Genomic DNA, 57,671 nt, shown 5'->3' on the forward strand with positions numbered 1-57,671 from the left:
TGATGGCTCTGGTTGCCGTCGGTGGCGTTGTTGCTTACGGTGCCCTCAAGCGTAAGCTGACGGCATAAATGAACTGGTCACTGCCCCGACGACTGGTCCGAGGAACCATTCGCCTGGCCAATTGGCTGGTCGACGGGGCGGTGCTGGCTGCGGTGGTGATGATTGTCTGCTTTACGGCGTTCGCGGTGCTCGATAACAACCGCGTGGCCGACGAAGCCGATGTTCAGATGTTCGAGCAGTATCGACCCGAAGCCGACAACACGGTCTCGTTCGAGGAACTGCAGGCGCAGAACCCGGACGTGCTCGGTTGGCTTACGGTGTACGGCACAGGCATCGATTACCCGCTCGTTCAGGGTAAGGACAACGACGTCTACATCAACACCAACGCCGCCGGCGAGTTCGCGCTTTCAGGGTCGCTCTTCCTGGATTGGCACAACGCCCCCGACTTCACGGATGCGAGCACCATCATCTACGGGCACCACATGGAGAACTCCCTCATGTTCGGTGACCTCGACAAGTACGGGGATGCCGAGTACATGGCGCAGCACTGCTACGGCAACCTGTTTTACGAAGGTGCCGACCACGGCGTGGAGCTGCTGGGATATCTGCAGGTGGATGCGTATGACAACGTGGTCTACAGCGTGACGGTGGGCGAGAGCCCCACGGTTGAGGAGTTTCTGGATTACACCCGCGACCATGCGACGGTGTGGCGCGCGGACCCCGACGAAGGCGATCGGTTGCTGGTACTGTCGACCTGCGGATCGGGTACGAACGACAGACACGTCGTGATTGCCCGCATCTGCGATCAGACCTTCGAGGACGCCTTCGCCGAAGAGGAACCCGACAGGGTAGAGCGGCTTTTGTCAGGCACCGCCGAGGGCCTGAAACTAGGAGCGCAAATCGGCGTCGGTTTGGCAGTGTTCCTGCTGACCGCGTGGGTGGTCGGCGGTACCGGCCGCCGAGGCAAGAGGAAAAAGAACGGAAAAGAGTGATTGAGTCATGGGAACGGTAACGAAAGGCATACGTAAGGCGGCGACTGTCTTGATTGTCGCTGTTGCCTGCGCCCTTATGCTTGCCGGAGCGCCTTCGGTGGCGTTTGGTGCGGATGGGGGCTTGCAGGTGAGCCAGTCGTATTCCGAGTCGGGCGACGTTCCCGAGTCGGTAACGGGCTCGTTCGACTACGCGCTTACGGCTACGTCCGAGGGCGCTGCGATGCCGGAGGGTTCATCGGGCAATACGTACGCGTTCTCGCTTGACGGCGATGGCGCATCCATCACATTCCCCGTGCAGGGTTCGGGCCCCTATGCGCTCGTGTTCGAGCACACAGGGGTGTATTCCTACGAGCTGACCTGCACAAGCACGCCAAGCGCAGACGGAATGACCGTTGACAACAGCACGTACACGGTCCGCATCTGCGTGGACAACGCGGCCGATGGCGGATTGCAGATGGGCTGGGTTGAGGTCCGTGACGAAAACGGCGAGAAACCCGACGAGGTCTGCTACAGCCACTCGTTCGAGGGCGCAGAGCCTGCGCCGGGTCCGGAGCCTGAGCCCGAGCCGAGTCCGGAACCCACGCCGAGCCCGAATCCGAAACCGGATTCCGGCCCGTTCCACCTGCCGTTCAACTTGCCGCAGACGGGCGACCCTGTTTGGATGCTTATCCAGATGAGCGGTGCGTTGTGCATATGCGCAATTGCAGCGCTGGTCCTGGCTGCAGCTGGGAAGCGCCGCGCCAAGGCGGCTGCTCTTAGGGACAGTCAAAGCGACAAATAACCGGTTCTGTACAACCGAATGTACGCAGCGACCCGCCACATGGCGGGTCGCTTTGGTGTGTGTGGGGTTTGGCGCATGTATGGCAAGGCCCAGACTCACCTGGTTGTCAGGTACGCAATGTTCCCGTGCCCCACGCATCCAACTGGTTGAAAACATCATCCACAACCCAACAGAGCAAAAGCCACGCAATATGGGAAGCCCCGGCCGGCGTCGTACCGGTCGGGGCTTCGGGCTGCGGGAAGTATGCGAGGTCGTGTTGTTAGCCGATCAGGCCGGTTCCTTCGTCAATGGCGGCATGTGCCTTGGTCAGGATGTCAGCCGTGTCCAGCATGGCGATCTGGCTGCCCAGGCTCTCGTAGGGGCCGGTCACCAGAGTCTGGTAGTACCAGGTGGCCTTCGCGTAGTCCATCTTGGCCTGCTCGACGTCAGCGTCGCTCATCGATCCGCTTGCAATGGCCTCGGAGAGGGCGGTGCCATATGCGTCGATGTCGGCCTTCAGGGTTTCGATGTCGCCTGCGAGCACTTCCTGCTTGCCGCGGACGAAATCGACCATGGCCTCGGTGCTCTCAATGCCCTGGCTCTTGTGGCAGGTCAGGCAGTAGTTCAGGGAATCTTCGCTCTCCAGCGGGCTGTTGGCGCTGAAGTGGCTGCGGTACTCGGTACCGGTTTCTTCGTCAACGGTCACGGGCATATGACAATCGACACAGGTCACGCCCATGGCGTTGTGCTTGGTGCTCATGTATCCCTCGACGTTGGGGTGCACGACGTAGCTCTCGGGCAGACCCAGGTCGTTCTCGAAGAAGTTGACCTCGTCCTCGTAAGCGCTCTGGAACACGGCGTCGATGTCGTTGCCGTAGCGATAGGGCTTGAAGGTGGCCAGATCTTCTTCGGTCTGGATGCGGCTACGGTAGTCGTAGCTGTTGTGGCACTGCGCGCAGACGGCCATCTTGGGGTCGAGCTGCTCGACCAAGCCCTCGCCCAGGGCCTGGAAGTAGACCAGCTGCGGGCCTACGTTGTCGGCCGACGGGGTGCCGTCGTGGCACATGGCGCAATCCCAATACTCGTCGTTGACGATGGCGCGGGCTTCGCCGTTGTACACGTTGCCGTATGCGGCGGGGCCCTGAGCAGCATAGATGTCGTTGAACTTGGAGCTCTTGCATGCAACGCAGCCAGACTTCAGGTTCAGCTCCTCGAGCTGCTCGTCGGTCAGATCAGGTACGATGTACTGACCGGATTCTTCGTCGTATTCGCTGGTGAAGACGCTCATGGTGCCGTCTTCGTTCCATTCGATGTCGCCGTTCACGTCACGCATGACGGGGCGTTCGCAGATGTCGCGCAGCGTGCCTACGTCGTGGCCGATGGTGAAGCCTTTGGCGTTCACGCGCGTCATTTGGCTGGAGTTGTACTCCAGCGGGAACTGCTCAGCATACCCTCTCATGGTGCTTTCGTCTGCGGTTGCGGCGGTGTCGTCACTGTGGGTGACAGTGGCTTCGTTTCCGCCCTTGCAACCGATGGCGAACATGCTCAGCGCAAGAACGGCAACCAGGCCTACGACGATGGCGGCGGTTGTCTTTTTGCTGGCTTTCATGTTCCTCCCCTTTCTTGGTCCTAGCTTATCACCTGAGGCCTTGCGTGACTTCCCGCATGCACGAAACGCGATCAGGTGGCCAATTCATACGGTATGGATTTACGAAAAGGGAAGCTATAAACAGCGTATTGAAATATATTGAAGTTTGTTAACAATTCCCCTCTACTTGGCATTTCTGATGGCTGGCAATCTTTTTGCCCAGGTGAGAGGGGTGCGCGGGCTAGTCGCCCGTTTTGAAGGTGTAGCCTTCGCCCCACACGGTGAGCAGGAACTGCGGCTCGGCGGGGTTGTCCTCGATCTTCTTGCGGATGCGGCGCACGTACACGGCAAGGCCGGCCATCTGCTCGGTGTAGTCTTCGCCCCAGGCGGCCTCCACCAGCTCGCGCTGGGTCACCACTTCGCCGGCGCGGCACGCCAAGGTGTACAGGATGCTGAATTCCTTCGGCGTGAGCGAAATGGACTCGCCGCGCTTGGTGACCGTGTATTTAGCCTGATCGAACACGAACTCGCCCAGATTGAGCGGCTCCAAGGAGCGCCGTGCCATGGCTTCGCGTTCCTCGCGCAGGCGCTCGACGGCCAGCTCCAGGTTCTGCTGCTGGTTGGTGAGCATGTCCGAGAGCGTGGCGTTGAGCCCCTCCAGCTCGGCGGTGCGCTGCTCCACCCGTTGCTCAAGCCCGCTGTACAGGTCCTCCAGCTCGTCGGCCATGCCGTTGAAGTCGCGTCCGAGCTGGGCAACTTCGTCGTTTCCGCGGGGCTCGTCCACCCGGTGGGCCGTTTCGCCATTCGTGAACGCGTGCATGGCCTCGGACAGGGCGGACACTGGGCGCAGCACCACCACATCCACCACGCTGAACATGACGATGGTGGCTATTGCAAGCCCCACCAGGAGCAGCGCCAGCCAGTCGCCCACTTCCCTCCAGGATGCCTGGTAGTAGGTGTCCATGGGCTCGCTGATGCTGATGGCGCCCACCAGGTCGCCTACCGCGTAACCTTCCTTGGTGTAGCCGAGCCAATCTAGCTCGCCCTTGGGGGAGCCGTGGCAGGTCAGGCAGGACTGCTCGATGCGGATGGGGCGCAGGTACCGGTACTGGTCGGTGCCGGTGGAGTTGTCCACGTTTTCGTACGCGACGACGGTCGGGTCCTGCTCGAAGAGTTCCATGGCGGCGCGTTCGAAGTCGTCCGGCGCATCATCGGTGTTGCGGGGTTGAAGCGACGTGTAGCGGATGGTGCTTTCGGACATGTCGCTGAACCGAGCCGCCACCGACTTGGCGGAAATGATGCAGACGTACCCGTTTGCGCTGGTGGCAGCCTCGTCGGTTTCGGCGACAACGCCCTGGTGCGTCTCGATGTAGTCCCATACGGCGTCCATCTGGTCGGCCAGAGCCGATGCCTTCTGCGAGGCCGCCTCGATGCTCTGGTCGTGGCTGCGCACGGCGCCGCCGATGATGCCGACGACGGAGAACGCCACCAGAAGCGCAGCCAGGCACAACAGGAGTTTCCCCTGTATGCCGAGCGGTTTTGTCCGTATGGGTGTGGCCACGATCCCCTCTTCTCGTGAAGAAACAGCGTCCGTTCCTGCGTTTAGGATACCGCCGATTCGCGCGCGTGCGAAGGGCGATGCCGAATCATGAACAAATATCAAGGTGGGCGATATGGAGAAAACGACACGTGGCTTGGCGAGCGGGGCATTTGGGCCGCGGTCGCATGACGAAAAGCCCCGGCCGTGCGGTCGGGGCGGTTGTTCGGATTGGCGGCTATGCGTTCCAGATGCCGGTGCGGGTGCCGGATTTCAGCTCGAAGACGATGTCGGTCACGGCCTTTTCCAATAGGCGCAGCGTGATGCCGGCGTTGTCGGGCAGATGCAGGTGCACCACGCGCCGTCCGCGGTCGATCAGGATGGCGGTGTCGCCTGCGGCCTGGGCTTTCGCCAGCTCGCCGAGGGATGCGGCCTCCAGCCCCTCCAGCGGGATATCGTCGATTTCGCCTGTCGAAACCACCAGGAAGACACCGTTGTTGGTGCCGCCTTTCTGCAGCTGGCCGGTGGAGTGGAGATAGCGCGGGCCCAGTTCTAGGCAAGACACTACGTTCAGCTCCGAGGCTACCAGGCGGCGGATGCCCTCCAGCGCCTCGCGGCGGTTGTCGCCGGTGAAGGGCACGAAGGCGTCGAAGGCGAAATAGTCTCCGGGCTCGATGGATGCGAACAGGTTGTACAGCGCGTCGTGCAGGTTGTCAGCGGCCACGGCGGGGCTGCAGGTGACTTCGACTTTGCCAAGGTCAATCCCGCCGAGGAACGTCTCGGTAAAGCTGGGCTGCGGCATGCCGGACTTCAGGATATCCAGCGTGGCGGCCTTGGGCAGAGCCACGTCGGGCTGGTCGAAGGGGTTGAGCTCCATAAGCCAACCCACCATGGCGGTGGCGTATTCCCACATGACGAAGTGGGCGAACAGGTCGGTAACATCCGTCACCTCGTAGGTGCGGCGCGGGTATGCCGGATCGATGCGGTCCAGGCCGAGCTGGAAGTTCTCGCGCTCATCGTCGAGCGGCGTCTCGACCAGGTAGGGAATCACCGTGCGGTCGCCGTGGTCGATGCTCAGCACCAGCGGGTCGAACTCGATGTTCGGCAGGATGCCCTTGCCGTTCTTGCCGACGCTTTCGGCCACGAGCTGCTCGATCCACAGACCGAAGGTACGGGCGCGCTTGGGCGTGATCAGGCTGAACTTGTCGCGACCCTCGAGCATGGAGTCGTACATGAACGAGGCCAAGCCGATGGCGGGGTTGTCCAGGCTGTCGGCGGAGCAGGCGGCCTCGGCGGCGCGGGCCTTCTCGATGACCTGATCCAGGTCCAGCCCGATGAGTGCAGCCGGAACCAGGCAGAACACCGACAGCGCGCTGAACCGTCCGCCCACGGTGGGTTCGCCGCTGAACACGGCTCGCCAGCCCTCGTCCAAGGCGCGGGTCTCAAGCTGCGTGCCCGGGTCGGTGATCGCCACGAAATGCTGCGGCGCGTCTTCTCCCAACGCCTCCGTGAACAGGCGATACACGATGCTCAGGTTCGAGCGCACTTCGATGGTGCCGCCGGATTTGCTGGACACCAGCACCAGGGTCTTCTCGAAATTCAGGTTGTGGGTCAGGGCGTGCATGCGCACGGGCGACACGTTGTCCAGCACGTGGAATTTAAAGTGATAGCGGTCGCCCTTGTTGTATTTGGTGATGGTCATGGGTGCCTGGGAGCTGCCGCCCTGCGCTATTAGCAGGCACGACGTGTATCCTTCGGCACGCACTTGCTTGGCGAAGGCCTTGATCGCCTCGATGGATACCGGCGGCTGGCTGGCCAGCGTGGCCCAGCCCATGAAGCTGCCCGCGGCTTCGGGCATGCCTTCGGCGAAATTGTACAGGCCGCCGTCTTTGGCGTGCACGCGACTAGCCACCTTGTTGTCGACAAGGCGTTGCGCGGAGGGATACGAACCATTGCAATCGCAGGAGAGCATGGAGTCCTCTTTTCCTATGTGGCGCCCTATTGGGCCTTCAACTGGGGATGTGCTCAATAATACCGCAACGGCGGCAGGTAGTGTGCGGCGTTAGCAGATGCGGGGCAGTTGTTCGCCGACGAGCATGTCCAAGATGCGCCTGCTCCCGAAACCGGTTTCCAGGAACACCTTGTTGCCGCGTTCTGGTTTGCTTGCTTCCACCTGGCCGATGATGGCCGCGTCGGCGCCGTAGACGTTGCCGCGCATGGCCGCCAAGGCGGCTTCGGCCTGTTCAGGCGGCACGACGCACACCATCTTGCCCTCGTTGGCAACCTGGAACACGTCGTAGCCCAGCATTTCGCAGGCGCCCAGCACGGCGGGCTTCACGGGCACGTCGTTTTCGCGGACCACCATGTCCACGCCGCTCTGTTCGGCCAGCTCGTTGAGGGTGGAGGCCAAGCCGCCGCGGGTGGGGTCGCGGAAGCACCGCGCGTCGGGCGCGGCCGCCAGCACGTCGGCGATCAGGTGGTTGAGCGGCGCCGCGTCAGATTTGAGGTCCGTGGAGAAGGACAGGTCCTCGCGCTGACTCATGACCGTGATGCCGTGGTCGCCCAGCGTGCCGGAGATCAGAATGACGTCGCCCACCTGGCAATTCGCGCCGGACAGGTTGCGGCCCTCGGGGATGAACCCGATGCCGGCGGTGTTGATGTAAACGCCGTCGCCGTGCCCGCGGTTGACCACCTTGGTGTCGCCGGTGACCACATGCACGCCTGCCTCTTCGGCTGCGGTCTTGATGCTAGCGCACACGCGCTGAAGCTCCTCCATGGGGAAGCCCTCTTCCAGCACCATGCCCACGGAGAGGTACTTGACCTCGGCTCCGCTGGTTGCGACGTCGTTGACGGTGCCGCACACGGCCAAGCGGCCGATGTCGCCGCCGGGGAAGAAATGAGGCGTGACCACGAAGGTGTCCGTGGAGAAGGAGAGGCGCTCACCTGGGGCGGGAGCCGTCAGCACTGCCGCATCGTTGCCCTGGGCCAGCTCCTCCGACCCGTAGGAGGCGGCGAACACGTCGTCGATGATGCGCTTCATCATGGTTCCGCCGGACCCGTGGCCCAGCAATACCGTTTCGTCCTTCATGGGTACCCTCTTTCTTGCGGCTTTGTTTGCTGCTGAAAATGATACTCCAATGGCATGGCGCAACCGTGCTTTCCGTCAAAATGAGACAATGCCACGCTTGGTTGGGACGGCCGAGGGCGCTGCTGCAACATCTGGAAGACCCCGGAGGTAGGAAACGCGCATTTTTTGCATTCAGGGTACTGGGAAAGGGGGCTGCAACCCAGGTGTTCGACATCTAAAGGCCGTTTGGGCCTCTCAATATGGTTATAACCACCGAATCCGAATGCCGAACGCGCATGGCGATGCAAAAAACGCGCGTTTCCTACCTCCAACAGGTTTGAAATGTGGTGGGCCAGGCGAGGCGGCAGCGCGCCATATGGCAGCAGGGGACGTTGGACGAGGTGTTCCGATTTGCGTCACAGGGGTGGGGCCGTCGCCGAGGCTTCGCGACGCGGACGGAACGCCCTTGCGGCAAAATATTTCAAAAATGATACTTGCTTTAGTCTGGTAAAGCGTTTACCATGTCTCCAACAGTTCGACCAGAAAGGGATCGGCAACAAGAATGACCACCATGACGAACATGAACCTGATCGCAAGCGCCTTCGGCGCCGATCGTCGTTGGTGGTGGAACAAGGGCAGATAGGTTTACCGAAGCGCTTGTTCACATTGTTTGGCACTCATGAGCTCTCGGTAAACCGGGAGCTTTTTCGTTGCCAGACACCTTCTTTCGCCTGCCTGGCAACAGCTCCACGAGTGAAGCATCGTACGCAATCCAGCTGACAGACAGGAAAGGAACCCACCATGGAAAACCAGAAGAACCCCTACCGCATCTACCTGCGCGAAGACCAGATTCCCACGCAGTATTACAACCTGCGCGCCGACATGCCCGAGCCGCCCGAGCCCATGCGTCTGCCCGACGGCACAGTGGCGCAGTTCGAGCACTTGGCACCCGTGTTCGCCGACGAGCTGGTCCGCCAAGAGCTCGACAACGAGACGCGCTACGTGGACATCCCCGAGGGAATCCGCGAGATGTACAAGGTGTACCGCCCCAGCCCGCTGTGCCGTGCGTACAACTTGGAAAAGGCCCTGGGCACGCCGGCCAAGATCTACTACAAGTTCGAGGGAAACAACACGTCGGGCTCGCATAAGCTGAACTCGGCGCTGGCCCAGGCCTACTACGCCCATGAGCAGGGGTTGACCACCATCACCACCGAGACCGGAGCCGGCCAATGGGGCACCGCGCTGTCCGAGGCAGCCGCGCACTACGGGCTGAACTGCGACGTCTTCATGGTGCGCGCATCCTACGAGCAGAAGCCCTTCCGCCGTTCCGTCATGCAGACCTTCGGCGCCCAGGTCACGCCGTCGCCTTCACAGGAAACCGAAATCGGCCGCAAGATGTATGCCGACGAGGCGAACCGTTCCGGATCGCTGGGCACCGCCATTTCCGAGGCCGTGGAGCGCGCGCTGCATGTTCCCGAGAACAAGGGTCGCTACCAGCTGGGATCCGTGCTCAACCAGGTGGTGCTGCACCAGTCCATCATCGGTCTTGAAAGCCTGGCTGCCTTTGATGAGCTGGGCGAATATCCCGACGTGGTCATCGGCTGCGCTGGCGGCGGCTCCAACCTGGGCGGCCTGATCGCGCCGTTCATGCGTGACAAGCTGACCGGCGAAAAGCCCGATACGCGTTTCATCGCCGTGGAGCCCGCGAGCTGCCCGAGCCTGACCCGTGGCCGCTACGCCTACGACTTCGCCGATACGGGCCAGACCTGCCCGCTGGTCAAGATGTACACGCTGGGTAACGGGTTCATTCCCAGCCCCGATCATGCCGGCGGCCTGCGCTACCACGGCATGAGCCCTATCATCTCCAAGTTGAAGCATGACGGGTACCTGGACGCCGTCAGCGTGAAACAGACCGACGTGTTCGCGGCGGCCGAAGAGTTCGCCAAGTTGGAAACCATCCTGCCCGCGCCCGAAAGCGCTCATGCCATTTGCGTCGCCATGGAAGAGGCCCGCAAGTGCGCCGAAACCGGTGAGGAGAAGGTCATCCTGTTCGGCCTGACCGGCACCGGGTACTTCGACATGACGGCCTATGAGGCGTTCAACAACGGGACCATGGTCGACCACGTTCCCACCGACGAGGAGCTGGAGCGCGGATTTGCCACCATTCCTGCGGTGCCCGGCATCCAGGACGCAGGCGGCGCACCCGTGGCATAGGCGCCAATCGCCAAGCAAAGGGAGGGCGGCGAGCCTGCAGCATAGGGCCTATCGCCAGGCAAGAGGAGGGCGGCATCGCGTCGCCCTCCTTCTATATGGATAGGGAAATGCTCCGGCGTTGTTGCTGGAGGGCGTTCTTCGGGTTTGGCGCGATTCTTGCCCGGGGTGCTCCGGGTTCGGGCGCACGCCTTCTAAAGCCGGCGGAATGGCCGTGTTCGGTCCGTTCCGCAAAAATGAGACAATGCCACGCTTGGTTGGGGCGGTCGAGGGCGCTGCTGCAACATCTGGAAGACCCCGGAGGTAGGAAACGCGCATTTTTTGCATTCAGGGTACTGGGAAAGGGGGCTGCAACCCAGGTGTTCGACATCTAAAGGCCGTTTGGGCCTCTCAATGTGGTTAAAACCACCGAATCCGAATGCCGAACGCGCATGGTGATGCAAAAAACGCGCTTATCCTACCTCCAACGGGTTTGAAATGTGGTGGAGCACGCCGCGCAATGCGTCCCCATTCACATTGGTCCTGCAGGATTTAAAGGCGTTCCAGCGGATTCGGCGCGGCGTGGGACCGCGCACACTGCTGCAACCCGTATCATACGGGCTACTGTTTTTGACTTTCGCCGGCGGCTGACGCCGGTTTTCGATGGGAGCCCGACATGCCCGAACGCGCCGACCAACTAGAGTTTTTCGCACGCTGCGCCAGCGGTTTCGAGGACCAGCTGGCAGCGGAGCTGACGCAGATTCGGTGCCGTCGGGTCAGGCCGCTTCACGGAGGCGTCGCGTTCTTCGGCGCCTACGAGGACGGGCTGCGCGCGTGCCTGCACAGCCGCGTGGCCACCCGCGTTCAGCTGGTGCTCGGCCGCGTGAGCGCCCGCAACGCCGATGCGCTGTACGACGGCGTGCGCGCGCTGCCCTGGGAGACGCTGGTCGCACCGGGCGCCACCATTGCCATGCGCGCCACGGGTCAGAATTCAAACTTGCGGAACACCCAGTTCACAGCCCTGAAAGTGAAAGATGCCGTGTGCGACCGGCTGGCCGCCGAGCGCGGGGCGCGTCCCGACGTGGACGGCTCCGACCCCGATTTCTCGGTCGACATCCTGCTGCATCGTGACAAGGCCACCATCTCGTTGAACCTGGCTGGTCCCGTGCTGCACAAGCGCGGCTACCGCGAGCCGGGCGTGCAGACTGAGGCACCTTTAAAGGAGACGCTGGCCGCAGGCATGCTGCTGGCGGCCGGCTGGGATTCGATGGTCGCCGACGGCATGGGATTCGCCGATCCCATGTGCGGCAGCGGCACCCTGGCCATCGAGGCAGCGCTGATCGCCACCCGCGCCGCGCCCGGCCTGCTGCGCAACCGCTGGGGCTTTACGGCGTATATGCCCCACGACCCTGCGGCGTGGGAGAGGCTTGTGGCCGAAGCGGAGGCGGCGCGCGTGCCCGCTTGGGAGTCGGGCGTTCGCATTCTCGCAGGTGACATGAATGAAGAAGCCGTTGCTGTGGCGCGGGCCAACGCCGAGCGCGCCGGGGTGGCAGAGCTTATCGAGTTCTACGTGGACGATGCCGCGAACTTGGGCACGCACCTGAAGCGGGGTCGCCGTTTGAGCGGCGGGCTTGTGGCGTGCAACCCGCCCTACGGGCATCGCCTGCTTTCGGGCGAGGATCTTTCGCAGGTGTATGCTGCGTTGGACAGCGCCACGGCTAAGCTTGGTGGCGGGTGGCAGCTGGCTATTATTTCGCCTGATGAGGGAGTCGATACGGGGCTGGGGCGTATGCCTGAGCGGTCGATTGCCTGCCACAACGGCCCGCTGGACACGAGCCTTCGCATATACGATTTGGGCAAGGCAGCTGCGAGGCTTTCAATCCCGTCGCTGTCTGGGTCCGATTCCGTTGTGCCAGTGGCCGAAGGCGCAAGCGAGCAGTTCGCCGCACGTTTTCGCAAAGTGGCCAAGGAGCGCGCCAAGTGGGCCCGCAAAGCCGGGGTGCACAGTTACCGAGTCTACGACGCCGACCTGCCCGAATACGCGTTTTCGGTCGACGTGTTCCGCAGCGCCGAAGACGACGGGCTGCTGGTGCGTGTGGAGGAGCATCGCGCCGGCTCGAACGTGGATGCCGACCGGGCGAACCGCCGTGTTTTCGACGGTCTGGCCATTGTTTCCGCCGTGTTGGATGTGCCGCGTGAGCGGGTGTTTTGCAAGCGTGCTCGCCAGGAGAAGAGCCGCCCGGCCGCAGAGCCGGTGTGGGTCGACGTGCGCGAGTCGGATTTCGTGTTCGACATGGATATCGCCTCGCAGCGCGAGTGCGGTTTGCCGCTGGACATGCGTCCTGTGAGGGAACTCCTGCGCGCCCATGCCGCCAGCAAGCGTTTTGCCTGCTTGCTGGCCCATGGCGGGGCGCCTTCGGTGTATGCCGCGGCTGGCGGCGCCGTAAGCACCGTGACGGTGGACCCGGCCGATCCATTCCTGGAGCAGGCCGATCACGCTCTTTATGTCAACGGATTCCGTGGCCGCGAGCACGACCTGGTGTGCGACGACCCTCTGGATTGGGCTCGCCGCGAAGCGCGAGCTGGCCGCACGTACGACCTGGTGTTTTGCGACCTGTCGGCATTCCCTTCGTCTCGCAGCCACGATTTGATTGCCGACCACATGTCTGTAATCCAACAAATAGTACGCATCTTGTCGCCCGAAGGAAAACTGGTTCTGACCTGCCATGATCGCAGGTTCAATCTGTCGGACAAGGCTTTCGGCGGCCACGGTCTAACGGCGCAGGACATTACCGCAGACACCATCGGCCACGATTTCACCCGCACGCCGAAGATTCACCGGGCTTTCCTGATTGGCCACGAATAAAGAAAGAGGCAAGGGTCGGTGTCCTTGCCTCTTTTAAGTTGGCAGGCGGTTGGCTGGAGATGTGTCCCTACTGACACAAAAATGTGCCAATCGGAAACGTCCCTACTGACACATTGCTAGTAGTAGCGGAAGTAGGCGGCGCAGGAGCCTTCGGAGCTCACCATGCAGGGGCCCACGGGGTTTTCGGGGGTGCACACCTTGCGGAACAGCGGACACTCGTCGGGGGCCATGCGGGCGCGCAGCACATCGCCGCAGCGGCAGCCGCGATGCTCGCGGGTGGGCTCCACCGGCGGATCGAAGCGCAGGGCTGCGTCGAAGTCGGCGAACTCGGGGCGGATGCGGTAGCCGCTGCCTTCGATGGGGCCAAGCCCGCGCCAGGTGGCGGTGCAGGTGTCGAACACCTCGTCGATGGCGGCCATGGCCACGGGGTTGCCCTGGGGCATGACGCCGCGTCCGTAGGCGTTTTCGATCTCGGCGCGCCCCTCGTGAAGCTGGCGCATGATCATGGCGATGGCGGCCAGCACGTCCACCGGCTCGAAGCCGGAGATGACGCCGGGAATGTGGTATTTCTCGGCCAGGAACCTGTAGGGCTCCATACCGATGATGGTGCTGACGTGACCAGGCAAAATGAGCGCGTCCACCTGCAGCTCGGGGTCGCTCATGATGACGTCCAGGGCGTTCGGCATGTTCTTGTGCGCCGCGAACACGCTGAAGTTCTTGAGCCCGGCCGCCTTCGCGCGCTTGATGGCCATGGCCACCAGCGGCGTGGTGGTTTCGAAGCCGACGCCGATGAAGATGACCTGGCGCTCGGGGTTCTCCTGGGCGATTTTGAGCGCGTCCAGCGGCGAGTACACGATGCGTATGTCGCGGCCGTCGGCCTTCTCTTTGTTGAGGGAAGATGTGCTGCCGGGCACGCGGGTCATGTCGCCGAAGGTGGTGATGATGGCGTCGGGCACGCGGCATAGCGAAATGGCCATGTCGATGTCGACGTTGGCGGTCACGCACACGGGGCACCCCGGGCCGGACGCCAGGCGGGTGCCTTCGGGCATCAGGTTGCGGATGCCGTTGCGGGCGATGGCAACGGTGTGGGTGCCACAGACCTCCATCAGGGTGGCATGTTCGGGTGCGAAGGCGTTTATGGACTTGATCAGGCCCTTTGCAAGCTCAGGGTCGCGGAAGCTGTTCAGATCGACCATGATGTCACGCCAAATCGTCCGCGAGTTCGGGCATCTGCTTGATGAGGTCCAGCGTGATCTGGGCGTCCTCCTCGCTGACCACCTCGATGGCGAACCCGGCGTGGATCAGCACGAAGTCGTCCACGGCGGCCTGAGGCGTCAGGTCCAGCGAGACCTCGCGGGTCACGCCGAGGATGTCCACGGTGGCCAGGTTGTTTTCGCCCAGCTCGGTCACGCGGGCGGGTATTGCAAGGCACATGGCTAACTCCTATCCGAAAGGCGAAGGGAAGGTCCCGACGCCCGTTTCTTACTGGCGGGCGGCCGCGGCGGCGGCTTGTCCGTACGCGATGCCGCCGTCGTTGGGCGGCAGCTCGCGGTTGATCGCGATGGTGAATCCGGCGGATTCGAGGGCTGCGGTGGTGTGCTCGATAAGATAGCGGTTCATGAACACGCCGCCGGCCAGCGCCACGGTGGAAACTCCGTAAGCGGCGTTGGCTACCAGGCAGATCTGCAGCACGGCTGCCACCAAGGCGTTGTGGGCCTTGGCGGAAATCGTCTCCACTCCCACGCCTGCGGCCAGGTCGTCCAGCACGCCGCGGAACAGCGGCTCGGCGTCGAACAGCACCACGCTGGTGTTATGGGCGGTGCTTCCCTCACCCGCGGTGTTCTTCACCACATCGATGGCGTATGCCTCGTCGGTCTGCACGCCGTTCATGGCGGCTTCGAACAAAATGGCGGCTTCGCCTTCGTAAAGCGGCTCGGTGCACACGCCGCAGATGGCGCTCAGTGCGTCGAACATTCGGCCGACGCTGGATGTCATGGGCGTGTTCAGCCCGCGGTCGATCATGGTGCCGCACAGTTCGGCCTGCTGGCCCATGGCTTCGAGCATCGGTTGCGCCGCAGGATGTTCCAGCAGGTCATAGGTCCAAAGGAAGCCGTAGGCCATGCGGTCGGGGTGTTTGACGGCGGCCGCTCCGCCCGGCATGGGCACATAGGCGAAGTTCGCGAACCGTTCGAAATCCTGGCGGTTGGCCATCATGACCTCGCCGCCCCAGATGCGCCCGTCCACGCCGTAGCCCGTGCCGTCGAAGGCCACGCCGATCACGGCGTCGGTCAGGTCGTTTTCCGCCATGACCGAGACGATATGCGCGTGGTGGTGTTGCACCGGCTCGGCGGCGGCGCCAGCGGCCGCCTGCTCGAGGGCCCACTTGCTGGCCAGGTATTCCGGGTGCAAGTCGTAGGCGATGCGGTCGGGCGTCGCCTGGAACAGCCGCTCGAATCGGGCCTTGGCGTCCAGCCAGGCGTCGAAGGTTTCGGCGTTCTCCATGTCGCCGATGTGCTGGCTGACGAAAGCGTCCTCGCCCCGGAGCAGGCAGAACGTGTTCTTCTGCTCCGGCCCGGCTGCAAAAACCGTGTCCAGCTTCTGCCCCTCGGCGGCGTGACGCTTCAGAGGCACCGGCATGGGCGCGTAGCCGCGGGCGCGGCGCACCATCTGCAGCGCGTCGCCCGCCGTGCCCACCTGAATCACGCGGACCACGGAGTCGTCGAAGCGCGTCACGATGGGGCGGTCGTTGCCGATGAACGCGTCGGCTATGCCGCCCAGCTTGGCGAAGGCTTCCTCGTCGTCGGTCTGGATGGGCTCGTCGTGCAGGTTGCCCGAGGTCATGACCAGCATGCCGCCGAACGCCGCCAGCAGCAGGTGCTGCAGCGGGGTGTAAGGCAGCATGATGCCCAGCTCGGGCAGCTTGTCGCACAGCCCCGGTGCAAAGGTGGCCTCGGCGCGTTTCTTCAACAGGACGATGGGCCGAACCGAGCCCGTGAGCAGGTCTTCTTCGGCCTTCGACACGTGGCATACCGCGCGCACCGCATCCAGGTTCGGCACCATGACCGCGAACGCCTTGCCCTCGCGGCGCTTGCGGCGCCGCAGCTCGGCCAGCGCCTCGGGGTTGGCGGCATCGCAAGCCAGGTGGAACCCGCCCAGGCCCTTGATGGCCAGGATGCGGCCCTGACGCAGACACTGGGCGGCACGTTCGACAATCGCATCGCTCGAGGCCAGGTCAAGTCCCCATTCGCGTTCGTCGGACCCGGACGCGCGCCAATAGATGTGCGGCCCGCAGTCGAAGCAGGCGTCGGGCTGCGCGTGGAACCGCCGGTCCTCGGGGTCGGCGTATTCGCGGGCGCAGTCGGGGCACATGGGAAAGCCCGCCATGGACGTGGCGGCGCGGTCGTAGGGCAGCCCGTTGATGATGGTGAACCGCGGGCCGCAGTTGGTGCAGTTGATGAAGGGGTAGTGGTAGCGCCGGTTGGCGGGGTCGAACAGCTCGGCCACGCAATCGTCGCAGGTGGCGAGGTCGGGGGAGACCAGCGTGGTTTCCGGCACGTCCTCTTCCTCGGAGAAGCGGATCTCGAAGGTGGTGAACCCTTCCAGCGGCACCTCCTTGAGCAGGATCTCCTTCACATTGGCCGCCGCCGGGGCGTTTTCCGAAAGCTCCATGACGAAGGAGTTCACGTGGTCGGATTCGCCCTCGGCATGGATGAACACGCCGGACGTGGCGTTGAGCACCCAGCCCGAAATAAGGTTCCGACGTGCGGCTTTGTAGACGAACGGCCGGAAGCCGACGCCTTGCACCACGCCGTGGACCTCTATGTCGAGTGCGTCAAGCATGCCTCTCCTTCAAGTTGGCAAGGGCGAGCCGCCCGGCCCGCCCCGCAGTGTTCGATGTTGCAGCCAGCTAGATGCTGCGGGGTTTCACGTGCACGTGGGGCTTGCCCCCGTGGCTATGCGGGTGGGAGCCCGTGCCGCTCGTGTCGCCGGCGCTGCCCAGCCCAAGGAAATTGTTCCCCGTGGACGTGATCGAAAGGTTGCCGTGGAGCACGCCCTTCGTGCCGACGATGCGGTTTGATATGGTGCGGACCACGTCGTTTTCGCCGCGCAGGATGATGACCTCCATGCACAGCTCGTGGTCCATGTGCACGTGTACGGACGTCACGATCTGTTCGAGGTAGTCGTGCTGGATGCTGTCCAGCTTCTCGCGCACGTCGTTGGTATGGTGGTTGAACACGATGGTGAGCGTGCCCATGACCTCCTCGCCGGGACGGTCGCAGGACTGCTCGGCCAGCGCGTCGCGCACCAGGTCGCGCACGACTTCGCTGCGGTTCTTCGCCAGGCCGCGGGTGGCGACCAGCTTGTCGAAATCCATCAACAGGTCCTCGGGCATCGCCACCGAGAACCTCATAAGGTCCTGGCCCATGCGCTATACCAGTTCAACAGTGACGCCGCCGGCGTTTTCGGCGTCGTCTTCCAGTGCGTCGGTGGTTTCGTCCAACAGAGCCAGCACGTCGTCGAGGGCCGCTTGGACCTCATGCAGCTTTTCGGACACGTTGGCGAAGCCGGCGTCACCCGCCATGTGGGCGAGCTTGTGGGACCAGCGGCGCTCCAGTTTGACGTGGTCTTCAATCTGCTCGATCATCTGCTCGAACTGGCCGGTATTGATTCCGTTGGTGCACATGATTGGCTCCTATCTCGGTGTATGTTGAGGTACCATTCTTTATGTGCAGAGTATAGTGCTCGCGTGAGGTGACGGTGTGAATTTTTCGGCAAAAAGTAATATGTATTCACAAGCGAAGGCGGAGCAGCTGGCTCCCTTCGGGCATGCCGTCGACGGCGACCCCGATGCCTTCGCCTGCGTCGTCTACGTCGGGCAGCTGGCGGACGTGGTGCGCACGGCTCTGGAGGCGTCCTTCAGGCGGCTGGAGTACGACCAGGTCTGCCACGCGAACCTTGCAGCCTTGGAGCCAGGTCAGGTGATTGCCCTGGTGGAGGCGCTGGACCCTATGGCGCTTGTGGTGGTGGGACGCGACGCCGCGTCGGTGCTGGGGGAGGCCTACCGCTGCGAGCTTGCGCTCGACGACCACGGCACGCTGCTGGGGCGCCCCTATGCGGCGTTCGCTTCCTTCGAGGAGGATATGGACCAGCCGAAACTCAAGCAGCGCAACTGGGCGTTGCTGAAGACGCTCAAGGCCAGCCACGCGTGAGACATTGTCCGAACGAAGGGACTCTGTTCTAAAGTTAACCCCGTCTAACCTGCGGAGATGCGTTGCCGTTCGGGGTTTTGTTACCTTATTTCAGTTGCATTCCTGTGGGTCTGTGATACTTTGCAGACGTGCCAATACAGCCGCGGGACGGCGGTTTGGATATTGATTAACGATTCGATTTAAAGGGGAAAATACTATGGCTCATCCTGTACTCGAAACTGATGAATGCATCGGCTGCGGCATCTGCGTTGATGCTTGCCCCCAGGAGGTTCTGGACATTCAGGGTGGCACCGTCACCATCGCCAATGAGGACAACTGCATCGGCTGCGGCGAGTGCGTCGAAGAATGCCCCATGGGCTGCATCACCGAGATCGTCGACGACTAATCCGGTGCTTCGAGCCTAAGCTCGCATACGAAATGAACGGGAACCCCGCGCTTCGGCGTGGGGTTCCCTGCGTTTGGGGAGGCGTTCGTCGGCGGTCGAATGCCTTTGCGTTGGCGTTCTGGCCGATTTCTGCACGAGATTCGAAGTTGTGCATTCAAATTTCGGCGCCTTCGCGTTTTTGGTGCCGTCTCGAGATTCCCGACCTGGGCAAACGCGTCGATGGCCGCCGGCTTTCCGGACGTCGGAATGCACAACTTCGAATCTGATGCAAAAAGGAGCGAATCCGCAAAACGACGCGCGGAGGCGGATTCCACGAAATAGTCGGCATCGCCTGTAAATCGCCGCAAAACCCCGCCGATTCACCCGAAAAATAAGATGGACTTCAGGCTGGATTCAGGCTCTGTTCAGGCAAAATTCAGACACTCCCTCAATTTCGACCGATTTTTGCCAGGGGTCTTGAACGTCGCTCGGCCATATCTATCCTGTAGCCTCACCGATTCGCGTGGTTTGCGATCGGCCTATGTGGAAGCTTGCGACGAAAGGATAGAGACGTATGAATCCCAAACGAAAAAAGGCGTACACCCTCAGCCACCAATCCGCCCTGACATGCATTCGGAGCATGCGCGTCGGCGATCCGCACAACCTGATGCATGCGCCGTTTGCGAGCTGGTATAGAGGCTTAGGGTTAAAGCCCAAGCTAAACAGGTCGAGGGCGGTGCTCGATTTTGCACAGCCCTGCGGCCAGGATTGGGACGGTATGGTTGAAGAGTGTCGTTACCTCGGAATCGAAGGGAAGGTTGACATCCTGGTAAAAGACCCCAACGATCGTCGATGGGGCAGCTCCGTCAACACTCACGTGTGCAAGGCGGATTTGCCGGTAGGGTCTTTCGTTTCCCTTGGCGACGGGTTGCAGGTGTGCGCGCCCGAGCTTGTGTTTGTGCAGATGGCGCAGGAGTTGACGTTCGTGCAGCTTGTCGCTTTAGGGTTTGAGCTCTGCGGATCGTATTGTCAAGTCGATTCGGTGGACGAGAAATACGAATTGCCTCCGGTGCTTACGGCGGCAAGGCTGAACAACTACATCGACAAGCTCAAAAATGTTCAAGGGCTAACTTTGGCTCGTCGGGCGGCTGCGTTCGTGCTGGACTGCTCGGCGTCGTTTTTGGAGACAGGCTCGACGATGTCGTTTTACCTGCCTCATCGGTACGGGGGATACGGCTACGGCACGCCGCGGCTGAACTGCAAGATTGTAAACGAGAGCCCGCAGCCAGGGGAGGCTCCAGATTATCGCTGCGACATCTGCTATCCCGAGCATAAGCTGGTGATGGAGGCCAACGGCAAGGGTTATCATGCCGGCGCCGCGTGCGACGACGACGATATCGAAAAGATGGCCGCGTTGGAGCGCATGGGGTACAAGGTCGTCGTCATTACATGGGAACGCCTGAAAGACCCGTTCATACTGCATAAAACCGCTGTGGATGTAGCCAAGGCAATGGGGCGGCGCACGCCTGATGACGGATTTTGCCTGGGGCCCGAGCAGCGGAGGCTTCGAGCCGAGCTCTTCGGGTGGTGACTGCAGGCTGTTGCGTTGGCGTTTTGGTCGATTTCTGCACGAGATTCGAAGTTGTGCATTCAAATATCGGCGCCTTCGCGTTTTTGGTGCCGTCTCGAGATTTCCGACCTGGGCAAACGCGTCGACGGCTGCCGGCTTTCCGGACGTCGCAATGCACAACTTCGAATCTGATGCAAAAATCGGGAAATTCGCCAACGCAGTAGGCTGGTGTCGCGCGGCATCGGGCGTATAGGGGTTGGGCGCGGGCGCCGCAGTCGTGGTACAGTGGTCGAAACCACGAAGGAGACAGACATGCCAGATACAATGCCCATCCACAGCGACCGCTGCGAAGACTTCGACGCGCTGGTGAAGACCATCGCCGCGCTACGCGACCCCGACCACGGCTGTCCGTGGGACAAGAAACAAACGCACGCGAGCATCGCGAACAACTTCATCGAGGAGACGTACGAGGTGGTGGATGCCATCGAGGCGAACGACGTGCCCCACATGTGCGAGGAACTGGGCGACGTGCTCATGCAGGTGGTGCTGCAGGCGCAGATCGCCGAGGACAACAGCGAATTCACCATCGACGACGTGTGTCGCGGCATCAACGAGAAACTCATCCGTCGGCATCCCCACGTGTTCGGCGACGCGGCCGCCGACACGCCCGAAGAGGTCAATAAGCTGTGGTCGCGCATCAAGATGGAGGAAAGGGCCACGTCAGACGCCCAGGCGCAGGCGCCGGGCGAGAAGCGCGAGGGGCTGCTGGACGGCGTGCCCACCAGCTTTCCGGCATTGCTGCAGGCCCAGAAGATATCCCGCAAGGCCGTGGCCGTGGGCTTCGAGTGGGAAAGCGTGGATGACGTGTGGGCCAAAGTGGCCGAAGAAATTGAGGAGTTCAAGACTGCCGAAACGCCCGAAGACGCGCAGCTCGAGTTCGGCGACGTGCTGTTCGCCCTGGTCAACGTGGCGCGATGGTCGGGGTTCGATGCGGAAGAGGCGCTGCGCCAATCCAACAACAAATTCCGTCGCCGCTGGTCGTTCATGGAGGGCGCGGCGTGGGCGCAAGGGCGCGACATCGCCGAGCTGACCGGCGAAGAGCTCGAAGATCTGTGGCAGCAGGCAAAGCGCCACGAACGTGAATAGTCCCTGTTAGAAGAGCGTTTCCAGCACCTCGGTAGGTATGGTTGCCACAAGGGCGTCCACCACGCTTTGCGGCTCCTCGACACAGCCGCCAAGAACCCACTGCTCAACCACCTTGGAGCATCCGGCTGCCGCGAAGCGAATCATGACGCGCTTCTCAAGCGACACCTCGTCGGGGCCGTGCTCGGCGTGCCAGCATTCCAACATGTATTCGTCGTTGGCCTCGAACATGTAGTCGCGCAGCGAATTCTGCCCCAGATACCGAAGCGCCGACGCGTAGCAGGTGCGGTATTCCTTCAGATGCAGAAGCTGGGCATACAGCGCCGTCGAGAAATCATGGTATTGTTCGACGTCCTGGATGCGGATATTCTTGTAACGCTTGAAAGACCAGTTCACGACGTCGTATTTATCTGCGAAGCAACGGTAGAACGTGGATCGTGAAACGCCCGCCCGCTTCATGATGTCGCTGGCGGTGATGGCACTGAAGTCGCGTTCCTCCACCAGGGCGCAAAGCGCAAGGAACACGGCCCGCTTGGTCACAAGCACGCGGTCGCTATCCGTGTTCGTGCTGCTATCTCGCAGGTTTTCCTCGTGTCCGTTTTCGGCTTCCGGCAGATTCTTCCCCATGCTGCGTTCCTTGGTGCGTCAACGTCTCATCACGCTATTTATGGTAATGCAGCCCAGATTGCCATTTCAATTTCTTTTTCTGAAACAGATTGCGGGGTCTGTTTCACTATGGGAGCACCGTCGGTGCTGTCTCTGTTTTTGTTCAGACACCCCCCTTTTATTATCCGTGTTGTTCGCAGATGACCTGGGGAAAGAAGGGTGCGAGAACCTTTCGTAGGCCTGCGAAGACCGATTGGTTGAACAAAGGGGGGACATTGTGGAAAAGCATGAAGCTCACGCAGTCAGCAGGCGTTCGTTCGTAACGGCCAGCGCCGCGGCGCTCGCGAGCCTTTCGCTCGTCGGCTGCCAGCCTGAAACGAAGGTCGAGAAGACCGACGCTGCTGCGACCGGAGAAGCCGCATCGTACGTTTCGCCTGATGTGGACCTGGATCCCAATTCCGGTGGCGAGTGGATTCCCATCGTGTGCAACGCCAACTGCGGCGGTTTCTGCGAGAACAAGGTGTTCGTGCAGGACGGCGTTGTGATTCGTCAGAAGACCGACGACACCACCGAAGACAGCTGGAGCCGTCCGTAGCTGCCCGCGCGGTCGCTCCAAGCAGCAGGACACTTTCAACGTCGATCGCATCAAGTATCCCATGAAGCGCAAGAACTGGAGCCCGGACGCCCCTAACGGCGAGCTTCGCGGTGTGGACGAATGGGAGCGCATCAGCTGGGACGAGGCGTTCCAGACTATCGCCGACCAGCTCAAGAACACCATCGACAAGTACGGCAACCGCTCCATCCTGTACGCCGGCACCGCAACGGCCTTCGGCCAGATTGCCAACTGCATCAACGGTGTGGGCGGCGGCCTGGCCTCCAGCAGCACCGAGTCCTTCGGCAGCTGCCAGATGTATTCCGACCCCGTTATCGCACGCCGCTCAACGGCATCGGCGAGTCCAACGACCGCATGGACTTCGTGAACGCCGACTACATCGTGCTGTACGGCTGCAACCAGGCATGGGCCAGCCCCGGAACGTACACCTACGCGTTCGACGAGGCCAAACAGGCCGGCACCCAGTTCGTCTATGTGGGACCCGAGTTCAACCCCACCGCAGCACACTTCCACGCCAAGTGGATTCGCGTCCGCCCCGGCACCGACACCGCGCCGCCTTGGGAATCGGTGTACCGCGACAACAAGTGCGTGGTTATGACGGCGACGACGCTGGGCGTGCGCAACGCATACAAAGCCCATGGGTTCATCCCGCAGCGCTATCCGCATGTGCCGGACGATCATCTGGCGCTTGAGCTGGACTTTATCGCGGCTCTGACCGCCGAAGCGCTGCAGGCCTGCCAGGCTGGCGACATCGATGCGGCCTCCAAGCACGAGGCCGATGCGGTTCAGTTCACCCATGATCACCTGAGCGCATGGGCGCCGTTCTTCGCCGAAGACGTTCGCGACAAGGGCAAGGCTCCCCTCTATGCGACGGTGGCGCAGACGATGGCAGCTTTCGTCGAGGCCACGGTCCGATAACTCGTAGCAGAACGGCCCGGGATGCAACCCTGCATACGCATCCCGGCCCATTCTACGTCTGCAGGCGGTCTCGTCCGGCAGCGTCGTGAAGCGAAAAGGCGGCTTCCGCGCGCGTCAAAAAGCAGCGTTCTGCATTTATTACGGTATTCATACGGTTAAAGAGAACGGGGCTTTCTATCTATATAATGACCGGCAACAAGCAAGAGACGGCTCCTCCGTGGGAGCCGCGAACACGACCTGCGAAGGAGCCGGCCACATGAACAAGAAGAAGTTGAACTACACCGACTGCGCCGACGTCGTCACGAAATCGCTGCGTCGCGGGGCGTTTCTGACCACGAAGAACGGCGACAAGGTGAATTCCATGGTCATCGGTTGGGGCCACATCGGCCGGGTGTGGGAACTGCCGGTGTTCATCGCGTACGTGCGCGACAGCCGTTACACGCGCGAGATGCTGGACGCCAATCCTGAGTTCACGGTGAACGTCCCGGTCAACGGATACGAGCGCAACGCCTTCGCCATTTGCGGTGCGCGAAGCGGCCGCGACATGGACAAGATCGAGGCGGCCGGGCTTACGTTGGTGGAGCCTGAAGTGGTGTCCGTTCCGGGCATCAAGGAATACCCGCTGACGCTGGAGTGCCGTGTGCTGTACCGCGAGGAGCAGGATGCGTCCAGGCTGCCGGAGAGCATCCGCAGCAAGTTCTATTCCGTCGAGAACGACGACCACATCGCCTACTACGGCGAGATCGTGGCCGCGTACATGATCGAGGACTAGGGGGCCGGCATGGCGAAAAAGGAGCTCAGGATGCGCGCGATGGTAGCGCCGACGCAGACCGTTGTGGCGTCCGCCTATGACAGCGACGGCAAGCCGCAGGCCTGCACGCTGGCGTTTTACATGCCCAGCAGCCACGAGCCGCCCTGCGTCACCATTGCGATCAACGCGTTCCAGAAGCGCAAGACGCTGGAGGCGATCCGTGAGAGCAACGCGTTCGTGGTGGGGTTTCCCAGCGTGGACCAGGTGCGGGAAACCGATTACCTGGGAGTGGAATCGGGGCATAACACCGACAAGCTGGCCAACGTCGGATTCACCACAACCGAGGCCAAAACGGTGCACGCGCCCGTGATCGACCAGCTGCCGTATTCGCTTGAGTGCGAGGTGGTCCACATGGTCACGGTGGGCAGCCACGCGCAGATCACCGGCGAGGTGAAGCGGATTCTGGCCGACGAGGCCATCCTCAACGAGCGCGGGCGCATTGTGCTGGAGAAGCTGAACCCCATCATCTACGACGAGGAGCAGCACCGCTACTTGGAGCTTGGCGGCAAGGTTTCGGATGCATTCAGGGTCGGCGCCCAGATGAAACGAGAGTTCGACCAAGGTGTCGAGGCGTAGGCGGCTCGCGGAACCGTTGCCATGCCGCTTGGCGCATCCATCAGGCAAAACGCCGCATATGCAAAGGGACCGGGGTTAAAGCCCCGGTCCCTGTTTGTATCTGCTGCCAGAAGCGGCGTTAGGCGACACCCTGCTCGGTGGCGGGTTCGAGCCCGCTCTCGAATTCCTCCGTAGACTTAATGTAGCCGTCGAGGCCCGCAAGGATGTTCTCCCGCTCGGTGCGCAGGTCGCCCTTGAGCAGCAGGCTCTTGCGCACGAACTCTCCGGCAGTGTTCACGATTACCTTGGATCCGGGGCCGACGCCCTTGCCTTCGGGCTTGCGCAAAAACGCGCTGAAGTACCCCTCGAAGAACAGGTCGAGATCCTCGTCCAACAGGCTGACGAACTCGCGCATCTCGCGCATGTTCTCGAGCATTGAGGCCCGCACGAATTCGCCGTCTTCCTCTTTCAGGCCCAGCTCGGTAACGGATGCCACGTACAACGAGAAGTCGCAGATGTGCACGGGGCGCAGCTCGTTGATGAGTGCGGCCGTTGCGCGGGCGTTCTCGATGCCGCGGCCGTTGCCGGCGGCGCCTGTGATGATGTGCGCGCCGAAGTCGATGCCGGCCTTATGCAGGCGGGCGATCTGCTCGCGAGCCTGGTCGTTGAGGTGGTCCTTGTCCATGAACTCGAGCACGTCGTCCAGGCCGCTTTCGATGCCCACATAGGCCATGCGGTAGCCGTGTCGGGCCAGCCAGGCCAGCTCGTCGTCGGTCTTGCTTTCGATGGCGAGCACCGACGCGTCGCTGCACAGCGTGGTGCAGGACGGCAAGTAGTGCTCGATCATCTCGACGATCTTCTTCAGGCGGTCGAAAGGCAGCCACAACGGGTTGCCGTCGCCCAGCATGATGCGCTCGGGCTTGCCGCCGGCGTTGCTGACGCGGGCCAGTTCGGCCTCGATGTCCTCCAGCGGGATTTCGCGATAGGTCATGTGTTTGTAGAAGTCGCAGAACGCGCACTTGTTGTAGGGGCACCCTTTGGCAACCGGCAGCTTGTAGGTGAAGCGTTCTTCAACGACTCCGCAGATGACTCCGTGGTAACTCATGACGGCCTCCTTACGACTACCTTTCTCGGTCGGCCCTGATGATGAAATGAATCATTGACGTGCTTATTTTACTATGCAGCGCAGCCGCATAACGAGCAGAGTCCGCGCGTAAAGAATCTGTTACCCGTACGCATACTACAAGGAGGAGGGATGCGGGCAACCTGAGGATGCTACGTTTGTTGACGATGTGCTTGTAACGCCAACGAATGTGGCGGCGCATCGGATGCGTGGGCAAGAAGCAGCTGGTTGCGTTGGCGAATCTGCCGCAATCTGCACCAGATTTAAAGTTGTGCATTCCCTTGCGTGAATCGAGGCCTGCCGCCGTAGCGTTTTCCCAGGTGGGATTCCGACGCAACCCCCGAATTTGAAGCATGCGCCCGAAACAGAATGCACAACTTCGATTCTGGTGCAGAATCTGGCGATTTCGCCAACTGAACCCGTGCCGTGCTTGCCATGAGCGGCCCAGATGCAAGTCGGTCCCCGCACCCTGGTCTCATGGGCGACCCGCGCATCATTATCAGCATCAAAACTGAAACAATTCGACCCATATGTTTCAGCACCGTGCATTTCGGCGGAATGTACGGCGACATTCTTTGGTAACCGCGATAACGTGTGCGTTGGAAGACGGATGCCGTTTGCGTCCACGCGCTTCCATATGGGCATGTCAAAAGGGCATTCATGCAGAAAGGAAGTCAGGCTATGAATCGACTTGAAGGTAAGGTTGCCATTGTAACGGGGGCAGGCCAGGGTTTGGGTCTTGCCGTGTCTCGCCTGTTCGCCGAGGAGGGAGCCAAGGTGGTCGGCACCGGGCGTCACGTCGAAAAGGTCGAGAGGGCCTTTGCCGCGGTGCTGGAGGAGCATCCCGAGTTCGAGATGGTCGCCATGCAGCACGAGATCTCGAAGCGCGACGAGTGGGAGCGCGTGATCGAGGATACCGTCGCCAGGTTCGGCAAGGTGGACATTCTGGTTAACAACGCATCGGTCACCTCTGGCAAGTACCTGATGGACATCGACGAGGACAGCTTCATGAACGTCATGAAGATCAACGTCGTGGGCGAGCTCTTCGGCATCCAAACCATCGCGCCGTACTTCGAGAAGAACGGCGGCGGTTCCATCGTCAACGTGAACTCCATCGGTTCCATGGTGTCCGGCGACGCCGACGGTTGGGACCCCGCATACTCCGCATCCAAAGGCGCGGCCCGCTCGCTGACCCGCCATGCCGCATTCCAGCTGTCCGGCAAGGGCATTCGTGTGAATAGCGTGTTCCCTGGCCCCATCGAGACTCCCATGTTGCGTGAGTCCCTCCAGAACGACCCGGCTATCGCGGCCCGCGTCGAGGCCAACAACCCGCTGCCGCCGCATATCTCCACGGCCGAGCACATCGCCCAGGGCGTGTTGTTCCTGGCCAGCGACGAGTCCGCCACTATGTGCGGTGCCGAAGTCGTCATCGACTGCGGCCACGTCGTCATCTAACGACGCACCTCGTCCGCATTGTTCGGGGGCCGGAAGTCACAGGCCCCGTTCCGTTTCCTCGGGGTTATTCCCAGTGGCCCTCGGAGACCAAGACCTGCTCGGTCCAGGCGGGGGAGTCCACCACCCAGACATCAACCGGTTCGGAGTAATACCCGGACAGCATGTGGTCGCCGGTGCATTGGAAATTCGGATTGATCTGGCGCATCTCCGCGATGTAGGCGTCCTGATGCGCCTTCTGGTCTGCAACGGAGTCGAATATGGCGCCGCAGTTGCAGACCACCTGGCCGGTCTCTACATACTGCGTTTCCCAATGGCCCTCTTCTTCGTGGTAGACCTCTTGATACACGGGCTCTACCCAGACCTTCTGCTTTTCAGCCGGCTTGCTGCTGGTCGAAGAGCTGCTGGACGAAGAGCTGCTGCTGGACGAGGAGCTGCTTGCCGAAGAACTGCTGGACGAGGAACTGTTCTTGCTCGAGGAATTGCTCTGGGTGTAAGAATCATCCTGGTCGGAATCGTCGCTGCTAGCCTTGGCGTCTTCGGTTTTCTTGTCGCTCGATTCGACAGCGTCCTTCTTCGCGCCGACGGTGTCTTCCTTATCCTTGTCGGCGGCATCCTTTTCGTCGGAATCTTTGTCGTCCTTGGCGTCGGAGGCCTTGTCGTCCTTGGCGTTCTTGTCCGACTTGGTGTCCTTCGCGTCGACTTTGCCGGTTTTGTCGGCGTCGTCGGAAGCGGCGTCGGACAGGGTTTTCGAAGCTGCGCTTTCCGCCGCGTTGCCAGCTTCCTGGGGACTGTTCGCGACATTGGCGGCGATGCCGATGCCCCCTGCCAAAAGGCATGCAGCGGCAATGGCTACGCCCTTGACGGCCAATCGGCGAGGCTTCTTTTCCTGGGGAGCCTCATTCTCGGCCGTGTCTTCCGCGGCTGCGATGTCGTCGTTGAGGACCTGCTCCAGCTCGGCGGGCTTTTCTGTCGAAGCGTCCTGGCTATCCATGGGAATGGTTTTATCTGCCATGGCGGTTTCCTTCCCCCTGCGCTGTCAAGTGCATATGGCGATGCACGGCGTCGCGCTCCCCTTTGCGCGCCTGCATCCGTATGAAAGGTGGTTCACTATAAGCAGAAACGGCAGCTCATCAGCATTGGCAGACGATGATTTGCCTTATGGCTTTTTATTATAACCAGCTAAACCTTACAATATAGGCAGAATTTATTATCTGGATTATACTATTTACGCTGTCTGGAATGTGCGTCCCCATCTGCAACGACGCGCGACTCTGCATCAACGGGCAGCTTGTTCTGATCCGCAAACGCACACGCACCGAGCAAGCGCTCATGCAATCGCCCGGTACGGTTCGCTGCGTTTCGCCGGTTTTCTGCAAAATCTATACGAGTGGTCTGCTGCTGGTCTCATGGATGTCGGCCTTCTCAGAAGGTGCGCCCCCTATGGGGCTTTCTTGCGTTGCGGGCAGCTGCTGTTCGGATTTGATGGCGAGTCTGCGGAGTGTGAAAGTATCTAAGACAACGAGATTGGAGCGCAATGATAGGGAAGAAATTCTTAGCGTTGCTGCTTTCGCTGACGTTGGCGTTTTGCTCGGTTCCCGCATACGCCATAGAGGCGGCGGTATCCGACGATGCCTCCGCTGCTGTGGAGGTGCAGGATTCCGAAGCGTCCGTCGCCGAGGAGACGTCGTCGGCAGAAGGGGATGTTGCCGAGCCGACAGACGAAGCGGCGAACCAGGACGAGCAAACGTCTGCCGAAGAGGAATATGAAGAAGCCGTTCCTGCCGAAGATGTTGCGGTTGCGGAGGGTGAAGAACCGTCTGCAGCCGAGCCTGAAGCCGCAGCCGAAGCGGACGAGGAAGTCGTCGAAACGCAGGCCGAAGGTGACGAGGCCATCGACGCTACCACCTGGGACGCTGCGGACTTCACCTATGGTACCTACTCCCAGCTGTTCTACGGGTGCGACTATACCCGCCAGCTTACGGTGGAGGGCGTCATCATCACCGGATTCTCCGAGCGCGGCACGCAGAAGCTCGCACAGAACACCGACCTGGTGATTCCCGCGGCCGACGAGTCCGGCAACCCGATCGTCGGCGTGGGCAACAGCGCCTTCAAAGGCATGGGGCTCACCTCGGTGACGTTCCCGGCCGACAGGATGGTGAACTACAACGACGATGTGACGTACCGCGTGACGCAGCGCGGCGACTTCGTGATCTGCGAAAACGCCTTCGCGAACAACAACCTGACCAGCGTTGATCTGCCCAACGGCGTGCTGGCTGTCATGTCGTACGCGTTCAACGGCAACCAGCTGACCACGGTCACGCTGCCTCAGACCATCTGGTGGATCGAGACCATGTCGTTCGCGAACAACCAGATCACCCAGGTGAATTTCCCGTCTACCTGCTACTTCATGCTTGAAATGCACGGTATGGCGTTCGGAAACAACCAAATCACCTCGGTGCGCCTGCCCGACTACACCGAAGTCGTGAACAAGGACACGTTCGCGTTCAATCCCGGCGCCGAGCCTATGCCTGAGGACGCGCCCGAGAAGTTCAAGACCTACCAGGGCAAGACGGTCGGCGTTGTGCACATGTACGCCGTGGCCGGATTGGCTGAAAAGGACCGCATCCACCACATCGACCAGCCCACGGCAAGCACGAAATCGTACTTCCAGAAGCTCATTACCGACGGTCAGGAGCAGGGCGACACGTCCAACGAATGGGTCGCGGCCGACTTCACGTTCGACGGCCAGACCATCACCGGTCTTTCCGAAAGCGGCATCGCCAAGCGCGCGACGCTGAAGAACCTGGTCCTGCCCGACCGCACGCGGTCGAACCTGCCGGTTAAGAAGATCGCGGCCAGCGACAACTTCGACGGCGGCTTGTTCGCCACGGCGGATGAGCAGTTCGAGAGCGTGACGCTTCCCACCCAGCTCGTCGAGGTGGGCGACAGGGCGTTCTGCGGCAGCGGCATCACGAAGATCGTGTTCTCCCAGAAGCTCACAACCATCGGTATGCAGGCCTTCGCGAACAACAACCTGGTGTCGGTGTCGTTGCCGAACACAGTGACCACGCTTGGCCAAGGCGCGTTCGCAACGAACCCCACCCTTTCCTCCGTCAAGCTGTCCACCGCGCTGACCGAGATTCCCGGCGGCGCCTTCGGATGCAGCGCCAAAGACACGTGGATGCCGAACCTGACGTCCATCGAGCTGCATGAAGGCATCGTCACCATCGGCGACAACGCCTTCGCGGGCAACAACTTCAAGGAGATTACGCTTCCGTCCACGGTGAAGACTGTCGGTCGCTTCGCATTCTCGTCGAAGAACTACCTGATGGAAGAGGGCGGCGAGCCGAATTACTGCTCGCTCACGCTGAACGAGGGGCTCGAAAGCATCGGCAGCCGCGCATTCCGCAACAAGGCAATCGCCGAGGTCACGCTGCCCACCACGCTGACGAGCCTGCCCGGAGAGAGCAACGACCCGTTCACCAAGGAGTTCTCGGGCGGCGCGGAGACGGTGCTCACCAAGGTGTACGTGACCGCCAAGGCTCAGTACGACGACAAGACGAACTTTGCCAACACGAAGTACCGCCACGTGTATTACCTGGGGGACGAATGGACGGCCGAAGACTTCACGTACGGCGACCTTGACCTGGACGTCGAAGGCATCCAGACCATCGGCGGCGCAAAGCTTATCGGTACGGTCCATGCCATCACGGGCCTGAGCGAAGTCGGCCTGAAGAAGGTCGAAACCAACAAGGATTTGGTGCTTCCCTCCGTTGACGCCGACGGCGTGAAGATCCAAGGCATTGGCAAGTACGCCTTCAAGGGTCAAGGTATCGAAAGCATCGAGTGGCCCACCATCACCGTGAACGACGAAAGCGGCACCTGGGACGCCGACATGGCCGATCGCGGCTACTTCTTCATCGGCTACGGCGCATTCGACAACAACAAGCTTACGACCATCGAGATTCCCGAGGGCACGTTGAGCATCGGTACGTATGCGTTCCGCGGCAACGTTGCCACGAAGGTGGCCTTGCCTGAAAGCATTCAAACCATCGCTACCGGGGCCTTTGCCAAGAACAACATCGTGCTGGTGGAATTCCCGAGTGAAACCACCTACCCGACCACCATCGGCATGCAGTCGTTCTTGGGGAACCAGATCCAGTCGCTGCGCATTCCCAACAATGCCGAAACGGTAAATAAGTTTGCGTTCATGCAGAACACCGGCATGGAGCCGATTACCTGGGGCAATGTGAACGAGAATAAGGGCGGTCTCGTCCATATGTACGTGGACAGCCCTGACAACCTGGGCGGGAACGTTAGCTATAGGTCGGCCGGCACTTCCAACGTGCAGGAGCTCGTAGTGGGCGACATGCCCAGCCAGTTCGGCCCGTGGTGCGCGGACGACTTCACCTTCGACGGCGCAACGGTGACCGGCCTGTCTGAACAGGGCAAGCTCAAGGTCAAGCTCAATCCGGCCATGGTCATTCCCGACACGACCGCTGATGGTACGCCCGTTACCGCAATCGGCCCCGGCCAGATGGGCAAGGGTACCTTCTACTGCGACGAGACCGTGGCAGCCGAAGACGGTACGGAGACGACCACTACCTACGTTCCCACGAGCGTGGTGTTCCCGTCGACGCTGACGACCATCGGCGACCGTGCATTCTCCGCGGCCGAAAGGGACCTTTCCAAAGGTGAGTATGCAGGCCTGACCAGCGTCAACCTGCCTGAAAGCGTGACGAGCATCGGCATGATGGCGTTCCAGAACGCACCGATCAGCGGCGCGCTCAAGCTGCCCGCAGGGTTGACGACGCTCGGTGCCGGCGCCTTCGTGACCAACGACAAGACGACGGCCAAGATCACCTCCGTCAACATCCCCGAAGGCCTTACGACCATTCCTGCGAATGCGTTCAACTGCCAGGCCATCGACGAGATCGTCATTCCCGAAGGCGTCACGAAGATCGACCAGCGTGCGTTTGCGGGCAACTTCTCCACGAAGCTGAGCCTGCCTTCGACGCTGACCAGCATCGGCAACTACGCCTTCATGAACCACCAGTTCGAAACCATCGAGCTGCCGGAATCCGTCACGAGCGTCGGCAACTACGCCTTCCAGATTTCGAATGAGAACCTGCAGCCCATGCCTACGAAGCTCGTGTTCAACAACGGGCTCACGTCGGTGGGCAACAAGTCGTTCGCTGGCAGCGGCGTTGCATCCGCCACGCTGCCCGGCACCGTGACGACGCTGCACAAGGATGCGTTCGCGGGCTCCGCCCAGACGGTGACGCTGTACACGGCGACGCCTCTTGACGAGCTTGCAGCGAGCAGCCCGAAGGTGGTGCAACAGGGCACGAGCCACCAGGTGGTTTACAGCTCGATCGCCGATTCCCCGTGGAGCGCGGACGACTTCACCTACAGCGAAGACAACGCTACCATCACGGGCTTGACCGACTCGGGCAAGGCGAAGCGCCTGCAGAACCATGAGCTCATCCTACCCGAAACCGGACCGGACGGCACCACGCCCATTACCGGCATCGCCGACGCCGCATTCGCCATCGTGCTTGAAGGCGATTCGGCCGTCGACCTGTCCGGCGCCGATGACCCGGTCGCCGAGCTTTCGAAGTTCGGCTCCATCTCCAAGAACGGCTTCACGAGCGTGCAGCTGCCCAGCGGCCTGGTCTCCATCGGCGACCGTGCCTTCGAGTACAACGCGCTCAAGTCCGTCGACTTGGCCGCCGCGCCTGGCCTGACCACCATCGGTAACATGGCCTTCCACGGCAACCAGCTGCAGTCGCTGGTCATCCCCGACAGCGTTACCGACCTGGGCACCGGCGCCTTCGCCATGAACGCCCTGCTCAGCTTGACGCTGTCCAAGAACGTGACCGTCATTCCCGCCGGTGCGTTCTCCATGAACATCTGGCTGTCCAGCGTAACCATCCCCGACACCGTGACCGAAATCGGCCAGACGGCGTTCGCGGGCGCGAGGCTCACGAGCCTCGAGATTCCGGCGTCCGTCACCAAGATCGGCCGCAAGGCGTTCCACCTGCATCGCATCACGAGCCTGACCATCCCGGGCACGGTTAAGGAGCTCGGCGAATCCGCATTCGAAGGCACCTACAAGGGTCTGGCGCTCAAGAGCCTGACGCTTGAAGAGGGCATCGAGTCCATCGGCGACCGCGCCTTCAAGGAAGGCCTGCTCGAAACCGTGGCGCTGCCCAGCAGCCTGAAGACGCTCGAGGGCGAACCCTTCGAGAACAACAAGGGCGAGAACGGCTCCCATGTGGTGCTGCTGACCTCCGAGAATCCTGATCACGCAGCTTTCAACGGGGCCAATTTCCACAAGGTGGCAATCGACATCTCCGCCGCCGAAGTGACCGTTGAAGGCACCGTGGTGTACACGGGCAAGGCGCAGGAGCCCGCTCTGAAGGTGACGCTCGACGGCGTCGAGATTCCCGCCGAGGGCTACACGGTCGAGTATGCCGACAACGTCGAACCCGGCACCGCCACAGTCACCGTTACAGGCAAGGACGCCTTCACGGGCACCGCAACCGGAACGTTCGAGATCCAGGACGTGTGGACCCTTGAGGACTTCACCATCGACGGCACGGTCATCACGGGCCTGACCGACTCCGGCAAGGCCAAGCTGAAGACCACCACCACGATGGTGATGCCCAGCAAGAACGCCGACGGACAGGACATTACCGAAATCGGCGCAGGTTCGTTCAACAACCACCTGTTCGCCTACGAGGAGGACGGCGCGCAGTACTATCCGACCAGCGTGACGCTTCCCGCCAACCTGCAGAAGATCGGCGGCTATGCATTCCAGGGTATCCTCGTCGACTCCACCGCTGCGCCGAAGGTGTACGGCGGCGTGACCCAGATCGAGTTCCCCGAGACGCTCGTCGAGATCGGCAGCAACGCGTTCCAGAACGCGCCCATCAGCGGCAACGTGGTCATCCCCGAAAACGTGACGACCATCGGCAACGCCGCCTTCATGACGCAGGGCGCGCCGCTGATTACGGGCATCACGCTGCCGACGGGCCTTACCGCCATCCCGGCTTCGCTGGCCGGCGGCCAGGCCATTTCCGAAGTGGGCATTCCCGACAAGGTGGAGACCATCGGCGCCAGCGCATTCGCGGGCTGCCCCATCGTTTCGGTGGACATCCCGGCCAGCGTGACCAGCATCGGCAGGAGCGCCTTCGCCGGCGTCAGCTCGAACCCGACGCTGGAATCCATCACGCTGCATGAGGGGCTGCAGACCATCGACAGGCAGGCGTTCGCGTATTCCAAGGTCGCATCGGCGCAGCTGCCTGCCTCAGTGGCAACCCTGCACAAGGACGCGTTCAAGAACTCCGAGCAGCCGGTGCTCCTGTACACCGACCTGCCCTACAGCGAGCTGGCCAGCGGCGTGGTGAAGGTGGGCTCCGGACACGAGGTCGTCTCCATCGCCGATTGGGAGGCCGCCGACTTCACCAGCTCCGAGGACGGCACCACCGTCACCGGACTGACCGAGCGCGGCATGGCCAAGCTGGAGAAGAACCCCAACCTGGTCATTCCCGAACAGCTGGTTGACGGCGTGAACGTTACCGCCATCGGCGACATGGCGTTCCGCGCCAACGCGCTTCTGGAAAGCGTGTCGATGCCCGACACCATCACCACGATGGGCAACGCGGCATTCAACAGCTGCCCGAAGCTTACGAGCGTGAAACTGTCCGCAGGCCTGACGGCCATTCCGGATGCGGCGTTCCTACAGAACGACGCGAATGCGCAAGGTATTGACGAGCTGGTCATTCCCGAGGGCGTCACCAGCATCGGCCGGAACGCGTTCGCGGGCACGAAGGTGACCAAGCTCACCCTGCCCAGCACGCTTGAGACCATCGGCGACAGCGCATTCCTCAACAACCAGATCGCCGAGCTTGAGATCCCTGCCAGCGTGAAGACCATCGGCAAGAGCGCGTTCTCCGTTGCTCGCGCCGAAAAGGGCAGCCTGCCTCGCACGCTTGAGAAGCTGACCCTGAACGAGGGCCTCGAGACCATCGAAGCGAACGCGTTCCGCTGCAGCAAGCTGGACGCGGTGGCGATTCCCGCGACGCTGACGACGCTGCACAAGGACGCGTTCAAGAGCGGCGACACCGAGGTCGGCGCAGGTGCGGGCGGCAAGGTCCTGCTCACCAGCGGCGTGATGGACCAGGTGACGGCAACCGGCGATTACACCGGCATCGTCGCCGACGGCACGTGCCACGTGGTCGCGTTCGACCTGGAAGAAGCCCAGGACGAGGTTACGATTGCGATTGACCCCGAAACCGCCCCCTACACCTCCGCCGCCATCGAACCCGCCGTCACCGTGAAACTCGGCGACACCGAGCTTACGGCCGGCACCGACTACGAGCTGACCTTTGCCGACAACGTCGAGCCTGGCACCGCCACGGCAACTGTGACGGGCAAGGGCACCTTCACCGGCAGCGTGTCCGGCACCTTCGCCATTCAGGCCAAGGCGGGTTGGTTCAAGACGCCCGACGCCCAGTGGTACTACTTCAAGGACGCCGACGGCACCAAGGCAAGCGGCTGGCTTGAGGTTAAGGACAAGTGGTATTACTTCGACCCGGCCACAAAGCTCATGCTGACCGGCTGGCAGAAAATGAAGGACAAGTGGTATTACCTGGGCACCAACGGCGCCATGGTCACGGGTTGGAACAAGATCGGCACCAGCTGGTACTGGTTCAAATCCGGCGGCCAGATGGTGACTGGCTGGAACAAGATCGGTTCTAGCTGGTACTGGTTCAAGCCCGGCGGCCAGATGGTCACAGGCTGGAAGGAAATCAACGGCAAGTGGTACTGGTTCAAGGACGGCGGCCAGATGGTCACCGGCTGGCAGAAGATTTCCAACAAGTGGTATTACTTCGAGAGCTCCGGCGCCATGAAGACCGGCTGGCTGAAGCTTGATAACAAGTGGTACTACATGAACACCTCTGGAGCCATGGTTACCGGTACGCAGACCATTGACGGCAAGACCTACCGCTTCAACTCGAGCGGTGTTTGGGTCTCGTAATCCGGAAGTGAGTCAGTAGGGACGTTTCCAACTGACACACTTTTGAGACAGTGGGGACACATCCTCGCTGTCTGGCCCGTGGGACAACGGGAAGCGTTCGGCCCCTTTGTCTCACAATGGGACGTGCGCCCCGCATCGATTCGTCGATGCGGGGCGTTTTGCCTTCCTGTCGGTCTGCTCCTCCAGCCCGAAACCAGCTTTTGCGCCAGAAAAAACAACTAGTGTACGACCGGTCGGCTCCGCTCGGGCATCAGAAATATGAGCCCACGCAAAGCACCAGGTCAGACGCGTGCCGATATGACACGCGTGACCCATATCTTCGCGAAGTCGTACACTACTTGTTTTTCTTGGTGGAAAACGAGGTTTTCGGGCCGAGGAGCAGGGCGAGACGGAATCGCGTCCATCCCGCCTCGCCCATCGCCGCGTCACTTCATCAGGATTTATCGCGGGCGGCCACGTAGAGGACCATGCCGGCTATCAAGGCGACGAAGCCACCCCAGGCCAAAGCTGCGCCGGCAAGCGCCGCATCTTCGGGAACGGCGCCTGAGAACAGCATCGCGAACACGCTCAAAATCATGACGGCAAGGCCGATCATCTTTAAGGCGGTCTCACTCACGGGAGCCTCCCTTCTCGACGGAATCGCTCCAGACGCCGGTGGTGTCGGCCGTTGCAACCATGCGTGCGAACAGGCCGTTTGCTGCAACCAGCTCGGCGGGCGTGCCCGTTTCGGCCACGCGGCCCGCATCCAGCACCACAATCTTGTCGGCGTTCATCACCGTGTTCAGCCGATGGGCGATCACAATGGCGGTCTTGTCGCGGCAGAGCTCGGTCATGGCCTGCTGGATGGCGCTTTCGTTGTCCGCGTCGATGTTTGCCGTGGCCTCGTCCAACACGATGATGGGCGAATCCTTCAGAATGCACCGCGCGATGGAAATCCGCTGCGCCTCGCCGCCGGACAGGCTGGCACCGCCCTCGCCGATGATGGTGTCGAAGCCGTAAGGCAGCTTCTCCACGAAATCCAGGCAGCGTGCCTTGCGAGCCGCCTCCCGAATCTCCTCGTCCGTGGCGTCTTGCCTGCTCATAGCGATGTTGTTGCGCACCGTATCCTCGAACAGATACACGTGCTGGAATACCATGCTCAGGCTGCCCATCAGCGTTTCCATGGGTAGGTCGCGCACGTCGGCGCCGCGAACCCGCACCGAGCCGTCGGCCACATCCCAGAAGCGCGTCAGCAGGCTTGCCACCGTGGTTTTGCCCGATCCGCTTTGACCCACCAGCGCCACGGTCTGGCCGCGATTGGCGGCGAACGACACCTCGTGCAGCACCTCGGTATCGTCGTAGGCGAAGCTGACCTGGTCGAATTCGATTTCCGGAACGCCTGTTGCCTGGGCGTCCGCGGCGTTTACGAGCGCTGCCGTGCCCTCGTCGGCGATGACCTTCTCGTCGAACACCGACTGCAGGCGGTCCAGGCAGGCCTGCATGAGCGTGATCTGGGAATCCAGCTGGTATAGCGCCTTGATGGGCGCGAACACGCTGAACGCGAAAATGAGGATGCCGATGAACGACCCCAGGCTCACGCTGCCGGTTCCGAACAGCCACACCGACGCCGACACCAGGGCGGTTATGCCGCAGGCGTAGATGATCTGCAGCCTACGCTCCCACGGGGCGTGCTCCTCTTCGAAGTCGAGGTTCGCCCTCGTCATCTGGGCGAAGCCGGCGCGCAGGTCGGCCGCGCCTTCGCCGGTGCGGTTGAAGCTCTTGATGATGCGCAGGCCCTCGATGTATTCGAGCAGCGAACCCGTCAGGGTCTCGATAGCCTGCTGGCGCTTGACGGAATTGCGCACGGACTCGCGGTTCATGGGCTGCGCCGCCGCCACGGCAACAAGCTCGGTAGCCAGCGCCACAGCGCCGATGAGCGGGTGCATCACGAACAGGAACACGGAGATGATGACCTGGGCAAACACGTTGCTGGCCACATCGGCGAGAATCGTCATGGAGTGCTCTTCGATGTAGACCATGTCCGCCGAAAGGATCGAGCTGATCTTCCCCATGTTGCCCGCGCTGAAATAGCCCATGGGCAGTCGGCGCAGGTGTTCGGCCAGCTCAAGGCGCTTGTCGGCGAATAGCTCGTAGCCGGCGGTGGATTGCAGGCGGTCCGCAGAGTGCTGGAATACGGATTGCAGCACCAGCAGCGCCACCATGGTTGCCGCCGCAATAAGGCAGGTGGCCACGGTGCAGTCGCCTTCGACGATGAGGTTCACCAACACCACCGCCACCACCAGGGGCGCATTGGCGCACAGGGCCCGCAAAAACGAGAACACCCAGGCCAGACGGATGCGTTTCGCGTAGGGCCCGCAGAAGCGCATGATTTGACGAACGAGCGCTAGCATGCCGCCACCTCGCTTCCCGCCGCGTCGGATTCTTTCAAGGTCCAGGTGCCCACCTGCTCGGATGCGTTCCAGAGCGAACGGTACGTGGGGCAGGATTCAAGCAGCTCGGCATGGGTGCCTTCGCCTGTGACCTGGCCGTCGTCGAACACCAGGATCTTGTCCGCGTTCACGATGGAGCTCAGCCGGTGCGCGATGACTACCACGGTCTTGTTGCGGACCAGCCGCGCCACGGCCTCGTTCATCTTCTCGGCGTTCTCCGGGTCGATAAACGCCGTGGCCTCGTCCAACACGATGATCGGGGCGTCCTTCAGCATGGCGCGGGCGAAGGCGATGCGTTGGCGCTGTCCGCCGGAAAGCTTGCCGCCCGCCGCGCCGGCATTGGTGTGGTAGCCCTGCGGCAGCTCGCGCACGAATTCGTCGCACAGCGCAGCCTTCGCTGCGGCCAGCACCTCCTCGTCGGAGGCGTCGGGCCGGCCGATGCGGATGTTCTCCAGGATGCTCTTGTTGAACAGGAACAGCTCCTGCGACACGTAAGACACCTGGTCGTTGAGGGATTTCAGACTCATATCGCGAATGTCCTGGCCGCCGATGCGGATGGCGCCGCTCTCGATGTCGTAGTAGTGCGCCACCAGCTTGGCCGTCGTGCTTTTGCCGCTGCCGCTGGGTCCTACGATGGCCGTCATGGCGCCCTCCCGCGCCGTGAACGACACTCCCTTGAGCACCTCGTCGTTGCCGTATCCGAAATGCACGTTGTCGAACTCGACGGTGTGCCCTATGCCTGCGAAGTCACGCTCGCCGGTCTTTAAAGGCAGACGGTCAAGGGATTTCTCCAGCGCCTGAATCTTGTAGTTGACCTGGGGAATTGCGCTAGCGTACGTCATGACGTGGGTGAGCAGCGGCCCAATGCCGAAGCTCATGCACAGCACCAGCACGTAGCTTGCCAAGGTCAGCTTCTCCGTAATGACCAGCAGCGCGCCGAAAGGCAGCGTGTACAGGGTGCACGTGAAGAAGATGCTGCCGTACACGGCCATCCAGGGCCAGCACACCTTGTACCAGGCCAGCGCGAAATCGCGGTAGCCGTGCACCGCCTGCTCGAACTTGCGCAGGTGCTCATGGGAGCGGTTGAACACGCGGACGACCTCCATGCCGTTCACGTACTCGATGATGGTGTTGTTCAGGCGTTTCGTCGAGGCGAAGTAGCTGCCCATGCGGTCGGCACCCGTTTTTTGCATCTGGCTTGTGGCGCTCATTCCGAAGGCCACCATTACCACGGTGAGCAGGCACAACCGCCAATCGATGGCCGCCATGAGCAGCAGCACCGCCGCCGGCACGGCCAGGTTCGCTATTCCTTCGGGAATCATGTGGGCCAGCAGCAGCTCGATGGATTCGATGTCGTCCACGAACAGCTTTTTCGCCGCGCCCGTGCCCATGTCGGCGATGTTGCCCAAGGGCTGCGCCTCGAGCTTTTCCTGCAGCGAGCAGCGCAGGTTCTCAAGTGTCTTGTACGCCGCCCGATGCGAAACCTGCAGGCCGCCCACGTACAGCACCGCGTTCAGCACCAGGCAGGCCAGAATGCCCGCCAGCAGCGCAAGCGACCCTTCCAGCGTGACGGCTTCGCCGGCGATTGCCTGTGTGACCAGGTGATACACGATAAGATAGGGAAGGACGGAGAACACGGCTCCCGCGGTCATCATGACGGCCGCCTTGATGACGTTGCGCTTCTGATCGCCCGTGTAGCTGAGGATTTTGCCGATCATGCTGACGCGTTCGCGCTTGCGGCTGGTGGAGTCGCTGGCCTCCGACGTGAAGTAGTACCGCACGCGGCGGGCGCCGTCGCCATCCAGCGGGTACACCCCGGTTACCCGGCCGTTGTCCATGTGCATGACGTGGGTGCACGCCCGCATGATAAGCTCGGGGTCGTGCGTGACGATGACCTGGGCTTTCACGTGTTCGCGGGCGTCGTCCAGCAGGGCGGCGAACCGCTCCATGCCGTTGCGGTCCAAGCCGCTCGTGGGCTCGTCGTAGAACAGAATCTCCTTGCCGGCGCACATGGCGCTGGCGATGGCCACGCGCTGCTTCTGTCCGCCGGAAAGCGAAGCGGGGTGGCGGTCGGCGCATTCGGCCAGTTCAAGCTTGTCCAGCACGGCCAAAGCCTCTTCGCGGCTGGCGGTTGAGTTCAGCAGGACCTCGTCCAGCACGTTGTCCGAAAACAGCTGCCGGTTCACGTCCTGCATGACCAGAAAGCTTGCGCGGTTGCGGGCCTTGTCGGTCAGGTACGTGCCGTCCAGGGCAACGCTGCCGCTGGAAGCGATCAGCCCGCACAGCACCTCGGACAGCGTGGATTTGCCGCAGCCGTTGTCGCCGATGAGCGCCACCACGCTGCCTTCGGGCAGGGCGAAGCGGTCGATGTCCAGAATCTGCGTGCCGCCGCGGTTGCAGGACAGGTCCAACGCCTCCACGCTGGGCTTGCGCGTCGCTTCGCCCGGCAGATGGCGGTGCGCGTTCCGGCCGCGGTGCAGGGTCTGCAGGCTGGTGCAGCGCAGGCCCAGGTCACGCAGCTGGTCGTCGGACATGGCCTGCAGGTCGGCAGCGGTGTATTCCGCTGCTATGCGGCCGTCGTCCAGATAGATGAAGCGGTCCACCAAATCCATCAGATAATAGATGCGGTGCTCGGACAGAACGATGGTCGAGCCCTGGGCCTTCACCCGGGCCAGCATGTCGTGCAGGCGCCGGATGGCCTTGCGGTCCAGGTTGCTGGAGGGCTCATCGAGCACGTACACCTTCGGCGTGGCCGCATACACCGAGCCGCAGGCGATCTGCTGCTTCTCGCCGCCGGACAGGTCGAAAATGTTGCGGTCCATCAGGGCGTTCAGCTTCAAATCGTCGCGGGCCTTGGCCACGCGGGCATGAATCTCATCCCGCGGCATGGCCTGGTTTTCGCAGCCGAAGGCCAGCTCGCCGGTGGTGTCCACGTTGAAGAACTGGCTTTTCGGGTTCTGGAACACGCTGCCCACAATGGCGGCCGTGTCGGACAGCTCGCCGGTGGTCACGCAGATGTCGTCCACGTACACGGCGCCTTCCATCTGGCCCTCGTAGAAGTTGGGGGCCAGTCCGTTGATCATGCGGGTCAGCGTGGTTTTGCCGCAGCCGCTCTTGCCGCAGAACAGGACGCATTCGCCAGGCGCAATGCGCAGGTTGATGTCGTCGACGCCTTCGCCGGTGCCGGTTTCGCCGCCGTAATGGAAGCTTGCGTTATCGAACAGGATCATAGGATGCTCACCCCCGAGAACACGACGAAGAGGATGATCGCGGCCATGATGCCGAACACGACGAGCACGACGTAATCGGCCGCGCTCAGGCGCACTTCCTCGTAGGAGGTGCGTGTGTGCTCCGCTTCCAGCCCGCGTGCCAGGGCCGCGGCCGCGAGCTCCTCCATAACCGATACGCTGCTGATCAGCAGCGGCACCAGCAGGTACTCGATGGACTGCATGGGGTGGCGCGCCACGCTGGCGAAGTCCAGGTCGATGCCGCGAAACGCCATGGCCTTGCGGATGCCGCTCCATTCGTCCTGAACGGTGGGGATGAAGCGGAGCATGACCGCCACGGGAATGATGGCGCCCGCGGGCAGGTGCATGGCCTGGAACGCCGCCAGAAACTGGCTGATGCGCGTAGTTTGGATGATCAGGACGAGCGAGATGAGCACCGGGAAGGCGAACAGGAAAAAAGTGACCAGCGCCTGGCAGACGGTGGTGGCCACGCCGAAGCCGCCGGGCTGCGCGGCGATGCATATCCGCAGGTAGGCGGCCACCGCGAAGGCGGCAAACGCTTTCAGGGCCGTGCCCTTCTTGCCGCAGACCGCCAAAAGGATGCACAGCGCCGTGTCGTACATGATCAGCGTGGCCATGCTGCTGTAGGTGTGGATGCTCAGGATGCTGCTGATCAAAAAGACGAACATCTTGGTTCGCGGGTCAATCCTGACCAGCGCTTTCGAGTCATCTCCGTACAGGTTGAATTCCACTTACAGGATCCTCGCCTTCTCGAAATGCTTGGCGATCAGCTTGCTGGCTACCGCCGCGCCGATGATGCCGCCCAGGATGGCGAAGCCCAGGATGAGGAACCAGACGCCGTCGAAGGTGACCGCAGCCAGGCCGTCCGCGTAATCCTGTCCGTACCACTCGACGGCGCGGACCATGAAGTCGTCATAGGCCAGCAAAAGCATGGTGTAAGGGCATGCCATGTTGATGTTGAATGCCACGAACGATGCCAAATAATGCTTCTTGGACTTGTATTTGCCCAGGTAGATGATGAGTTCTGCCAGCAGGGCCGCCGCGACGGCCAAAATGGCGCCGATGATGTTGGAGCTGCAGGTCACCAACGCGAACAGCACGCCCAGGATGAGGGCCGCGCCGAACTTGTGGACCTTGAGTACGCACATCTCGTAGATGGTGCCGCACACAACGCCCACCGTGAGCGGGGCCACAAGGTAGAGGACGGGGACCATGCCCGAGGCCATAACGATGGCGAGCATGACCACCAGATAGATTGCGCCGAACGCACCTGCATAGATGAGGTCCCTCGTGCGCAGTTTCTTGTCGCTCTGCGGCTGGGCTGCGATTTCTTTTCTTGCCATTACGTTTCCTTTCTCTTCACTTTTCGGGTCAGGCACGTTCCGCGCCAAGTAACCCATGGATAACAATTGTTCTCTTCCGTTATTAAAAAGGCCCGGGTTATCCCGGGCCTTCGAAAGACGTGTTGAGGAGTGCTTCAAACCCTGCTCGGGTGAAGTCTCGTATTCGTCGTGTTATGCGCATCACTTCGTCGCGGCTGTAATCGCTATAGATCATGGCGCAGTACTGCTCGAATTTCATGCGCAGGATGGTGTTCGTGACGGCGGGGTCCACCGCGCCAGGGTTGTAGGCGTCGAAAAAGTCCTGGTAAGTGTCGTTGAACTTGACCAGGAGGTCGGCCTTGAAGTTTTCGTACTTGGTGCCTTGGGCGCAGTCGAACAGCAGCTTGAACAGGTCGCGGTGGTCCATGATGAAGGACATGAGCAGGGCTTCGCTGTCGAGTTGCGTCGATTTCTGATCGATGATCCGGTCCATAAGCCCGTCGTACATCTGGTTGTACAGCCGCAAATCGTCTTCGACCAAGGCCGAGAACAGGTCTTCCTTCTTTTCGAAATGGGAGTAGAAGGCCCCAGTGGTCACGCCGGCGTTTTGGCAGATGGTGCGCAGCGAAGCTTTGTCGAAGCCGTGTTCGAGAAACTCCTTCTTGCCGCTTTCCAGCAGCGCCGCGCGTATGTTCTGTTTTCCGTTCTTCATGTGACCTTCTTTAGTTAGTGCAGGCTAACTCATGATAACGGTCGTTATTGCGCCTGTCAACCACGGTTAACAAACGGAGCGAGCCGGCGTCGGGCGTGCCTGAGGGCTGCGTGAGGGCACTGCGATGCCTCCTCTGGTGCAAATCAGCCTTTCACACCGGGTGCGCCCGGGGCCTGTGTGTCGCCCCGACGTCTCCTTCCTCGAAAGGCCGTTTTCGGGAAAAGGAGTGGGAAGCAAGGCGTGGCTGAGGCGCGTGGAAGCGCAAATCGCTTCGTCTGAGGGGCGCTGCAAAGTACCAGAATTGCATCATCTTGCTGTTAGGAGGATGGACCCGCTGCGCTTATGGGATAATTCTTCGACAGAATGAACGCATCGACGGTGGCGGCGGTGAGCGGCTTGCACCAGCCGGTCGGAGTCGTTGACGTCAAAGGCCAGTGCAACAGTAGGGGGAAGAAATATGGCCAAGAAAATCGTTGCCGTGAACGCTGGGCCCAGGCGCGGCTGGAACACCGACACCCTGATTGAGGAAGCCGCCGCAGGCGCTCGTGAGGCCGGGGCTGAGGTTGTCAAGTTCGATCTGTTCAAGCTCGAAAAATACACCGGATGCATTTCGTGTTTCGGGTGCAAGAAGAACAAGTTCGCGGGCCACTGCATCGTTCGCGACGGGCTTACGCCGGTGCTTGACGCAATCCGCGAATCCGACGGCCTGATCATCGGCTCGCCTAACTACCTGGGCGAGACGACGGCGTCGTTCCGCGCGCTGTACGAGCGCTTGATTTTCCAGTACCTCACCTACAACACCGAGCGCCCGTGCTGCAACGAGCGTCCCATCCCCGTGCTGTTCATCATGACGAGCAACGCTCAGGAAGGCTTTTTCGCTCATCTCGTGCAAGGCTACCAGCAAACGTTCTCGCGATTCGTCGGTTCCACGAAAACGCTTGTCGCTGGCAATACGCTGCAGATCAAGGATTACAGCAAAACCGATTGGCAGTGGACGCTCTTCAATCCCGAAGCCAAGCAGGAGCGTCATGAGAAGGTGTTCCCGCTGGAGCGCAAGAAGGCCTTCGAAATGGGTGCCGACCTGGTGAAATAAACCATTCGCAGGACAAAACCGCGCTTCGCGAAGCTTGTGGGAATACAACATGAAGCGAAATGCCGTCGACGGCGCGGCTGCCTTCTGAGCTGCGCCAATCGCACACATCCGAAATCCGATCCGCAGAAACGCCGCTGCACAGTGCGGCGTTTCTGCGTTTGTCCTCGTGCGTTTTGTAGAAAACAGTTTTCCTCCCGACAAAACGGACGCCTGAATCGTGTGGTATAGAGAAGACGTAAAGCGCAACCGGAGGAGGAACAATGGGCGCAAAGGTTTTGAAGGCTCTGGTTTTCGGGGCGACGGCAGCTCTGGCTATGGCTTTGGCGGCGTGCACGCAGGCGCCGGCGGCCGGCCCCACGTCGGTGGTGGTGTCGGAAACGGGCAGCGCCATCACAGTGACCGCGCAAAGCGAGGTGAAAGCGGTGCCCGACAAGGCAAGCATCGGCTTATCCATTGTGGTCCAGGCGGACACGAGCGAAGAGGCGCAGGCGCAGGCCGCCGAAGCGTCCAATGCCGTAACGGCTCAGCTCAAAGCGGCGGGCATCGACGAGAAGGACATCCAGACCGACTGGACGAACTTGAGTCCTATCTATAATTACAACTACGATGCGAAAACCGGTGAAGACGTCGAGACCATCATCGGATACGAGTCCGACACGCATATCGTTGTGAGCGGTCTTGAGGTCGACGCAGTGGGCGATGTGATGCAGATGGCCGTCGAGGCCGGTGCGACAGGCGTGGACGGCCCTTCCTATTACTGCAGCGATTACGATGCGGCCTATCAGGAGGCCCTGGCCGCAGCCATGGAGGCGTCGCGTGAGAAAGCCCAAGTTGTCGCCGATGCCGGAAATGTCGGGTTGGGCCAGGTCATCAATGTGGTCGAAGGACAACAGGACATGGGCATGAAATACGCAAGCACCGGCGTGTATGCCGAAGAGGCCGCCGCGGATATGGAAGGGTCCATGGATGTCCAGGCCGGCGAAGTGACCGTAACCGCCCAGGTCACCGTAAGCTACGCCATCGCGTAACCGGCCGGGGCACGGGACATTGGGGACACTGATAATTGACTTGGCCGGGTTGGCGTGCGCCGCCCGGCTGGGCGATAATGGCACCGGGCCCGCCCCAGTGACCCCATTGGGGACCGTCCGCGCGAGCGTGACCTCGCTCCGATCAGTCCTGGAGGGCCCGGCGCCGGAGGCCATTCCCATGACCTCATAGGAGCTTGGCGTTCCCGCCTTCGCACCCAAGACAAGCGAAGTGTACCACACGCCCCGTCAGTGTCCCGTCTGGGACGGCCCTCCGTCGCCGACAGCAAGGAGAAGACGACGAAGGAGGGGCTGTGGACTACACGGCAGGGGCGCCGGCGTTCGCCGGCGTCGACACCCACAAGGAAACGAACATGCTGGCCCTCAAGGACGGGCTCGGCCGCACGGTCGGGGTCTGGGAGTTCCCCGCGGACCCGGAGGGCTACGACGCGCTCGCGGACGCGATCGGCGACGCCTCGGTGCCGGTCGGCATCGAGGGGGCCAGGTCCTACGGCGCGGGCCTCGCGCAGAGGCTCGCCGAGCGCGGCTACGAGGTCCGCGAGGTCGTCAGGCCGCGCCGCGAGCAGCGCCGCCGCGGCAAGACCGACGAGATCGACGCGCTGGCGGCGTGCGACAACCTGGCCGCCGGCAGGAGCATGCCCGCCAAGGAGATGGAGGGGGACGCCGCGGCCCTGCGCTGGCTGATGGTCGCCCGCGAGCAGGAGGTCGCCCACATGACGAGGCTCGCCTGCTGCATGGACTCCATGCTGGTCACGGCGCCCTACAGCGTCCGCGAGCGGTGGCGCGGCCTCGGAGGCGCCGCCCTGATGCGGGCCGTGGCCTCGTGCAGGCCCAAGGACGCGCCCGGCCGGACGATGAGGGAGGTCGCGAGGAGCTGGCGGGAGGCCGCGGGGCGCGCGGAGAGGCTCGAGGCGGAGATCCTGGAGCTGATGGCGCGCTCGTACCCCGCCCTGATCGGCGCGCCGTGCGTCGGCGCGATCAGCGGCGCCCGCATCGTGCTGGCCGCCGGGTCCAACCCGGGGCGCCTGCGCAGCGAGGCCGCCTTCTCCATGCTCTGCGGCACCTCGCCCGTGCCCGCGTCGTCGGGCAACACCACCCGGCACCGCCTGAACCGGGGCGGGAACCGCCAGGCCAACCGGGCCATCCACGAGATCGCCCGCGCGAGGATGGCCCACGACCCGCGCACGAAGGCCTACATCGCGCGGAAGATGTCGGAGGGCAAGACCAAGCGCGAGGCCGTCCGCTGCCTGTGCCGCTACATCGCCCGTGAGATCTACCGCCTGCTCACGGGCCCGCAGGAGCCCCCCTGCGACCAGTCCGCCCTCGCGCAGAGGCGCAAGGCCTGCGGCCTGACCCAGAGGCAGGCGGCGGAGGGCGCGGGGATCACGAGGGCGAAGGTCGGCGGGCTCGAGAGGCTCGCCGAGTTCCACACCGAATCGCTGCTGAGATACGACGCGTTCCTAAGGGAGGTGGAGGCGAAAAAAGGGCTTGACAGCATATAGGAGCATCGGAGCCCTTTGTCCGTTCGTTGACGCTTCACGAAATTGGTCATTGAACGCAGTCCAAATCATGCACTACTTGTTTTTTGGCGCGGAACCTGGTTTTTGGCTTGAGGAGCAGGCCGAAAGGAAAGGGGATGTGTCCCTGGTGACACAAAAATGTGCCAAAAGGAAACGTCCCTACTGACACATGGGACAAAGGGGATAGCCCCCTTTGTCCCGCTTTTTGGTTACAGGTCCTGTTGTTCGGAGCGAAGCAGGGTGTAAAGGAACATTTCGTTTTGGGCGCGCAGCAGCGTGAGGTCCCAGGCTACGACTTCGGGCACGTCCTGCTCGAGGAAGCCGTTGATCAGGTCGATGTTCACACGTGCGTCGCAGATGGCGCCGAGGTTGTCCTGATGTGCAGTCATGCCCTTTGCGACGCCCACGGCGTCGGCGCCAACGATGGGCTTGAAGTTCTCGGCGGCGTAGCGGGCGCGTTTGGCCTTTTTCCGCACGTCGTGGGTCAGCTCCACGTCGGCAAGGGTGAGGTCTTCAAGATCCTGCTCCAGCCCCGTGACAAGCGCGTCGAACCGGGCGCGCACCACGCAGGCGGGCAGCCCCTCATCTTCCAGACGACGCTTCCACTTGAGGTCCTTGATGAGCGAATGCACCCTCTTCAGGGCTTTGGTGGTGGACTTGGATTCCAGAATCTTCTTCACGCGGGCGCGCTCTTCGGCCGCCTGGGCTTCGCAGAATTCGACCAGCTCGGCGGAACTCGTCTGCGAGGCTGCCGCCTGCTGGGCAAATACGTCGAGCTCGCGCAGGCGGGACGTGTGGGCCACAACGCTTTTGAGCAGCGTTTGCGTTTCGGCGTTCTGATCTGCCTGCTGCCAAGGTTTGACGAATGCCACCAGGCTGCGCAGTGTGCGGATTGAAACACGGAACTTGTGCATCGTCTCGATGTCGTCGGGGTCTGCCATGAACGCTTCAAGGCGGTGTCGCATCGTGGCCTCGGCGCCTTTGAGCGTCTCTTCGATCTGTACAAGCGTCTTCCAGTCCTGCGAAACCGGCCCTTGCGCGAACCAAAGCAGGCGCCCTGCGGAGGCGTCTTCTTCGGTCGGCTGGGCCAGCGCGTCGGTGTCGATCCTGATGCAGACGAGCCCACCCGTTGCACAGGGAATCACCGCGCCCGTGAGTTTCTCGGTAAGCGACTCGACGAACGGGTTGTGGCCGACGGCGAACACGGTGTCGGCGTCGCTTTCCGACAGGGCCTGCAGGAAGGGGTCTTCGTCCTGGCTCCAAAGCGATTCCGCCTCGACAACATCGTCAATCTTGACGCCCTTGTCATCAAGCGCCCGTTTAATCAGCTCAGCGGTTTGCATGGCGCGAATGGCAGGGCTGCTCCACAGAGCGAAGGAGCCTCGCGTGTCGAGCTGTGCGAGCGAATCGGCCAGCGTGGCCTTAAGCGAGCGCCTTCCCGGTTCCGAAAGCTCCCTGTCGAAGTCGGGCTGCCCCTCTTCACCGGCGCATGCCTTCCCGTGACGCATGAGTATGAGCGTTTTTGCCATGATGAGCTCCTATCTTCGGTCGTCGTTCCTCCCCATCATAACAAATCCCGCGATTATCGCGGCAAGCCATCGGGTTCTGGGCGCATGTCGCCCCTCAGATGCCGCGTGAGAAGACCCAGGTCACCATAGGCTGTGCTATCGCTTGTCATCCGACAAGGCGTATCCATATCAGCGTCGTGCGCCGATGGGGTCCGATGCGCAACCGGTCGGAGCATCGTGGCCGACTACCATTCGATGTCATCCCATTCGTAAAGGCCTGGAATCTGGATTTCGCTTCGATGGCATCCGTGCTTTTCGGCAGCACGGTCTATATCGGCCTTCATGTCGAGGTATTGATCGTGTTTGTAGCACTCGGTGATGTCGCGCACCACGACGCTCAGCTCCTCGGCACGCCGCCGTTTCGTCATGCCTGCGAAATCGTTGTTGATGACGTCGACCCACTGCTCGTACATGGCGGCAGCGTACTGGTAATTCTTCATTCCCTTTTTGATTCGTTCGAACCGTCCCTTGGTGGCCTGCTTCCCCACGGCAGCCAGAAGCTTTGCCAAATAAGCGCGAACAATCGCCATCGGTTCGTCGAGAAGCGATTCGCCGGGCCATTCGTCGCGCATGTCCACCGCGTTTGATTCGAGCATGTGATTCGTGCGCTTCGCCATCAGATAATTCAGTATCAGCGCCTCGTACATTGCCTCGGGGTAGAGAACCTCGACCGAGAACACAACGCTTTTCAGGTTCGTGTCGATGCCGAGATACTCTGCGGTCCATTCGTTCAGTCCGTTGTCTTTGAGTTCGACATTGCGGTCGCCCTGGTAGGCATGGCGGATGTCGTAGCAAAGCGAAAGCAGCCGGGTGGACATGGCAAGCTCGTCTGCGGTCCCTCTGAGCCGCTTGTCCTCGGGGAAATCCGAGTCGGCGATTGTAAGGGCCCAGATGGCATCGTAGAGCTCGTTCAAGTCGTCGTAATCCCCTGCGATTTTGATTCCAAGCAGGTTGGGGGTCATTTCAACGATAAGCATGGGGCCTCCTTGGCGGCTGAACGTCTCGTTGTGCGGCAGCAAGTCCATGGTACCATTTCGGCGCCACCTACAGGCTGGCGTACTCGCCGGTTTCGGAATTCCAGACGAGCAGCGGCAACACGCCGGACGCCGTGGTCATGCCATCTATATAGATATGGGACGGGCCCCAGCGCAGCACGTCGTGGTGGTCGGGGTCGCCGCACACGTAGCAAGTGGGCGTGTGCCCGCAGATCACATCCTTGTAAAAAGGCGCGTTCGACGTGGTGCGCGTGCCCAGCATGGTTTCGCGCGGGGTGCCCAAGGCCCATTCGCGGCCGGCGGACTCGTCGATGCCTGCGTGCACGAAGATCTGCCGCTCGGTTTCGTGATAGTCGCGTAGGGTCTGCATCCAACTTATGACCTCGGGGTATGCGTTGCGGATGGCGTGGCAGGCGGTGCCGAAGGCATCGATCATGGTGGCGAAGCGGCGCATGCCGTGGTCAAGCTGCCGGAGCTGCTCGTCCGTCAGAAACGACCGCATGGTGGCCAGGTTCGGATCCATCTGGCGAAAGCTGCGGAAACGGTATTCCGGGTCCATCACGTCGCGGTCGGGGTCGGGCGCGTCGAAAGGCGGCTCCACGTCGTAGAAGTCGGAACTGCCGAACTCGTCGAACCCCAGGTCATCGTCGAAACCGAAGCTTAAATCCTCGTCGAAGCCCGCCGATTCCAGCCCAGTCGCCACTCCGCCCGTGGTCGGCACGCCCAGCCACTCCAAAAACATCTCGTCGTGGTTGCCGCGCAGCACGGTCACGCGTCCTGCCGCCCGTTGCTCGAGCGCCATGACCGCGTGCAGCACACCAAGGCTGTCGGGCCCGCGGTCCACATAGTCGCCTAGAAGCACCAGCTCATCGGCGCAGTCCGTGTCGAAGAACCCCAGTTCCTCAAACTGCGCGATGCGGGCCTGTAGCGGCTCGATGCATCCGTGTATGTCGCTTATGGCGTATCTGCGCATGTGCCTGCCCCTCGTCTGTCGTTTGAGCTATTTTACCAGCTGACGAGTGGGAAGGCTGCCGGCTTGGGTTGGCGAGTGAAAGCCGTCGTGAGCCTGCGAAGCTTCGCGCGAGTTGCGGCTACGGCTCTGTGCGGACGCCGCATGGGGTTTTATTTGTTCGCGAGCCTAGTTCTTCCAAAAGTCCCTGATCAGGGCCTGGCGATTCTGCTGTCCGGTCTTCTTCAGTATGTTGTGTACGTGCACTTTCACCGTGTTGAGGGACAGTGTCATTTCGCTCGCGATGTTCTGGTTGTCTTTCCCCATGACGATGAGGGCCAACACTTCGGTCTCGCGCTTGGACAGGTTGTTTCGTTTGGCGTACATCGGCATAACGCGGTCGATGGATTCGCTCATGGGCGCGTCGGAACGCTCGGGCGGCTGTTCGAACCGCAGCGACAGCATTTTCCAACAGGTGCGGAACACGTGAGAAGCGACGTAGAGCATGAGTGCGTTTTCGGCAATGCTTCTTTCGGCGAAGAACCATGCGGTGTCGGGGATGTCGCCCGGGTCGAAAATCAGCTGGATATAGACGTTTTCAACAACGATGGCGACTACCAGCAGCAGCGCAACGAAGTATGCGCGCACGTATCGGGAAAGGGCGTCGTGTATGGCGTCGTTTCGATGCGAGATGTAGACATAGCCCAAGTATCCGAGCATCCAGAACAAAAGCAATTCGCGGGTATTGAAGTACAGGAATTCACGCCAACGGATATTGTCGGTCAACACCAAAGCGCCCACGCTGAGAACGATGAATGCGACGATAGGCCCGAAACGCACGGCAGGTCGGCGCTCGTCGATGTACTGACATACAGCAAGCCACATCGCTTGAAGGAAGATGGCGCCGGTCGTAAGGAACGTGTAGGGCGTGCTTATGTCCCAGAACGAAGGGGTCTCAAGCGTTACCTGCGGCGTGAGAAAGTCGTGTTGGAACGGAATCGAGCAATCGAAGAAATAGGCGACGAACGTGATGGTCAGATACAGAAACGTCTTGCGTCGGGTGACGAAATACGACGACAGGCTGATGGCGGAAGTCAAAGCGATTGACAGAAGGATTGTGAGGGAATAGTAGAAGAGCATGATATAACCCATTGGTCCGGTCGCCTTTCTGTGCGCAGGATGGTCTCGATACAGCACGTGATCGGATGTATAGATTGCGGTTGCTCGCTGTCGCTTTTCCGCACGCCATATTGTAAAGGACTCGGGTTGAAAATCGCGGATTTCCCTTTGTTCGGATTTGAGATGCAATTGCGTACGAATGCTTTCTGACCTGCGGTTTAGCTAGGCATTAGAGAGCTGGTGCCTATGCATAATTCCAAGTTACAGCTCCTCGTAACGCTTCCTTACGTCTTTTCGAACTCCTGTGTCTGCAGGCATAGTTGCGCCAACGGATGCCGGAAGGGGCATCGAACACGCTTTCGAGAGCGCTGCTCGCAGCCCTCTTGTTGGGGGCGCTGTCGGTTTGCGGCGTTTCCGAATGCGCGTTGGTCGGGAAACTGGTTGTAGGCAAGGAGGAGACAGTGTCAGAAACAGTTGCAACCATGGACTCCGTCGGCGTAGCCGAGGAGCCGAAAAAGAAGAAGCACACGTTCACGTTCCCGTCAGCATTCACGGTGCTGTTCATCGTCACGATCATCGCAGTGGCGTGCACGTACCTTATTCCGGCGGGCCAATACAGCAAGTTGATCTATGCCGCAGACAGCAACGTGCTGCAAATCACGGATCCCGCTGGCGAAGTGACGGAGCTCGAGGCTACGCAAGATACCCTCGACGAGTTGGGGGTGAAGATCGAAATCGAGCAATTCACCTCGGGCGCAATCACCAAGCCGATTTCCATTCCCGGCACCTACGAAAGCCTGGAGCAGAACCCAGTAAGCTTCCTGGACATTCCCTACAGCATGGTTGTCGGCATCATCGACGGCGTAGATGTCATGGTGTTCATCCTGTGCTTGGGCGGTTTGATCGGCGTCGTGCGCGCAACGGGCGCTTTCGAGAGCGGCCTGGGTGCACTGACCAGGAAAACCAAGGGCCGCGAGTTCCTGCTGGTTTTCGGCGTAAGCGCCTTCATGATCTTCGGCGGCACCATGTGCGGTCTTGAAGAAGAGGCCGTTGCGTTCTACCCGATTCTGGCTCCGATATTCATCGCGTTGGGGTACGACTCCATCGTGACTGTTGGCGCCATCTTCATGGCCGGCTCCATCGGTACCACCTTCTCCACGGTCAACCCGTTCTCCGCCGTCATCGCATCCAATGCCGCCGGCATCGTGTTCACCGAGGGCATGCCCATCCGCATTCTCGGTTTGATCATCGGCTCGATTGTGTATTTGCTCTACCTGCATTGGTACTCCAAGAAGGTGAAGGAGAATCCCGAGTTCAGCTACGCATATAAGGACCAGGACGAGTTCAAGTCGCTGTGGGCCATGGACACCGAAGCCGATACCGGCTCTTTCGATCTGCGCCACAAGCTGATTCTGGTGATTTTCGTTTCGGCATTCATCATCATGATCATCGGCGTTATGGCTCTCGGCTGGTGGTTCCCCCAGATGGCGGCCGAGTTCATCACGCTCTCCATCCTGTGCATGTTCATTGGCGGCACTGGCAAGAACGGCCTGGGCGAGGCGCGCATGGTCGATGCGTTCTCCGACGGCGCAAGCAGCATGGTTGCCGTGTCCTTGATCATCGGTCTTGCCCGCGGCATCAATCACGTGCTGAACCAGGGTCTCATCAGCGACACCATTCTGTACAGCGCTTCCAACCTGGTCATGGGTATGAGCGGTCCTGCGTTCATCATCGTGCTCATCCTGGTGTTCTTCGTACTGGGCTTCGTGGTGCCTTCGTCGAGCGGCCTGGCCGTGCTGTCCATGCCCATTTTCGCGCCCTTGGCCGACACGGTGGGCATCCCGCGCTGGATCATCGTCTGCGCATATCAATGGGGCCAGTACGCCATGCTCTACATCGCGCCGACCGGCCTGATCATGGCTACGTTGCAGATGCTCCACATGAAGATGAGCGACTGGTTCAAGTTCGTGTGGCCCATGATGCTGTTCACGCTGGTGTTCGGATCCATTCTTCTGTCCATCTGCACGATCGTGTACGCGGTCTAACCGCATCGTCGAAAGAGGCTTTAGGGGTGCCCGGGTTTTGTCCGGGCACCCTTTTTAGTGTGCCGAGCACGCACGCATCTCTAATGGGTGAACGTCCCCGAGCGCGCCTGGCAGCGGGCGGGCGGTCGGCTCGTTCGGCCCGCCGCTGAAAGACTCGAGCGCGTCCGGCGGTGGGAAGCGCATGGCCAAGTGCAAGGCGTCCGTCGCGAGGCGGGGGCCAACCGTTCCGCAACGGACAGGCGGGTGAGTGTTGGTCGCATTCGGTGTTGGCCGGCCTTGGCTCGGCCCGCGCGACGCCCTGTTGACGTTTCCTTAGGGCCTCGCCCGAAAGAATTTGTTCGGCGCGATAAAGCAGTGCGCTGACCTGGTGTTTACCTAAGGTTTAGCGTCTCGGCCGGACTGGCAAATACCTTAATACACCTGCGAATACACACTGTTTAGGACTTTTCGAACCGAGTCGCAGATGGCAAAGTGCGAATCAGCAAACGGAGCATCTGCCCCAAGCCAACCAACGGCGCCGAGCGCCAAAGAGAAAGGAAACTGTCATGGGAGTCAATCTGAGCGGCCGCCACTTCCTGAAGCTGCTGGACTTCACCACCGAGGAGATCGAGTACCTGCTCGAGCTGTCCCGCAACTTCAAGGACCTCAAGCGCACCGGCACCCCGCACCGCTACCTGGAGGGCAAGAACATCGTCCTGCTGTTCCAGAAGACGTCCACCCGCACCCGCTGCTCCTTCGAGGTCGGCGCCATGGACCTGGGCATGGGCGTGACCTACCTCGACCCCGGCAGCTCCCAGATGGGCAAGAAGGAGTCCATCGAGGACACCGCCCGCGTGCTCGGCCGCTTCTACGACGGCATCGAGTTCCGCGGCTTCGCCCAGTCCGACGTCGAGGACCTGGCCGCCAACGCCGGCGTGCCGGTGTGGAACGGCCTGACCACCGAGTGGCACCCCACCCAGATGCTCGCCGACATCCTGACCGTCAAGGAGAACTTCAACGACGACATCAAGGGCAAGACGCTGGTGTTCATGGGCGACGCCAAGAACAACGTGGCCCGCTCGCTGATGGTCGTCTGCTCCAAGCTCGGCATGAACTTCGTGGCCTGCGGCCCCGAGGAGTGCATGCCCGCCGACGACGTCGTCGAGGCCTGCAGGCCCATCGCCGAGGCCAACGGCTGCACCGTCAAGCTGACCTCCGACGTGGCCGAGGGCGTGGCCGGCGCGCACGTCATCTACACCGACGTGTGGGTCTCCATGGGCGAGCCCGACGAGGTGTGGGAGGAGCGCATCAGGCTGCTCGAGCCCTACCGCGTCACCTCCGAGGTCATGGCCCAGGCCGACCCCGACGCCATCTTCCTGCACTGCCTGCCCAGCTTCCACGACACCAACACCACCATCGGCGCCCAGAAGGCCGAGCAGTTCGGCATCACCGAGATGGAGGTCACCGACGAGGTGTTCGAGGGCCCGCAGTCCAAGGTCTTCGACGAGGCCGAGAACCGCATGCACACCATCAAGGCCGTCATGTACGCAACCCTGAAGTAAGAAGAGAGGGTTGTCACGATGCCTTACATCAAAGGAAAAGGCCCTTCCGTGGTTATTGCGCTGGGCGGCAACGCCCTCGGAAAGACGCCGGAAGAGCAGCTCGAGCTTGTAAAGACGACGGCTCGTCATATAGTCGACATGGTGGGCGATGGCGTGAACACCATCGTGACCCACGGCAACGGCCCCCAGGTCGGCATGATCAACAACGCCTTCGACATTGCCTCGAAGGACCCCGCGAGCAAGGTGCCGGTGGTTCCGTTTCCCGAATGCGGCGCCATGAGCCAGGGCTATATCGGATACCACCTGTCTCAGGCGATTCTCGGCGAGCTCAAAAGCCGCGGCATTATGCGTTCGACGGCGAACATCGTAACCCAGACCGTCGTCTATCCCGACGACCCCGCCTTCGACAACCCTACCAAGCCGGTAGGTTCCTTCATGACCGAAGAAGAAGCGAAGGCCCTGGCCGAAGCCACGGGGTGTACCGTTAAGGAAGACGCCGGCCGCGGATGGCGCATGGTGGTGGCCAGCCCCACCCCGCGCCGCATCGTCGAGTTCGACGCCGTGAAGGACCTGATGGACGCCGGCTACATCGTCGTGTCCACCGGTGGCGGCGGTGTGCCTGTATTCGAGCGTAACGATCATTACTACGGCGTTCCTGCCGTTATCGACAAGGACCGCTCGGCCGCCATGCTGGCATCAGGGTTCAAGGCGGACATGCTGGTCATCCTGACTGCAGTGGAGAAGGTGGCTGTGAATTTTGGCAAGCCCGATCAGCGCGACCTGGACATGATGACCGTGACCGAAGCTCGCGAGTACATCGCCCAGGGCCAGTTCGCCCCCGGCAGCATGCTGCCCAAGGTCGAGGCCTGCATCGACTATGTTACGAAGTATCCGCAGGGCAAGGCCCTGATCACCAGCCTCGAGTGCGCGGCAGCCGGCCTGCGCGGCGAAACGGGAACGGTGATTGTCACCGGCTAAATTGCTTTTCGAGCATGCTTAGCCCATGCTTGCAAGAGAGAGGGAGAAGGTGCGGTCCGTGTGGCCGCACCTTCCGCTTTTTAGGCGCAGGTTGGCAATGGCTTTCGATTCTTTAATGCGTGAACGCCGCTAACGTGCGCCTGCCCTTGGTTTCCGACGCGGTTTCAGGCGAGTTCGGACAGCATCTGGGCTGCGTTGTCCTTGGGTTTCACCTTGCCGAATGCTTTCTCGATGGTGCCGTTGGCGTCGATCAGGTACGTCGACCGCACCAGCCTGCGCGTGATCTTGCCGGTTTTCGTGGTGCTTTCGGCCAGCACGTCGTACGCGTTGATGACGTTCATTTCCGGATCTGACAGCAGCGTGAACGGCAGTCCGTGCTTCTCTTCGAACCGCTTGTGCGATTCGACTGAATCCTTGCTCACGCCAAGCACCACGGCCCCTTTTTCGCGAAGCTGCGGGTACAGCTCAGCAAACGAGCACGCTTGGCTCGTGCAGCCCGCCGTCATGTCTTTGGGGTAGAAGTACAGAATCACACGTTGACCTCGGTAATCGGCCAGGCTGTGCATCTGGCCGTTCTGATCCGGCAGCGTAAAATCCGGAGCTTTAGTTCCCACTTCAAGCATGCGGGGCCTCCTTCGTTTTGGTGCTTGCTCGTGCGCGCCTGCGCAAGGCGGCTTGCCTGGCCCGCGTGG

45 protein-coding genes (1 of these 45 only partly in view) are annotated in these 57,671 nt (G+C 61.6%); 22 read left to right on the forward strand and 23 right to left on the reverse strand.

Annotation, left to right across the window (positions count from 1 at the left end; all coding sequences use genetic code 11):
• The 3 genes in view from SHEL_RS00220 to SHEL_RS00230 are tightly spaced (at most 49 nt apart) and all read left to right on the forward strand, a layout consistent with a single transcriptional unit that may run on beyond the window.
• Window positions 1-68, forward strand: partial view of a QVPTGV class sortase B protein-sorting domain-containing protein gene (locus SHEL_RS00220; RefSeq protein WP_012797229.1) — the 3' portion only. The gene continues 1,003 nt to the left of window position 1, outside the view; only the last 68 of its 1,071 coding nucleotides appear in the window; its start codon lies off the left edge, out of view; it ends in the stop codon at window positions 66-68.
• Window positions 69-992 (forward strand): class B sortase, encoded by a 924-nt coding sequence (gene srtB, locus SHEL_RS00225; protein WP_012797230.1) that lies wholly within the window; start codon window positions 69-71, stop codon window positions 990-992.
• 49 nt (window positions 993-1,041) lie between these two features.
• Window positions 1,042-1,773: a Spy0128 family protein gene (locus SHEL_RS00230; protein ID WP_169304474.1), complete on the forward strand. Its 732-nt coding sequence runs from the start codon at window positions 1,042-1,044 to the stop codon at window positions 1,771-1,773.
• A gap of 259 nt (window positions 1,774-2,032) precedes the next feature.
• Here the strand turns inward: SHEL_RS00230 and SHEL_RS00235 are convergent, their stop codons facing one another.
• From SHEL_RS00235 to hypE, 4 genes are all read right to left on the reverse strand, one after another.
• Window positions 2,033-3,361 (reverse strand): ammonia-forming cytochrome c nitrite reductase subunit c552, encoded by a 1,329-nt coding sequence (locus SHEL_RS00235; RefSeq protein WP_012797232.1) that lies wholly within the window; start codon window positions 3,359-3,361, stop codon window positions 2,033-2,035.
• A gap of 220 nt (window positions 3,362-3,581) precedes the next feature.
• Window positions 3,582-4,901, reverse strand: coding sequence for a c-type heme family protein (locus tag SHEL_RS00240; protein WP_126513851.1), 1,320 nt, complete (start codon window positions 4,899-4,901; stop codon window positions 3,582-3,584).
• A 214-nt stretch (window positions 4,902-5,115) separates the two neighbouring features.
• Window positions 5,116-6,849 (reverse strand): glucose-6-phosphate isomerase, encoded by a 1,734-nt coding sequence (locus SHEL_RS00245; protein WP_012797234.1) that lies wholly within the window; start codon window positions 6,847-6,849, stop codon window positions 5,116-5,118.
• 90 nt (window positions 6,850-6,939) lie between these two features.
• Window positions 6,940-7,965 carry a hydrogenase expression/formation protein HypE gene (hypE, locus tag SHEL_RS00250; protein ID WP_012797235.1) on the reverse strand — a complete coding sequence of 342 codons (1,026 nt, stop codon included), beginning with the start codon at window positions 7,963-7,965 and terminating at the stop codon, window positions 6,940-6,942.
• A gap of 780 nt (window positions 7,966-8,745) precedes the next feature.
• Here hypE and SHEL_RS00255 point away from each other — a divergent pair.
• Entirely contained in the window at window positions 8,746-10,158 is a 1,413-nt protein-coding gene (locus SHEL_RS00255) for a TrpB-like pyridoxal phosphate-dependent enzyme (RefSeq protein WP_012797236.1), read from the forward strand.
• A 652-nt stretch (window positions 10,159-10,810) separates the two neighbouring features.
• Window positions 10,811-13,000, forward strand: a complete 2,190-nt coding sequence (gene rlmKL / locus SHEL_RS00260) for a bifunctional 23S rRNA (guanine(2069)-N(7))-methyltransferase RlmK/23S rRNA (guanine(2445)-N(2))-methyltransferase RlmL (RefSeq protein ID WP_012797237.1) — start codon at window positions 10,811-10,813, stop codon at window positions 12,998-13,000.
• Between the two features lie 116 nt (window positions 13,001-13,116).
• Here the strand turns inward: rlmKL and hypD are convergent, their stop codons facing one another.
• From hypD to SHEL_RS00285, 5 genes are all read right to left on the reverse strand, one after another.
• Window positions 13,117-14,196 (reverse strand): hydrogenase formation protein HypD, encoded by a 1,080-nt coding sequence (gene hypD / locus SHEL_RS00265; protein ID WP_012797238.1) that lies wholly within the window; start codon window positions 14,194-14,196, stop codon window positions 13,117-13,119.
• 4 nt (window positions 14,197-14,200) lie between these two features.
• Complete coding sequence (locus SHEL_RS00270; protein ID WP_012797239.1) at window positions 14,201-14,434, reverse strand: HypC/HybG/HupF family hydrogenase formation chaperone; 234 nt, start codon at window positions 14,432-14,434, stop codon at window positions 14,201-14,203.
• Window positions 14,435-14,482: 48 nt separating this feature from the next.
• Complete coding sequence (gene hypF / locus SHEL_RS00275) at window positions 14,483-16,840, reverse strand: carbamoyltransferase HypF (RefSeq protein ID WP_012797240.1); 2,358 nt, start codon at window positions 16,838-16,840, stop codon at window positions 14,483-14,485.
• Between the two features lie 67 nt (window positions 16,841-16,907).
• Entirely contained in the window at window positions 16,908-17,426 is a 519-nt protein-coding gene (gene nikR, locus SHEL_RS00280; protein ID WP_012797241.1) for a nickel-responsive transcriptional regulator NikR, read from the reverse strand.
• Window positions 17,427-17,429: 3 nt separating this feature from the next.
• Complete coding sequence (locus SHEL_RS00285) at window positions 17,430-17,684, reverse strand: hypothetical protein (RefSeq protein WP_012797242.1); 255 nt, start codon at window positions 17,682-17,684, stop codon at window positions 17,430-17,432.
• A gap of 100 nt (window positions 17,685-17,784) precedes the next feature.
• On the opposite strand from SHEL_RS00285, the gene SHEL_RS00290 reads away from it, so the two are divergent.
• The 4 genes from SHEL_RS00290 (at window position 17,785) to mazG (ending at window position 21,290) form a co-directional block, all read left to right on the forward strand.
• Window positions 17,785-18,210: a hypothetical protein gene (locus SHEL_RS00290; protein WP_012797243.1), complete on the forward strand. Its 426-nt coding sequence runs from the start codon at window positions 17,785-17,787 to the stop codon at window positions 18,208-18,210.
• A 196-nt stretch (window positions 18,211-18,406) separates the two neighbouring features.
• The gene (locus tag SHEL_RS00295; protein ID WP_012797244.1) at window positions 18,407-18,595 is read left to right on the forward strand and encodes a 4Fe-4S binding protein; all 189 of its coding nucleotides are present in this window, start codon (window positions 18,407-18,409) and stop codon (window positions 18,593-18,595) included.
• Window positions 18,596-19,352: 757 nt separating this feature from the next.
• Window positions 19,353-20,165 carry a PDDEXK family nuclease gene (locus tag SHEL_RS14065; protein WP_126513852.1) on the forward strand — a complete coding sequence of 271 codons (813 nt, stop codon included), beginning with the start codon at window positions 19,353-19,355 and terminating at the stop codon, window positions 20,163-20,165.
• Window positions 20,166-20,456: 291 nt separating this feature from the next.
• Window positions 20,457-21,290 (forward strand): nucleoside triphosphate pyrophosphohydrolase, encoded by an 834-nt coding sequence (mazG, locus tag SHEL_RS00305; protein ID WP_041422424.1) that lies wholly within the window; start codon window positions 20,457-20,459, stop codon window positions 21,288-21,290.
• Between the two features lie 6 nt (window positions 21,291-21,296).
• Here the strand turns inward: mazG and SHEL_RS14070 are convergent, their stop codons facing one another.
• Entirely contained in the window at window positions 21,297-21,914 is a 618-nt protein-coding gene (locus tag SHEL_RS14070) for a TetR/AcrR family transcriptional regulator C-terminal domain-containing protein (RefSeq protein ID WP_012797247.1), read from the reverse strand.
• Between the two features lie 256 nt (window positions 21,915-22,170).
• Here SHEL_RS14070 and SHEL_RS00315 point away from each other — a divergent pair, with 256 nt between their 5' ends.
• The 5 genes from SHEL_RS00315 (at window position 22,171) to SHEL_RS00335 (ending at window position 24,811) form a co-directional block, all read left to right on the forward strand.
• Window positions 22,171-22,488 carry a twin-arginine translocation signal domain-containing protein gene (locus SHEL_RS00315; RefSeq protein ID WP_041422425.1) on the forward strand — a complete coding sequence of 106 codons (318 nt, stop codon included), beginning with the start codon at window positions 22,171-22,173 and terminating at the stop codon, window positions 22,486-22,488.
• Window positions 22,489-22,537: 49 nt separating this feature from the next.
• The gene (locus SHEL_RS15180; protein ID WP_269471202.1) at window positions 22,538-22,873 is read left to right on the forward strand and encodes a molybdopterin-dependent oxidoreductase; all 336 of its coding nucleotides are present in this window, start codon (window positions 22,538-22,540) and stop codon (window positions 22,871-22,873) included.
• Window positions 22,861-23,424: a TorD/DmsD family molecular chaperone gene (locus tag SHEL_RS00325; protein WP_050749487.1), complete on the forward strand. Its 564-nt coding sequence runs from the start codon at window positions 22,861-22,863 to the stop codon at window positions 23,422-23,424. The genes SHEL_RS15180 and SHEL_RS00325 overlap by 13 nt, the downstream gene beginning before the upstream one ends.
• 256 nt (window positions 23,425-23,680) lie before the next feature.
• Window positions 23,681-24,196 (forward strand): flavin reductase family protein, encoded by a 516-nt coding sequence (locus SHEL_RS00330; RefSeq protein WP_012797249.1) that lies wholly within the window; start codon window positions 23,681-23,683, stop codon window positions 24,194-24,196.
• Between the two features lie 30 nt (window positions 24,197-24,226).
• Complete coding sequence (locus SHEL_RS00335; protein ID WP_012797250.1) at window positions 24,227-24,811, forward strand: flavin reductase family protein; 585 nt, start codon at window positions 24,227-24,229, stop codon at window positions 24,809-24,811.
• A gap of 118 nt (window positions 24,812-24,929) precedes the next feature.
• On the opposite strand, the gene SHEL_RS00340 is transcribed toward SHEL_RS00335, so the two are convergent.
• On the reverse strand, window positions 24,930-25,895 hold the full coding sequence (locus SHEL_RS00340; protein ID WP_012797251.1) for a radical SAM protein: 966 nt from the start codon (window positions 25,893-25,895) through the stop codon (window positions 24,930-24,932).
• 699 nt (window positions 25,896-26,594) lie between these two features.
• On the opposite strand from SHEL_RS00340, the gene SHEL_RS00345 reads away from it, so the two are divergent.
• On the forward strand, window positions 26,595-27,368 hold the full coding sequence (locus SHEL_RS00345; protein ID WP_012797252.1) for an SDR family NAD(P)-dependent oxidoreductase: 774 nt from the start codon (window positions 26,595-26,597) through the stop codon (window positions 27,366-27,368).
• 64 nt (window positions 27,369-27,432) lie between these two features.
• Here SHEL_RS00345 and SHEL_RS15185 read toward each other — a convergent pair whose 3' ends face one another.
• The gene (locus tag SHEL_RS15185) at window positions 27,433-28,380 is read right to left on the reverse strand and encodes a hypothetical protein (protein ID WP_012797253.1); all 948 of its coding nucleotides are present in this window, start codon (window positions 28,378-28,380) and stop codon (window positions 27,433-27,435) included.
• 522 nt (window positions 28,381-28,902) lie between these two features.
• On the opposite strand from SHEL_RS15185, the gene SHEL_RS00355 reads away from it, so the two are divergent.
• Window positions 28,903-36,414, forward strand: coding sequence for a leucine-rich repeat protein (locus SHEL_RS00355; RefSeq protein WP_050749488.1), 7,512 nt, complete (start codon window positions 28,903-28,905; stop codon window positions 36,412-36,414).
• A gap of 433 nt (window positions 36,415-36,847) precedes the next feature.
• Here SHEL_RS00355 and SHEL_RS15000 read toward each other — a convergent pair whose 3' ends face one another.
• From SHEL_RS15000 to SHEL_RS14075, 6 genes are all read right to left on the reverse strand, one after another.
• Window positions 36,848-37,030 carry a hypothetical protein gene (locus tag SHEL_RS15000; RefSeq protein ID WP_012797255.1) on the reverse strand — a complete coding sequence of 61 codons (183 nt, stop codon included), beginning with the start codon at window positions 37,028-37,030 and terminating at the stop codon, window positions 36,848-36,850.
• Window positions 37,023-38,804: an ABC transporter ATP-binding protein gene (locus tag SHEL_RS00360; protein ID WP_012797256.1), complete on the reverse strand. Its 1,782-nt coding sequence runs from the start codon at window positions 38,802-38,804 to the stop codon at window positions 37,023-37,025. The genes SHEL_RS15000 and SHEL_RS00360 overlap by 8 nt, the downstream gene beginning before the upstream one ends.
• Window positions 38,798-42,073: an energy-coupling factor transporter ATPase gene (locus SHEL_RS00365; protein WP_012797257.1), complete on the reverse strand. Its 3,276-nt coding sequence runs from the start codon at window positions 42,071-42,073 to the stop codon at window positions 38,798-38,800. Before SHEL_RS00365 ends, SHEL_RS00360 begins: the two co-directional genes overlap by 7 nt.
• Window positions 42,070-42,822 (reverse strand): energy-coupling factor transporter transmembrane component T family protein, encoded by a 753-nt coding sequence (locus SHEL_RS00370; protein ID WP_012797258.1) that lies wholly within the window; start codon window positions 42,820-42,822, stop codon window positions 42,070-42,072. Before SHEL_RS00370 ends, SHEL_RS00365 begins: the two co-directional genes overlap by 4 nt.
• Window positions 42,823-43,434, reverse strand: a complete 612-nt coding sequence (locus SHEL_RS00375; RefSeq protein WP_012797259.1) for an MptD family putative ECF transporter S component — start codon at window positions 43,432-43,434, stop codon at window positions 42,823-42,825. It abuts the gene before it with no gap.
• Window positions 43,435-43,531: 97 nt separating this feature from the next.
• Entirely contained in the window at window positions 43,532-44,125 is a 594-nt protein-coding gene (locus SHEL_RS14075) for a TetR/AcrR family transcriptional regulator (RefSeq protein WP_012797260.1), read from the reverse strand.
• A gap of 457 nt (window positions 44,126-44,582) precedes the next feature.
• Here SHEL_RS14075 and SHEL_RS00385 point away from each other — a divergent pair, with 457 nt between their 5' ends.
• The 3 genes from SHEL_RS00385 to SHEL_RS00395 all read left to right on the forward strand — a co-directional run bounded on the left by SHEL_RS00385 (window position 44,583) and on the right by SHEL_RS00395 (window position 47,766).
• Entirely contained in the window at window positions 44,583-45,218 is a 636-nt protein-coding gene (locus SHEL_RS00385) for a flavodoxin family protein (RefSeq protein WP_012797261.1), read from the forward strand.
• Between the two features lie 260 nt (window positions 45,219-45,478).
• Window positions 45,479-46,246 (forward strand): SIMPL domain-containing protein, encoded by a 768-nt coding sequence (locus tag SHEL_RS00390; protein WP_012797262.1) that lies wholly within the window; start codon window positions 45,479-45,481, stop codon window positions 46,244-46,246.
• A 311-nt stretch (window positions 46,247-46,557) separates the two neighbouring features.
• Window positions 46,558-47,766, forward strand: coding sequence for an IS110 family RNA-guided transposase (locus SHEL_RS00395; RefSeq protein ID WP_012797263.1), 1,209 nt, complete (start codon window positions 46,558-46,560; stop codon window positions 47,764-47,766).
• Between the two features lie 227 nt (window positions 47,767-47,993).
• On the opposite strand, the gene SHEL_RS00400 is transcribed toward SHEL_RS00395, so the two are convergent.
• From SHEL_RS00400 to SHEL_RS00415, 4 genes are all read right to left on the reverse strand, one after another.
• Window positions 47,994-49,313, reverse strand: coding sequence for a CHAD domain-containing protein (locus SHEL_RS00400; protein WP_012797264.1), 1,320 nt, complete (start codon window positions 49,311-49,313; stop codon window positions 47,994-47,996).
• A gap of 224 nt (window positions 49,314-49,537) precedes the next feature.
• Window positions 49,538-50,329 carry a DUF6904 family protein gene (locus tag SHEL_RS00405; RefSeq protein ID WP_050749489.1) on the reverse strand — a complete coding sequence of 264 codons (792 nt, stop codon included), beginning with the start codon at window positions 50,327-50,329 and terminating at the stop codon, window positions 49,538-49,540.
• Window positions 50,330-50,396: 67 nt separating this feature from the next.
• Window positions 50,397-51,320 carry a metallophosphoesterase family protein gene (locus SHEL_RS00410; RefSeq protein ID WP_012797266.1) on the reverse strand — a complete coding sequence of 308 codons (924 nt, stop codon included), beginning with the start codon at window positions 51,318-51,320 and terminating at the stop codon, window positions 50,397-50,399.
• A 165-nt stretch (window positions 51,321-51,485) separates the two neighbouring features.
• Window positions 51,486-52,448: a helix-turn-helix transcriptional regulator gene (locus tag SHEL_RS00415; protein WP_012797267.1), complete on the reverse strand. Its 963-nt coding sequence runs from the start codon at window positions 52,446-52,448 to the stop codon at window positions 51,486-51,488.
• A gap of 428 nt (window positions 52,449-52,876) precedes the next feature.
• Between SHEL_RS00415 and SHEL_RS00420 the strand changes: the two genes are divergently transcribed.
• The 3 genes from SHEL_RS00420 (at window position 52,877) to arcC (ending at window position 56,979) form a co-directional block, all read left to right on the forward strand.
• Window positions 52,877-54,460, forward strand: coding sequence for a YfcC family protein (locus tag SHEL_RS00420; protein ID WP_012797268.1), 1,584 nt, complete (start codon window positions 52,877-52,879; stop codon window positions 54,458-54,460).
• A 545-nt stretch (window positions 54,461-55,005) separates the two neighbouring features.
• Window positions 55,006-56,001 (forward strand): ornithine carbamoyltransferase, encoded by a 996-nt coding sequence (argF, locus tag SHEL_RS00425; protein WP_012797269.1) that lies wholly within the window; start codon window positions 55,006-55,008, stop codon window positions 55,999-56,001.
• A gap of 18 nt (window positions 56,002-56,019) precedes the next feature.
• The gene (gene arcC, locus SHEL_RS00430; protein WP_012797270.1) at window positions 56,020-56,979 is read left to right on the forward strand and encodes a carbamate kinase; all 960 of its coding nucleotides are present in this window, start codon (window positions 56,020-56,022) and stop codon (window positions 56,977-56,979) included.
• A 164-nt stretch (window positions 56,980-57,143) separates the two neighbouring features.
• Here the strand turns inward: arcC and SHEL_RS00435 are convergent, their stop codons facing one another.
• Window positions 57,144-57,602 carry a peroxiredoxin gene (locus SHEL_RS00435; RefSeq protein WP_012797271.1) on the reverse strand — a complete coding sequence of 153 codons (459 nt, stop codon included), beginning with the start codon at window positions 57,600-57,602 and terminating at the stop codon, window positions 57,144-57,146.
• Window positions 57,603-57,671: the final 69 nt, after the last annotated feature.

This window comes from Slackia heliotrinireducens DSM 20476 (assembly GCF_000023885.1).
GTDB classification, from domain to species: Bacteria; Actinomycetota; Coriobacteriia; order Coriobacteriales; family Eggerthellaceae; genus Slackia; species Slackia heliotrinireducens.

Excerpts from the sequence above, each read along its gene's own strand:
- SHEL_RS00375 (WP_012797259.1), bottom strand. The coding sequence starts at position 43,434 with ATGGCAAGAAAAGAAATCGCAGCCCAGCCGCAGAGCGACAAGAAACTG.
- SHEL_RS00340 (WP_012797251.1), bottom strand. The coding sequence starts at position 25,895 with ATGAGTTACCACGGAGTCATCTGCGGAGTCGTTGAAGAACGCTTCACC.
- SHEL_RS00400 (WP_012797264.1), bottom strand. The coding sequence starts at position 49,313 with ATGGCAAAAACGCTCATACTCATGCGTCACGGGAAGGCATGCGCCGGT.
- SHEL_RS00435 (WP_012797271.1), bottom strand. The coding sequence starts at position 57,602 with ATGCTTGAAGTGGGAACTAAAGCTCCGGATTTTACGCTGCCGGATCAG.
- hypD (WP_012797238.1), bottom strand. The coding sequence starts at position 14,196 with ATGGTCGATCTGAACAGCTTCCGCGACCCTGAGCTTGCAAAGGGCCTG.
- SHEL_RS00270 (WP_012797239.1), bottom strand. The coding sequence starts at position 14,434 with ATGTGCCTTGCAATACCCGCCCGCGTGACCGAGCTGGGCGAAAACAAC.
- SHEL_RS00355 (WP_050749488.1), top strand. The coding sequence starts at position 28,903 with ATGATAGGGAAGAAATTCTTAGCGTTGCTGCTTTCGCTGACGTTGGCG.
- SHEL_RS00290 (WP_012797243.1), top strand. The coding sequence starts at position 17,785 with ATGTATTCACAAGCGAAGGCGGAGCAGCTGGCTCCCTTCGGGCATGCC.
- SHEL_RS00255 (WP_012797236.1), top strand. The coding sequence starts at position 8,746 with ATGGAAAACCAGAAGAACCCCTACCGCATCTACCTGCGCGAAGACCAG.
- SHEL_RS00235 (WP_012797232.1), bottom strand. The coding sequence starts at position 3,361 with ATGAAAGCCAGCAAAAAGACAACCGCCGCCATCGTCGTAGGCCTGGTT.
- SHEL_RS00295 (WP_012797244.1), top strand. The coding sequence starts at position 18,407 with ATGGCTCATCCTGTACTCGAAACTGATGAATGCATCGGCTGCGGCATC.
- SHEL_RS00285 (WP_012797242.1), bottom strand. The coding sequence starts at position 17,684 with ATGTGCACCAACGGAATCAATACCGGCCAGTTCGAGCAGATGATCGAG.
- SHEL_RS14065 (WP_126513852.1), top strand. The coding sequence starts at position 19,353 with ATGGTTGAAGAGTGTCGTTACCTCGGAATCGAAGGGAAGGTTGACATC.
- SHEL_RS00390 (WP_012797262.1), top strand. The coding sequence starts at position 45,479 with ATGGGCGCAAAGGTTTTGAAGGCTCTGGTTTTCGGGGCGACGGCAGCT.
- SHEL_RS00325 (WP_050749487.1), top strand. The coding sequence starts at position 22,861 with ATGGACTTCGTGAACGCCGACTACATCGTGCTGTACGGCTGCAACCAG.
- SHEL_RS15185 (WP_012797253.1), bottom strand. The coding sequence starts at position 28,380 with ATGGCAGATAAAACCATTCCCATGGATAGCCAGGACGCTTCGACAGAA.
- SHEL_RS00345 (WP_012797252.1), top strand. The coding sequence starts at position 26,595 with ATGAATCGACTTGAAGGTAAGGTTGCCATTGTAACGGGGGCAGGCCAG.
- rlmKL (WP_012797237.1), top strand. The coding sequence starts at position 10,811 with ATGCCCGAACGCGCCGACCAACTAGAGTTTTTCGCACGCTGCGCCAGC.
- SHEL_RS00405 (WP_050749489.1), bottom strand. The coding sequence starts at position 50,329 with ATGCTTATCGTTGAAATGACCCCCAACCTGCTTGGAATCAAAATCGCA.
- SHEL_RS00410 (WP_012797266.1), bottom strand. The coding sequence starts at position 51,320 with ATGCGCAGATACGCCATAAGCGACATACACGGATGCATCGAGCCGCTA.
- SHEL_RS00335 (WP_012797250.1), top strand. The coding sequence starts at position 24,227 with ATGCGCGCGATGGTAGCGCCGACGCAGACCGTTGTGGCGTCCGCCTAT.
- SHEL_RS00385 (WP_012797261.1), top strand. The coding sequence starts at position 44,583 with ATGGCCAAGAAAATCGTTGCCGTGAACGCTGGGCCCAGGCGCGGCTGG.
- SHEL_RS14075 (WP_012797260.1), bottom strand. The coding sequence starts at position 44,125 with ATGAAGAACGGAAAACAGAACATACGCGCGGCGCTGCTGGAAAGCGGC.
- mazG (WP_041422424.1), top strand. The coding sequence starts at position 20,457 with ATGCCAGATACAATGCCCATCCACAGCGACCGCTGCGAAGACTTCGAC.
- SHEL_RS00360 (WP_012797256.1), bottom strand. The coding sequence starts at position 38,804 with ATGCTAGCGCTCGTTCGTCAAATCATGCGCTTCTGCGGGCCCTACGCG.
- argF (WP_012797269.1), top strand. The coding sequence starts at position 55,006 with ATGGGAGTCAATCTGAGCGGCCGCCACTTCCTGAAGCTGCTGGACTTC.
- SHEL_RS00365 (WP_012797257.1), bottom strand. The coding sequence starts at position 42,073 with ATGATCCTGTTCGATAACGCAAGCTTCCATTACGGCGGCGAAACCGGC.
- nikR (WP_012797241.1), bottom strand. The coding sequence starts at position 17,426 with ATGGGCCAGGACCTTATGAGGTTCTCGGTGGCGATGCCCGAGGACCTG.
- hypF (WP_012797240.1), bottom strand. The coding sequence starts at position 16,840 with ATGCTTGACGCACTCGACATAGAGGTCCACGGCGTGGTGCAAGGCGTC.
- SHEL_RS00415 (WP_012797267.1), bottom strand. The coding sequence starts at position 52,448 with ATGGGTTATATCATGCTCTTCTACTATTCCCTCACAATCCTTCTGTCA.
- SHEL_RS00245 (WP_012797234.1), bottom strand. The coding sequence starts at position 6,849 with ATGCTCTCCTGCGATTGCAATGGTTCGTATCCCTCCGCGCAACGCCTT.
- SHEL_RS14070 (WP_012797247.1), bottom strand. The coding sequence starts at position 21,914 with ATGGGGAAGAATCTGCCGGAAGCCGAAAACGGACACGAGGAAAACCTG.
- SHEL_RS00330 (WP_012797249.1), top strand. The coding sequence starts at position 23,681 with ATGAACAAGAAGAAGTTGAACTACACCGACTGCGCCGACGTCGTCACG.
- srtB (WP_012797230.1), top strand. The coding sequence starts at position 69 with ATGAACTGGTCACTGCCCCGACGACTGGTCCGAGGAACCATTCGCCTG.
- arcC (WP_012797270.1), top strand. The coding sequence starts at position 56,020 with ATGCCTTACATCAAAGGAAAAGGCCCTTCCGTGGTTATTGCGCTGGGC.
- hypE (WP_012797235.1), bottom strand. The coding sequence starts at position 7,965 with ATGAAGGACGAAACGGTATTGCTGGGCCACGGGTCCGGCGGAACCATG.